55 protein-coding genes and 1 pseudogene (1 of these 56 running past the window's edge) are annotated in these 57671 nt (G+C 40.7%); 26 read left to right on the top strand and 30 right to left on the bottom strand.

Annotated features, from left to right (window positions below; genetic code table 11):
- Positions 1–405 carry the end of an aspartate-semialdehyde dehydrogenase gene (locus B9Y69_RS16085; protein WP_085474012.1) on the top strand. The gene continues 585 nt to the left of window position 1, outside the view, so only the last 405 of its 990 coding nucleotides appear in the window; its start codon lies off the left edge, out of view; the stop codon is at positions 403–405.
- A gap of 44 nt (positions 406–449) precedes the next feature.
- Here B9Y69_RS16085 and pncA read toward each other — a convergent pair whose 3' ends face one another.
- From pncA to B9Y69_RS16070, 3 genes are read right to left on the bottom strand one after another with little or no spacing between them, the layout of a single operon-like run.
- Positions 450–1058, bottom strand: a complete 609-nt coding sequence (pncA, locus tag B9Y69_RS16080) for a bifunctional nicotinamidase/pyrazinamidase (RefSeq protein WP_085474011.1) — start codon at positions 1056–1058, stop codon at positions 450–452.
- Positions 1059–1087: 29 nt separating this feature from the next.
- Positions 1088–1762 carry a response regulator transcription factor gene (locus tag B9Y69_RS16075; protein ID WP_085474010.1) on the bottom strand — a complete coding sequence of 225 codons (675 nt, stop codon included), beginning with the start codon at positions 1760–1762 and terminating at the stop codon, positions 1088–1090.
- Positions 1755–3209 (bottom strand): sensor histidine kinase, encoded by a 1455-nt coding sequence (locus B9Y69_RS16070; RefSeq protein WP_085474009.1) that lies wholly within the window; start codon positions 3207–3209, stop codon positions 1755–1757. Before B9Y69_RS16070 ends, B9Y69_RS16075 begins: the two co-directional genes overlap by 8 nt.
- 117 nt (positions 3210–3326) lie before the next feature.
- Here B9Y69_RS16070 and B9Y69_RS16065 point away from each other — a divergent pair, with 117 nt between their 5' ends.
- The 3 genes from B9Y69_RS16065 (at position 3327) to trhO (ending at position 6884) form a co-directional block, all read left to right on the top strand.
- The gene (locus B9Y69_RS16065) at positions 3327–4700 is read left to right on the top strand and encodes a DUF4270 family protein (protein WP_085474008.1); all 1374 of its coding nucleotides are present in this window, start codon (positions 3327–3329) and stop codon (positions 4698–4700) included.
- Between the two features lie 3 nt (positions 4701–4703).
- Positions 4704–5702 carry a Kelch repeat-containing protein gene (locus B9Y69_RS16060; protein ID WP_085474007.1) on the top strand — a complete coding sequence of 333 codons (999 nt, stop codon included), beginning with the start codon at positions 4704–4706 and terminating at the stop codon, positions 5700–5702.
- Positions 5703–5897: 195 nt separating this feature from the next.
- A complete protein-coding gene (gene trhO / locus B9Y69_RS16050) occupies positions 5898–6884 on the top strand; it encodes an oxygen-dependent tRNA uridine(34) hydroxylase TrhO (protein WP_134429990.1) in 987 nt (328 codons plus the stop codon).
- 41 nt (positions 6885–6925) lie between these two features.
- Here trhO and fabD read toward each other — a convergent pair whose 3' ends face one another.
- The 4 genes from fabD to B9Y69_RS16030 form a co-directional block, all read right to left on the bottom strand.
- Complete coding sequence (gene fabD, locus B9Y69_RS16045; RefSeq protein ID WP_085474004.1) at positions 6926–7816, bottom strand: ACP S-malonyltransferase; 891 nt, start codon at positions 7814–7816, stop codon at positions 6926–6928.
- A 77-nt stretch (positions 7817–7893) separates the two neighbouring features.
- Positions 7894–9120, bottom strand: a complete 1227-nt coding sequence (locus B9Y69_RS16040) for a M16 family metallopeptidase (RefSeq protein WP_085474003.1) — start codon at positions 9118–9120, stop codon at positions 7894–7896.
- Between the two features lie 165 nt (positions 9121–9285).
- Entirely contained in the window at positions 9286–12123 is a 2838-nt protein-coding gene (locus tag B9Y69_RS16035) for an outer membrane beta-barrel protein (protein ID WP_144036606.1), read from the bottom strand.
- A 5-nt stretch (positions 12124–12128) separates the two neighbouring features.
- A complete protein-coding gene (locus B9Y69_RS16030; protein WP_144036605.1) occupies positions 12129–12857 on the bottom strand; it encodes a hypothetical protein in 729 nt (242 codons plus the stop codon).
- Between the two features lie 147 nt (positions 12858–13004).
- Here B9Y69_RS16030 and B9Y69_RS16025 point away from each other — a divergent pair, with 147 nt between their 5' ends.
- The gene (locus tag B9Y69_RS16025; RefSeq protein WP_085474000.1) at positions 13005–13601 is read left to right on the top strand and encodes a ribonuclease HII; all 597 of its coding nucleotides are present in this window, start codon (positions 13005–13007) and stop codon (positions 13599–13601) included.
- A 57-nt stretch (positions 13602–13658) separates the two neighbouring features.
- Here the strand turns inward: B9Y69_RS16025 and B9Y69_RS16020 are convergent, their stop codons facing one another.
- The 12 genes and pseudogenes from B9Y69_RS16020 to rsgA form a co-directional block, all read right to left on the bottom strand.
- Positions 13659–16130: a YfhO family protein gene (locus tag B9Y69_RS16020; RefSeq protein ID WP_085473999.1), complete on the bottom strand. Its 2472-nt coding sequence runs from the start codon at positions 16128–16130 to the stop codon at positions 13659–13661.
- 166 nt (positions 16131–16296) lie between these two features.
- Positions 16297–16455: a hypothetical protein gene (locus B9Y69_RS19235; RefSeq protein WP_159451873.1), complete on the bottom strand. Its 159-nt coding sequence runs from the start codon at positions 16453–16455 to the stop codon at positions 16297–16299.
- Between the two features lie 60 nt (positions 16456–16515).
- Positions 16516–17103 (bottom strand): hypothetical protein, encoded by a 588-nt coding sequence (locus B9Y69_RS16015; RefSeq protein WP_085473998.1) that lies wholly within the window; start codon positions 17101–17103, stop codon positions 16516–16518.
- Between the two features lie 73 nt (positions 17104–17176).
- Positions 17177–17314: pseudogene (locus tag B9Y69_RS19440) on the bottom strand (hypothetical protein); the annotation flags it as partial.
- A 199-nt stretch (positions 17315–17513) separates the two neighbouring features.
- Positions 17514–17663 carry a hypothetical protein gene (locus tag B9Y69_RS19230; protein WP_159451872.1) on the bottom strand — a complete coding sequence of 50 codons (150 nt, stop codon included), beginning with the start codon at positions 17661–17663 and terminating at the stop codon, positions 17514–17516.
- Positions 17664–17814: 151 nt separating this feature from the next.
- Positions 17815–19980, bottom strand: a complete 2166-nt coding sequence (locus tag B9Y69_RS16005) for a peptidase domain-containing ABC transporter (protein ID WP_085473996.1) — start codon at positions 19978–19980, stop codon at positions 17815–17817.
- Positions 19981–20151: 171 nt separating this feature from the next.
- A complete protein-coding gene (locus B9Y69_RS16000) occupies positions 20152–20478 on the bottom strand; it encodes a hypothetical protein (protein ID WP_085473995.1) in 327 nt (108 codons plus the stop codon).
- A gap of 4 nt (positions 20479–20482) precedes the next feature.
- Positions 20483–21583, bottom strand: a complete 1101-nt coding sequence (locus B9Y69_RS15995; protein ID WP_085473994.1) for an HlyD family secretion protein — start codon at positions 21581–21583, stop codon at positions 20483–20485.
- Between the two features lie 275 nt (positions 21584–21858).
- Positions 21859–22545, bottom strand: a complete 687-nt coding sequence (locus B9Y69_RS15990; protein ID WP_085473993.1) for a potassium channel family protein — start codon at positions 22543–22545, stop codon at positions 21859–21861.
- A gap of 3 nt (positions 22546–22548) precedes the next feature.
- Complete coding sequence (locus B9Y69_RS15985) at positions 22549–24327, bottom strand: TrkH family potassium uptake protein (protein ID WP_085473992.1); 1779 nt, start codon at positions 24325–24327, stop codon at positions 22549–22551.
- Positions 24328–24373: 46 nt separating this feature from the next.
- A complete protein-coding gene (locus tag B9Y69_RS15980) occupies positions 24374–26221 on the bottom strand; it encodes an AsmA family protein (RefSeq protein WP_085473991.1) in 1848 nt (615 codons plus the stop codon).
- 98 nt (positions 26222–26319) lie between these two features.
- Entirely contained in the window at positions 26320–27240 is a 921-nt protein-coding gene (gene rsgA, locus B9Y69_RS15975; RefSeq protein ID WP_085473990.1) for a ribosome small subunit-dependent GTPase A, read from the bottom strand.
- Positions 27241–27411: 171 nt separating this feature from the next.
- On the opposite strand from rsgA, the gene B9Y69_RS15970 reads away from it, so the two are divergent.
- Both B9Y69_RS15970 and B9Y69_RS15965 read left to right on the top strand, forming a co-directional pair.
- Positions 27412–27960 (top strand): RNA polymerase sigma factor, encoded by a 549-nt coding sequence (locus B9Y69_RS15970; protein WP_085473989.1) that lies wholly within the window; start codon positions 27412–27414, stop codon positions 27958–27960.
- Positions 27950–28591 carry a hypothetical protein gene (locus tag B9Y69_RS15965; RefSeq protein ID WP_085473988.1) on the top strand — a complete coding sequence of 214 codons (642 nt, stop codon included), beginning with the start codon at positions 27950–27952 and terminating at the stop codon, positions 28589–28591. The genes B9Y69_RS15970 and B9Y69_RS15965 overlap by 11 nt, the downstream gene beginning before the upstream one ends.
- Positions 28592–28632: 41 nt before the next feature.
- On the opposite strand, the gene B9Y69_RS15960 is transcribed toward B9Y69_RS15965, so the two are convergent.
- The 7 genes from B9Y69_RS15960 to B9Y69_RS15930 all read right to left on the bottom strand — a co-directional run bounded on the left by B9Y69_RS15960 (position 28633) and on the right by B9Y69_RS15930 (position 34495).
- Positions 28633–29196 carry a nitroreductase family protein gene (locus B9Y69_RS15960; RefSeq protein WP_085473987.1) on the bottom strand — a complete coding sequence of 188 codons (564 nt, stop codon included), beginning with the start codon at positions 29194–29196 and terminating at the stop codon, positions 28633–28635.
- An 8-nt stretch (positions 29197–29204) separates the two neighbouring features.
- Positions 29205–29528 carry a carboxypeptidase-like regulatory domain-containing protein gene (locus tag B9Y69_RS15955; RefSeq protein WP_085473986.1) on the bottom strand — a complete coding sequence of 108 codons (324 nt, stop codon included), beginning with the start codon at positions 29526–29528 and terminating at the stop codon, positions 29205–29207.
- Between the two features lie 82 nt (positions 29529–29610).
- The gene (gene pepT / locus B9Y69_RS15950) at positions 29611–30867 is read right to left on the bottom strand and encodes a peptidase T (RefSeq protein ID WP_085473985.1); all 1257 of its coding nucleotides are present in this window, start codon (positions 30865–30867) and stop codon (positions 29611–29613) included.
- Positions 30868–31015: 148 nt separating this feature from the next.
- On the bottom strand, positions 31016–31852 hold the full coding sequence (locus B9Y69_RS15945; protein ID WP_085473984.1) for an endonuclease/exonuclease/phosphatase family protein: 837 nt from the start codon (positions 31850–31852) through the stop codon (positions 31016–31018).
- 4 nt (positions 31853–31856) lie between these two features.
- The gene (locus tag B9Y69_RS15940; protein WP_085473983.1) at positions 31857–32618 is read right to left on the bottom strand and encodes a glycerophosphodiester phosphodiesterase family protein; all 762 of its coding nucleotides are present in this window, start codon (positions 32616–32618) and stop codon (positions 31857–31859) included.
- Positions 32619–32679: 61 nt separating this feature from the next.
- Positions 32680–33333 carry an HD domain-containing protein gene (locus tag B9Y69_RS15935; RefSeq protein WP_085473982.1) on the bottom strand — a complete coding sequence of 218 codons (654 nt, stop codon included), beginning with the start codon at positions 33331–33333 and terminating at the stop codon, positions 32680–32682.
- Position 33334: 1 nt separating this feature from the next.
- Positions 33335–34495 carry a THUMP domain-containing class I SAM-dependent RNA methyltransferase gene (locus B9Y69_RS15930; protein ID WP_085474198.1) on the bottom strand — a complete coding sequence of 387 codons (1161 nt, stop codon included), beginning with the start codon at positions 34493–34495 and terminating at the stop codon, positions 33335–33337.
- Between the two features lie 69 nt (positions 34496–34564).
- On the opposite strand from B9Y69_RS15930, the gene B9Y69_RS15925 reads away from it, so the two are divergent.
- From B9Y69_RS15925 to B9Y69_RS15915, 3 genes are all read left to right on the top strand, one after another.
- On the top strand, positions 34565–34939 hold the full coding sequence (locus B9Y69_RS15925; RefSeq protein ID WP_085473981.1) for a DUF3127 domain-containing protein: 375 nt from the start codon (positions 34565–34567) through the stop codon (positions 34937–34939).
- Positions 34940–35111: 172 nt separating this feature from the next.
- Positions 35112–35573, top strand: coding sequence for a copper resistance protein NlpE (locus B9Y69_RS15920; RefSeq protein WP_085473980.1), 462 nt, complete (start codon positions 35112–35114; stop codon positions 35571–35573).
- A gap of 88 nt (positions 35574–35661) precedes the next feature.
- Positions 35662–36861: an MFS transporter gene (locus tag B9Y69_RS15915; RefSeq protein ID WP_085473979.1), complete on the top strand. Its 1200-nt coding sequence runs from the start codon at positions 35662–35664 to the stop codon at positions 36859–36861.
- On the opposite strand, the gene B9Y69_RS15910 is transcribed toward B9Y69_RS15915, so the two are convergent.
- Complete coding sequence (locus B9Y69_RS15910; protein WP_085473978.1) at positions 36851–37858, bottom strand: acyltransferase; 1008 nt, start codon at positions 37856–37858, stop codon at positions 36851–36853. The two genes, B9Y69_RS15915 and B9Y69_RS15910, sit on opposite strands and share 11 nt — an antisense overlap.
- A 120-nt stretch (positions 37859–37978) precedes the next feature.
- Here B9Y69_RS15910 and polA point away from each other — a divergent pair, with 120 nt between their 5' ends.
- The 12 genes from polA (at position 37979) to B9Y69_RS15850 (ending at position 52044) form a co-directional block, all read left to right on the top strand.
- Complete coding sequence (polA, locus tag B9Y69_RS15905) at positions 37979–40774, top strand: DNA polymerase I (protein ID WP_085474197.1); 2796 nt, start codon at positions 37979–37981, stop codon at positions 40772–40774.
- 7 nt (positions 40775–40781) lie between these two features.
- Positions 40782–41900, top strand: coding sequence for a toxin-antitoxin system YwqK family antitoxin (locus B9Y69_RS15900; protein ID WP_085473977.1), 1119 nt, complete (start codon positions 40782–40784; stop codon positions 41898–41900).
- Between the two features lie 81 nt (positions 41901–41981).
- Positions 41982–42635 (top strand): phosphatidylserine decarboxylase family protein, encoded by a 654-nt coding sequence (locus B9Y69_RS15895; protein WP_085473976.1) that lies wholly within the window; start codon positions 41982–41984, stop codon positions 42633–42635.
- 79 nt (positions 42636–42714) lie between these two features.
- Positions 42715–43749, top strand: coding sequence for a sensor histidine kinase (locus tag B9Y69_RS15890; protein WP_085473975.1), 1035 nt, complete (start codon positions 42715–42717; stop codon positions 43747–43749).
- Between the two features lie 82 nt (positions 43750–43831).
- On the top strand, positions 43832–44479 hold the full coding sequence (locus tag B9Y69_RS15885) for a DUF47 domain-containing protein (protein ID WP_085473974.1): 648 nt from the start codon (positions 43832–43834) through the stop codon (positions 44477–44479).
- A gap of 28 nt (positions 44480–44507) precedes the next feature.
- A complete protein-coding gene (locus B9Y69_RS15880) occupies positions 44508–45521 on the top strand; it encodes an inorganic phosphate transporter (RefSeq protein WP_085473973.1) in 1014 nt (337 codons plus the stop codon).
- A gap of 249 nt (positions 45522–45770) precedes the next feature.
- Positions 45771–47159, top strand: coding sequence for an OmpA family protein (locus B9Y69_RS15875; protein WP_085474196.1), 1389 nt, complete (start codon positions 45771–45773; stop codon positions 47157–47159).
- A 211-nt stretch (positions 47160–47370) separates the two neighbouring features.
- Entirely contained in the window at positions 47371–48780 is a 1410-nt protein-coding gene (locus B9Y69_RS15870; protein ID WP_085473972.1) for a tetratricopeptide repeat protein, read from the top strand.
- On the top strand, positions 48781–49530 hold the full coding sequence (locus tag B9Y69_RS15865) for a shikimate dehydrogenase family protein (RefSeq protein ID WP_085473971.1): 750 nt from the start codon (positions 48781–48783) through the stop codon (positions 49528–49530).
- The gene (gene gldD, locus B9Y69_RS15860) at positions 49526–50107 is read left to right on the top strand and encodes a gliding motility lipoprotein GldD (protein ID WP_449448550.1); all 582 of its coding nucleotides are present in this window, start codon (positions 49526–49528) and stop codon (positions 50105–50107) included. The genes B9Y69_RS15865 and gldD overlap by 5 nt, the downstream gene beginning before the upstream one ends.
- Before the next feature lie 53 nt (positions 50108–50160).
- The gene (locus B9Y69_RS15855) at positions 50161–50802 is read left to right on the top strand and encodes an MBL fold metallo-hydrolase (RefSeq protein ID WP_085473969.1); all 642 of its coding nucleotides are present in this window, start codon (positions 50161–50163) and stop codon (positions 50800–50802) included.
- Positions 50803–50811: 9 nt separating this feature from the next.
- A complete protein-coding gene (locus B9Y69_RS15850) occupies positions 50812–52044 on the top strand; it encodes an FtsX-like permease family protein (RefSeq protein ID WP_085473968.1) in 1233 nt (410 codons plus the stop codon).
- Positions 52045–52070: 26 nt separating this feature from the next.
- Here the strand turns inward: B9Y69_RS15850 and B9Y69_RS15845 are convergent, their stop codons facing one another.
- Together B9Y69_RS15845 and B9Y69_RS15840 are read right to left on the bottom strand one after the other, a co-directional pair.
- Positions 52071–52718, bottom strand: a complete 648-nt coding sequence (locus B9Y69_RS15845; RefSeq protein ID WP_085473967.1) for a peptidase associated/transthyretin-like domain-containing protein — start codon at positions 52716–52718, stop codon at positions 52071–52073.
- Between the two features lie 55 nt (positions 52719–52773).
- Positions 52774–53049, bottom strand: coding sequence for a NifU family protein (locus B9Y69_RS15840; RefSeq protein ID WP_085473966.1), 276 nt, complete (start codon positions 53047–53049; stop codon positions 52774–52776).
- 227 nt (positions 53050–53276) lie between these two features.
- Between B9Y69_RS15840 and B9Y69_RS15835 the strand changes: the two genes are divergently transcribed.
- The 3 genes from B9Y69_RS15835 to coaBC are packed head-to-tail and all read left to right on the top strand — an operon-like array spanning position 53277 to position 55777.
- Positions 53277–54200 carry an outer membrane protein assembly factor BamD gene (locus B9Y69_RS15835; RefSeq protein WP_085473965.1) on the top strand — a complete coding sequence of 308 codons (924 nt, stop codon included), beginning with the start codon at positions 53277–53279 and terminating at the stop codon, positions 54198–54200.
- A gap of 26 nt (positions 54201–54226) precedes the next feature.
- Positions 54227–54556, top strand: a complete 330-nt coding sequence (locus B9Y69_RS15830; protein WP_085473964.1) for a DNA-directed RNA polymerase subunit omega — start codon at positions 54227–54229, stop codon at positions 54554–54556.
- Positions 54557–54565: 9 nt separating this feature from the next.
- Positions 54566–55777 (top strand): bifunctional phosphopantothenoylcysteine decarboxylase/phosphopantothenate--cysteine ligase CoaBC, encoded by a 1212-nt coding sequence (gene coaBC / locus B9Y69_RS15825; RefSeq protein WP_085473963.1) that lies wholly within the window; start codon positions 54566–54568, stop codon positions 55775–55777.
- Here the strand turns inward: coaBC and B9Y69_RS15820 are convergent.
- A complete protein-coding gene (locus B9Y69_RS15820) occupies positions 55764–57134 on the bottom strand; it encodes a methyltransferase RsmF C-terminal domain-like protein (protein WP_085473962.1) in 1371 nt (456 codons plus the stop codon). The two genes, coaBC and B9Y69_RS15820, sit on opposite strands and share 14 nt — an antisense overlap.
- A gap of 57 nt (positions 57135–57191) precedes the next feature.
- Here B9Y69_RS15820 and B9Y69_RS15815 point away from each other — a divergent pair, with 57 nt between their 5' ends.
- On the top strand, positions 57192–57575 hold the full coding sequence (locus tag B9Y69_RS15815; protein WP_085473961.1) for an SRPBCC domain-containing protein: 384 nt from the start codon (positions 57192–57194) through the stop codon (positions 57573–57575).
- Positions 57576–57671: the final 96 nt, after the last annotated feature.

Genomic DNA, 57671 nt, shown 5'->3' with positions numbered 1-57671 from the left:
GACAATGGATACACGAAGGAAGAGATGAAAATGATCAAAGAAACCAATAAAATTATGGGTGATGATTCCATCCGTGTTACCGCCACAACAGTCCGTATCCCTGTCATGGGAGGCCACTCTGAGTCGGTTAACATAGAGTTTGAGAACGACTTTGATTTGAATGAAGTTCGTCAACTTTTAGCCGCGGAAGAAGGTGTTATCGTGGTGGATGATCCCGCAAATTTAAAATATCCGATGCCGAAGGATGCCCATGGTAAAGATGAGGTTTTAGTCGGACGTATCCGTCGTGATGAATCTCAGGACAAAACCTTAAATTTATGGGTTGTTGCAGACAACTTACGCAAGGGCGCGGCGACAAATGCTGTACAAATTGCAGAATTGTTAAGTCAAAAAGGACTTATATAACCGTAGAATCCATTTTACAATCAAATACCTACAAGCCTCTTTATTTACTTAAAGGGGCTTGTTTTTTGAACCTCTCCCCCCAACCGGGTGAATATCTCCTTCTTGATTTCAAAGCCGGCAGCATCAATTGCTCGCGTTGCATCTTCTAAGATCACCGTATTAAATCCTTCGGATAGGCTATCAAGAGCCGTAAAGTACACACAATAGTCCGCCGCCAATCCACACACATGAACTTCATCGATATTCAGGTTTTTTAAATAACCAGAAAGGCCTGTACTTTTCTCTTGTCCATTATCAAAAAAACCTGAATAGCTATCGATCTTTGGGTCCATTCCTTTTCTAAAAACAGCAGCAATCGGCTGGTTATCGAGCGCCTCCGAAAGTGCAGCTCCACGGGTCCCTTGTACGCAATGGTCTGGCCATAGCGCTTGTTCTTTTCCATCTTTTTCTATAACATCCCCGACCTTCTTCCCTGGGTGCTGTGACGCAAAGCTGATATGATGGAGCGGATGCCAATCCTGCGTAGCAACAACAACATCATATTGCTGCTGAATGCTATTTATGACCGGAATTATTTGATCCCCCTCCGCCACGGCAAGGTTGCCGCCAGGCAAAAAATCATACTGCATATCGACAATGATTAACGCTTTCATAGTTATCCTTTTTAGTGAACAAACCCAAGTTAATCAATGGTTAGCATATAACCAACCCCTCTGATATTGGTTATCTTGATTCGCTCATCAGCAGCCAGGTATTTTCGGATCCGACTAATAAAGACATCTAAACTTCTTCCGGTGAAATAGGTGTCATCGTTCCAATAGGCTTTAATAATTTCTTCACGTGGAACAACTCGATCCTTATGTTCAAACAGGCGTCTTAATAATTCGGCTTCACGAAACGACAACTTTTCTTGTTTCTCGCCGTGAGATAGCGTAGACTTCTGTGTATCTAAAATATACGCCCCGATATAGCAAAATTTTGCGACCGCCAATTGTGCCGTTCGTCGCGTTAGCGCTTCAATGCGCACGACCAACTCTTCAATCTTAAATGGCTTTCGCACATAATCGTTTGCCCCCAAATGAAAGCCTTTCACAACATCCTCTGTTTGCGTCAACGCTGTCAAGAATAAAATAGGCACCGTTGTATCAACTCTTCTAATTTCCTCTGCTACCGTGAATCCATCCATAAGCGGCATCATCACGTCAAGCACAACAATATCAGGTTTTTTATGTTGGAAGGCGGCCAACGCATCACGCCCATTCTCTTTATGCCTCACCAAGAAGCCATGGGACTCTAAACTATCCGAGACAATCATCCCTAAACTGGCCTCGTCCTCTACATATAAAATATCAACCATGGTTTTCTTTCTTTAATAGGACTTCCTTCATCGGCAAAGAAACAGTAAATGTACTTCCTTCTCCCAACGCACTACGAACGATGATTTCCCCACCGTGACGGCTTACGACCTGTTTGACATATGCCAGACCTAATCCAAAACCTTTTACGGCATGTAAATTTCCTTCTGGAACCCGGTAAAACATATCGAATATTTGTTTTTGATGAACCGGATCTATCCCCTTCCCTTTGTCTGAAATCGAGAGTTGCACGCGTTCTGGATCTTCCTTCAGGCGTATATGGAGCAAGACTGGTTCTTCTGAATATTTTACAGCATTATCCAACAAGTTTGCAACCACATTACGCAAATGAGACTCGTCGCCTACGATAAAAAGCGGTTCGTCGGGAAGATCCCTTGAAATATGAACTTCTTTCTTCGAAGACACCTGCAATGCTTGCAATGCCCCCTCTACAACACGCCGTATATCAAACCGGCTCAAGGAAAGCACTACGCCATTTGTTTCATCCACATTCAGCTCCAATACCCGTTCAATCATTTCATGTAAATGTTCTAATTCATGCTTGGAGATTTCCAGGTATTTTTCCATTTTGACCTTATCATCTTTTGCTCCGAAATGTTGAATAGCCTCAATTGCTGCCATAACGGTTGCAACGGGCGTTTTCAGTTCATGCGTCATATTGTTGATAAATGATCGCCGCAAAAGCGCTAACTCGTTTTGCTTTTTTATCGTTTTCAATAAATATATAAAGGTCCCCAGCAATGCAATCAATAAAAGAATAGAAAACAAAACCTGCACCCACATTTTGGAAATATAATACCCCCAAGGAGCTTGAAACTTAGCGACCAGAAATTGATCCTCCGCCGGATTAACCAAAATTGGTCGGGTCATAAGTTTGTCCTTCCGCGCTTTTCGTCCATAGTACTGATCAAATTCATCTTGTTTGATTTCCTCCAAGCGAAGAACAAATTTTGCCTCGATCTTATTCCGTGCGAATGCTTTCACCAACCGTGTTTCTAATGTATCCAGAAGTTGGTCATTGAAGTTCATCTTTTCCAACAAGTATAGAGGCAACAACTGATCAGGCGCATCCTTCCCTCGTCCGACCTGCTTGACTCGCCGCATATGCATGCGCCGGAGCTCCGAAGTGTCCAGTGCTGAGCGGAATTTTGTCAAGTCGATATCGGGGTATACCGACTTCAATAGTCCCATCAAAGCGTCATAGCGTTTGTTCTTTTCAAGCGGCTCCATTTGCTCCTTTTTCCAGGCAGCAGAGACTTCGTTTTGGTAGTAGTTTTGCAATACATTAAACAAGGATCTCTCGGCTGTTCCCAAGAATAGCTCCTGCCTATTTTTATAACTTCCGTACAGCCAGATGCCAAGCACCAACACGATCCCACTTGCCGTTAGGGCGATGATTAACAGCAGTATTTTAAACTTTTTTAACATTATTAATACAAATTTAAATTAGTAGATTTGCAACGCATAAAGAATTAGGCACTTTTAACAAAATATAACACTGATTAACAGTTCTATTTAATTATTTTTGCCAGTCAAACAAGATATATGAATCAATTTTTAAAGAGAACGCTAAACAAATTTGCCCTGCCCATATTTACGCTGATCGTAGCAAGTGCATGTGATAAGGATATGAGTGTTATGTTGGACAACTCGGCAACGAGCAATGTTGGTGTATCTGCAGTTGATTCTTTTACGGTACATACCTCGACCGTTCAGCTTGATAATATGCCTTCGTCGGCAACAGGTGCGATTTTAGTCGGGAAAGCGGTTATACCAAATCTTGGTTCGGTGCAATCCACCTCTTACTTCCGCTTAGGCTTTACCAGCTTCACCAATGACATTCCGACGACTGCAGTATTCGATTCATTAAACCTCGTTCTTAAGCCAAGCACATCGCGTTATTATTATGGTGATACGACGAAAGTTCAGAAATTCTCTGTACACAAAATTTCGGAGCCTCTAGAAACAACGACCTTAACAGGAGGTATTCAGAATACAGCGATTCCCATTTATGTAACGGGGCCATCTATTTTTTCAAAGCGCAAGTTTACATATGAAACAAGCGAACTAGGAGCATTATCTTTTACCCCTCATATTCGGGCAATAGATTCCTTAGACATCAAGTTGAACAGCGGTATCGGAAAAGAAATTTTTGATATGATCCAAGCGAACGATATCAAAGTTGCTTCGAATGAAAACTTCCAAGAGTATTTCAATGGATTAGCGCTTGTTCCAGATAAAAACAACAGTGCTGTAATCGCACTAAGCGACACGCTACAGTTTAAAATTAATTACAGCTATACCGGCACCGATGGTTTTAAAAAGACGGGCGCCAAAGTATTAGTTATTACACAACGCGATTTTCAATACAACAATATCTCTTATGACAGGACAGGGACAGCCTTTGAATCTCTTTCTTTAACAAATAAAGAGGTGAAGACATCGGCCACAGGAGGTGTTACGTTTGTACAATCAGGGGCAGGTGTTGTCGCGAAATTGTCATTCCCTTCGTTAAAGGATTTTATTCTAGATGAGACTGTTTCGGTCAACAAGGCCGAATTGGTTATTGAGACATCAACTCCGAGCATGAACACCATGTATCCAATTCCTGGAAGCTTAATGCTTTTCGTTGCGGATCATGACGGGATTCCGGTGAGTTACATCACCGCCGCATACGGCTCAGGAATCCAACAAGCTGGATTTAAGGCCGGCAATCAAACAGGAAGAAACGGAACATACACGTTCAATTTGATCTCCTATTTAAAAACCTTGAAATCGACGAGTACATACGATGACAAGACTTTGTATCTTAGCACAGTAACACCAGGTTTGTTCAGCACGTTTAATACTGCAGTAATTGCGACAGAACAGGCCAAACCAAAAATTAAATTGAATATATTGTACACTAAATTTAAATAATTTATGAATAAGAAAAATTGGCTATCGTTGATTTTAGTATGCGCTATTGCCCTTACCTCATTCAACTCTTGTAGCAAAAGCGATGACGATGAAACAACTGACGACGGTCCAACGGAGTGGGTGAGATCAACAGTGTTCAAGAATGACCCTAGAAATGGAGCAGCATCTTTCACGATTAATAATGTTGCCTATGTTGTTGGGGGATATGTAAGAAATGAAGGTGTTGTCAATGATGGTTCATCTTTCAATGGCACCACATGGAGTGATATCGCTGACTTTACAGGTACAGCACGTCAAATGGCCGTTGGTTTTTCGATTGATGGCATTGGTTATGTAGGTACAGGATCAACTGGAACAGATGATTTAAATGATTTCTACAAATTCGACCCTAAAACAGATAAATGGACTAAGATCGCAGATTTTCCAGGCAAAGCACGCTATGGAGCCGTAGCTTTTACCTTAGGTAAATTTGCTTACGTTGGTTTAGGTTCTACTAAAACAGACAATAAATTTAGTGATTTTTACAAGTACGATCCAGCAACAGACGTATGGACAGAAATCCCTTCACCATTTAAATACAAGAAAGCATTCGCATTTACTTTTGTAATCGGCGACAAAGCTTATGTAGGTGGTGGTTATGCGAACAGCGCAAACTTGCCAGAAGATTTCTATTCTTTTGATGGAACAAACTGGAAGCCTTTAGCTGATCTTAACAGAAGTGACGCGAGCTACACGTATGATGTAAGAAAATACAATGCTGGTGCTTTCGTAATTGGCAACAACGGTTATGTAGTAAGCGGAAGAAGTGGATCAAGTATCACGAATACAGTATGGAAATATGATCCGGCTTCAGATTCATGGACAGATAAACACCAGAATCTTCCTGCTGACGCACGTGAAAAAGCAGTATCTTTCACCCTTAATGGAAAAGGATATATCAGCACAGGTGTAAATGGTTCATTTATCTTCGATAACACTTGGGAATTTACTCAAGTACGTTAATCAGAACCGACTAAAAATATTTAAACGGACATGCTTTTGTATGTCCGTTTTTTGTTTCAAATGATCGCTCCAATTCTTCAGAAGATCTTGAAAAAGTGACCTTGGTCAATCTTGGGTTGATTTTTTTCCTTAACTTTGCCCCGTAATTTATATTTAACAACACATTAAACGCCGTTTGCAGCGGTATCAATGCATATGAGTCAATATCAAACATTACTGTACTATTGCTACAGTCCTATCGAAAATGCGGAGCAATTTGCCGCAGAACACTTAGAATTATGTCAATCGCTTAATCTTGTCGGCCGTATTATTGTGGCGGACGAAGGGCTTAACGGCACAATCTCGGGCACTCCAGAAGCGTGTAAAGCCTATATGGATGCTGTCTATGCAGATGGACGCTTTAACAAGACGGAGTTTAAGATCGACGATGTAGAAGAGCTTTCTTTTATTAAGATGCACTGCCGCTATAAGCCGGAAATTGTACACTCTGGTCTTCGTGATCCAAAGGAGATCGACCCGAATAAGCAGACCGGTATACACTTAGAGCCTAAGGATTTCTTGGCGATGAAGGATCAAGAGGATGTGGTTATTCTGGATGTACGTTCGAACTACGAGCACAATGTTGGTCGTTTTAAGAATGCGATTACATTGGATATCGAAAACTTCCGTGAATTTCCAGAGAAAATAAAAGAGCTGGAGCAATATAAGGACAAGAAAATCTTGACCTACTGTACAGGTGGGATCAAATGTGAAAAGGCATCTGCTCTCTTGTTAAAAGAAGGTTTTGAAGATGTATACCAGTTGCACGGTGGAATTATTAAGTACGGCAAAGAAGCTGGCGGAGAAGATTTTGAAGGACAGTGTTATGTATTCGACAACCGCGTTACGGTAGATGTGAATGCGGTAAATCCTTCTATCGTTTCCACGTGTAAGAACTGTGGCGTTACGACATCAAAGATGATCAACTGTGCGAATGCCTTGTGTAATGAGCATTTCACGCAATGTGATGCCTGTGGATGGGAAATGAAAGGCTGTTGTTCGACCGATTGTATGGAGCAACCAAACAACCGCGAGTACGATGGTACGGGCTATTATGTGAAAGTACCACAACCTGTCAACCAGGATAAAATCAGTAAAAGAAAACACAAGAACTTTCCACCAAAAACGGAAGTTGAAGCATAAAAAAAGAGGCCTGGGCCTCTTTTTTTATGCTTGTATAGCTATTATGCTTCTACTGTCGCTGCCGAGGTCTGTACCGTACGGTCAACTTTCTTGACTAGTCCTTGTAATACATTTCCTGGACCAACCTCAACGAATGCCTCTGCTCCGTCAGCTAATATATTTTGAACAGTCTGTGTCCAACGCACCGCACCAGTTAATTGCGCAATTAAGTTTTCTTTAATCTGTGCCGGATCAGTATATGGCTTTGCATCCACATTCTGATAAATCGGACAAACAGGCGTTTTGATTTCTGTCGCCTCAATTGCGGCTTGCAGCTCTACTTTTGCTGGCTCCATTAAAGGAGAGTGAAATGCACCACCAACGTTTAGCTTAAGAGCACGCTTAGCGCCTGCCTCTGTCAATAAAACACAAGCTTTGTCTACGCCTTCGATCGATCCTGAGATAACCAACTGACCCGGGCAATTGTAGTTTGCTGGTACAACAACTTCTTCAACTTCCGCACAGATGCGTTCTACCGTTTCATCATCCAATCCTAAGATAGCAGCCATTGTCGAGGGTTGCGCTTCACAGGCTTTCTGCATCGCATTTGCGCGTTGTGCCACCAAACGTAGTCCATCCTCAAAAGACAGTGCTCCTGCTGCTACAAGGGCTGAAAACTCGCCTAATGAGTGTCCCGCAACCATAGAAGGTTGAAAGCTTGCTCCCAGAGCTTTAGCTAGAATTACGGAATGCAAAAAAATGGCCGGTTGCGTAACATTGGTTTGTTTCAACTCTTCATCCGTTCCCGAAAACATAATATCCGTAATACGGAAACCCAAAATATCATTTGCCTTTTCGAATAAGGCTTTGGTTTCTTCGTTCAAATTGTAAAGGTCTTGGCCCATTCCTACGAATTGCGCCCCTTGACCTGGAAAAACATAAGCTGTTTTCATTGATAATGTCATAGTTAAAACACAAACATAGATAAAGTTGATTTTCTATGCAAGTATTGTCGGGAATAAGCGGTCGGTTATTCGGGAACAAAAGCCAGAGAAGAGAGCTTTGCCTCATCAAAGATATCGATGGCGATATCGTGAAACTCACGTGCCGAAACCGCATCAATTTTAGCAAATACTTCGTCCAGTGAAATAATACGATCGTAGTCCATAATATTTTTGGCCACCGCAATAATCATGCTCATTCGATTTTCTTCTGCTAGCGCAATCTGTCCTTTAAATTTATTTTTTGCTTTCTTGAGCTGAATCTCCGTTAGCCCTTTATCCTTCAGCTTGTCCAACTCTTTAAAAACAAGTCGCTTTGCACGCTTTACTTTTTCCACATCTGTTCCCAGATAAATGGTAAACAACCCTGTATCAGAAAACATGGTGTAGTTAGACTCAATGGTATAGGCTATTCCATATTTCTCCCGAATTGATAGGTTAAGGATCGAGCTCATCCCCATACCACCCAATAAATTATTAAGCAGTAACAAACCTGTTTTTCGATCATCCCGAATGCTATATGCCTGCGCTCCTAGCATATAATGTACTTGGTTGATCGGTTTTTCGATCTCGATGTGCTGGGCAATTGTACGACCAACCTGCGCTCGTAGTTTCGGACTGTTATTTTCGGGTACTGGTTCAAAATAACGACGCACCATTCGCTCGACGGTCTTCAAATCATAGTCTCCTGTGATTCCGACTACGATTTCGTGTGTATTATAGTTTTCTTGTAAAAACTTTTGCACGTCAGGACGATCAAAAGCAAGTAGGTCTTCCTCCAATCCAAGGATATTGTGCCCTAATCCAGAGTTTTTGAATACAAGATCTTCATAATCGTCTATGATGGATTCTTCGGGACTATCGAGGTACGAAGCCATCTCGTCTACAATAACGCCTTTTTCTTTTTCCATTTCTTCCTCTGGGAAAGTGGAATGAAAGATAATATCTTCGAATAGATCGAGTGCTTTATGGAGATGTGGGTTTAAAAGAGAAGCATGTATACAGGTATATTCCTTGGTGGTGTAGGCATTGAGGTCACCACCAACCGCTTCAATATAGTTTAAGATCTGCTGTGTTGATCTTCTTTCTGTTTGCTTAAAGAGCAGGTGTTCAATAAAGTGTGCCATGCCATATTTACCGGCCTGTTCATCCCTGGCTCCTGCATTGACAACCAAACAGGTGTGGGTGATAGGTGACGCCTGTCGGTGTAGCACCACACGAATACCATTATCCAAACGGATAACTTCATATTCCATATCGATGTGATTTGATTTTTTCAACTTGCAAAGTTACACAATTATTCACGAATCCTTAGAGCGATATATCTGTTAATCGTCAGGAATAGAATTCTCCGTCATAAAAAAACAGCCGTAACTATCAATTTGTTACGGCTGTTTTAATTATACTATCTCTTTTTGCTATTACATTCTTGGTCTACGCATACCGCCGTGTCCAGACTCTTCCTGGAATGGATTCACGCCAGAGAACTTTTGTAGTTTAAACGTGAAAATCAACATAAAATAACGTCCTAAACGGTTCGTTTGGCTATCTGTGATAAAGTTATCAGATATCGTTCTAGAAATATTTGTTTGCTCATTAAGCAAGTCAAAACCTTGTAAACGAACCGTTGCTCGCTGTCCAGCAAGGAATCGCTGCTCGATATAGGTATTGATTACAAATGGATTTGCATTTACACCGTACCCTTGATTAAATGTTTTTGACAAATCAGCTCCAAAAATCGTAGTCGGTGTTATGTTCACCGATCCAATCAAATTAGGTGTCCACGAAGAGACACTTCTGTTACTGTTGCTTGAAAAGGTATTTTTTGTATAGTTATACGAATAACGAACACCTGGATTGATCTCCAAGTTTTCTGACGGATTATATCGAAACATAACGCCCTGCATAAAGACCCAATTGTTCGCAATGTTTTTATCACCAGAAAGTGCTTCTCGTTCATTAGAGATAAAGGAAACATTCTTATTATAATTAACAGACCCCATCAACATCAGGTTGTATGTTTTCTCTTTTAATGACTTTCCATAATGGTAAAATGAATTTATACCGTATACATTCTCACCGGCATTTAGATAACGGATTTCCTGCAACACACCTAATTTAGCAGCAGATTCATCGCGGTACGATTTACGAAAGTTCACAATTTTATCTGTCGTAAGATTTGCATTTAACATGGCGAAAAATGTATTCCCTTTCTGGAAATCACCGCTACGATAACGAACCTGCATTTGATGTCTAAATTCAGGATCTAAGTCCGGATTACCAATTGTTGTATTGGTACGATTCGTACTAACTTCGAAGGGAAGAATCTGGCTTACACCGGGTTCTGTTGCTTGCCCTGAATAGTTTACAGATATATTTTTCTGTCTAGAGAATTTATATTCGAACCGCGCAATTGGGACAATATTAAAGTTCTTACGATCGATAACCGCAGACTCTGATAGACTATAGGCCATACCATTTAAGACAGAAGGTTGCACCGAGGCTCCTAAAGAGTAAGTTAATTTATCATCACTATGAATATAACTTGCTCCGACGCGATGCGTGGTAAAAGAATAATCATAATCGTAGCTATAGTTGAGCAAAGGATTATCTATAATATTCCCTAGTCGGTCATATCCTTTTTGGGTATTCGAATTGTCGTATTTATTCTTATTCAAATCATAGGTAATTTCCATCCGCCCGTTTTTACTCAACGGTTCGGTGTAGGATAACGTCCCTCCTGCGTTCCAGCTCTTATTCATCATTGCCTGTATCGTCTGTTCATAGATTGAATCCATTGACGCATTAGGATTACTTTCGCTTGCAACTAGATTTTCCAAAATACGATTGTAGTCACTCTCCGTTGCAGCATTATCATAGTTAAAGTTCAAGAAAAAGTTTCTTCCTTTATCGTTTAGCTTACGGTTATATAAACCACTCACGTTATATCGCGGAGTAGATGTTTTAGACGATGTATTTAGATTTTGAATGTTGTTTAACACATCTCCAAAATAGATGCTGGTATTATCATAGATCCGGCCATCGTTGTTATCAAAACCAATTTGTGGAGATATCTTTAAGTAATCCTTATCTGTAATATTCCACTCGATATTACTCTCAAAGCGATGGCTTGCCTTGATCGCATTATTATCAGAACTAGAGCTGTTGATCTGGTTTAAACCAAGATTCTCTTGTCTCGAACTCGTTAGTGTTGTATTATCATCGCGGCCATAGGAATAACTCCCGTATACTTTAAGCTTCTCCGAGAAATCATGGCGTACATTCAGTCCAATAGATCCCGTATTGGTCAAACCGGAAGTTGCTCCAAACATACCTCCGCCGCGTCCACCGCCACCGCCTTGGCGTCGACGGGCACCACCGCCCATGCTGTTAAAGTCAAAAAGCTGGGCATTCATATTGTTCAAGTTACCCAAAACAGAAACTTGCGTATTATTATTCAACCCCATCCACATTCCCGTTGTTTGATAACGGTCTTCGGTTCCGTATCCAGCGCGCAGCGTCGTCATATAACCTTTATTATATTGTGGATCTATTTGGATATTCAAGACCTTCTCCGAGCTTCCACTTTTGTTCCCAGTAAGGTTAGCCATATCCCCATAATCATCGACGATTTGTAACTTCTGAATAATATTTGCAGGTAGGTTTTGTGTTGCCGTTTTTACATCTCCACCAAAGAAATCCTTTCCGTTGATCCGAACACGCGTTACTGACTCTCCTTGAGCGGTTACATTACCATCTTTATCGACCTCCACACCTTGCAGTTTTTTTAGCGCATCCTCCGCAACAGCACCTTCTCGCAGCTTTAAGTCTTTGGTACCGTACTCAATTGTATCTCCTTTGACCTGCACACTGATAACTCCTCCAACGACAATCTCTTCCAACATGTTTGGAATTCCGGTTAATTCGAAAGAAGGAATAATCATTTTCTCCTGTCCTTTCGGAAAGGTAAATTCTTTTTCAAACGGTTCAAAACCAAGGCTACTTACTTTGATTTTAAATGCTTCAGCGCGCACATTATTGAACGTATATATCCCTGCTCCGGACGAGCTTGTTCCCATTGTGTCTTTACCAGCAATAAGCTGTACCGATGCTCCGGCGACTGTTCTCGATTCCGTATCGCGCAACATACCTTGCACGACTTTTCCCGTTTGGGCAAACAAGGCTCCACTCATCAAGAGTAAACAAGCTACTGTTACTCCTATAGCCCTAAACACATGTATCATATTATCTCTTCTCATTATATTTATTCTACCAACGTTCCTTGCAGCACGACTTCCATCGTGATCTTCGTTTTTGACTTCCCTGTCATGCGCGAAGAGTTCACTCTATGTAGCGAGCTGCTACCGGATCGGTTATTATTATTCGCTGTTGTCGGAAAAGCAGTTCTTTCATCATTAATAGATATTTTCAGCACCATTTTATGATCGACAATGGTTACCAAGCTCTTGGGAATAATTGCTTCATAACACAAAACACTATCCTGTATCCGCGCTTCTGCCTTCAGCCCATAATTATTTTGTAACGACAATAAGCCGTCAATAATCGTAGGAAAGCCCGACACATAGTATCCACGAGTCCGGCTAATCAAGTCGCTCTTATAATCCTTTGCTGGATCAAAATCTACCTGTAACATGGCTCGCTTAACCTCTCTATCTGGAAAAGGATATACAAAAATACGGTCCTTTTTTTTCTTGTGATCAGCCATAAAATTGAGGATAACACCATTTCTAGCAACCAGATTTTGTAGTGTTGGGTCTTTTACACGGACAGCGACAAATATGTTTTGTGCATCGTGTGCAATTTGATAGAACCATTTTCCTTGGTTGCCCACATCAGCCCAGGTAGCCCATTCCGACAAGTCTCCATCAACGATAATGCTTTTATTCACATGAAAATCTACTGCCTCTTTCTTTTGTGCAAACCCACATAAACCTAAAAACAATAGTACAATACCTAAAATATTTCTTTTCATCGCAAACATATCAACAGAAAAACCCTCGTGTAGCGAGATTGTTTTTTGTTATTCAATACAAAGAAAGAAATTACTAATGTAAATTAGTGTAAATCAATTGCCATCACAGAGTTGTTACATGGAAAGACGAATGACTATCTTTGCTTCATGTTATTATCTACTTTCCAAAAAGAGCTTATTGAAGCGGGCTGTGACGAGGCGGGTCGCGGTTGCCTCGCCGGGCCGGTCTATGCGGCGGCTGTTATATTTCCATCAGATTATTCCAATCCATTACTGAATGATTCGAAACAGCTTTCCGAGAAAAAGCGCATGGCGCTACGCCCGATTATTGAACAAGAAGCCTTAGCTTTTGCTGTAGCGAGCGTATCCGCCGCAGAAATCGACCAGATTAACATTCTTAATGCATCCTACCTGGCCATGCACCGTGCTTTGGATCAACTGTCAACGAAGGCAGATTTTATCATTGTAGACGGAAATCGCTTTAAAACCTACCAGCAAGTGCCACACACCTGTATCGTAAAAGGGGATGGTAAATATCTTTCCATCGCCGCAGCCTCGATACTTGCTAAGACATACCGCGATGAGTACATGGACGGTATAGCGCAGGATTTCCCGCAATATGATTGGTTGTCCAATAAAGGATACCCTACAATAAAACATCGCAATGCGGTGTTGGCGTATGGTTCGTGTATACATCATAGAAAAACCTTTAAAATAACAGAGCCGCAGCTTAAGTTATTTTAAAGGTTTTCGACTGGCACGAGCTTATACCTCGTGCCATCATAGGCTATCTTAAGCCGTTTATTTCTTGGCTGGTGCCTTATTTTTCCGAGAGGAGAAATACACGGTTCCAGCGAGCCCTAACACCAATACAATCGACGCAATAAGCGATATCATACTACTGATGCGCATAGACGCTGGTGCGAATATAAACTCGATCTTATGGTTTCCTCCTGGAATTTGTAATGCACGCAGAATATAATCGGCGCGAATAATCGGCACTTCTTTCCCATCAATATATGCTTTCCATCCTTTATCATAATATACTTCGGAGAACACAGCAAAAGCATCGTTCGGAGAAGTAGATTCATATTTCAATGTATCTGGATGGTAGGAAACAAGCTTAATTTCTGCATTTGCCGGCTGTCCTAAACGGGAAGCATTAAGCTTATCCTTGAATTCTTCGTGCACAAAAGCTTCCTTCGTTGGATCAAAGCTGCTAATCGCTTGCATCTCCTGTGCATTATCTTTTACAAATGTTACCTTATTGACAAACCAGGCGTTTCCTGCTGCTGTGCTACGACGTTGAATTTGCTCTGCCCCATTTTGTTGATTTTGCGTAATCAAATAACGTACGTTGAACATATCCAAAACGTCTTCGTTGATGGCACCATTAAACTGGTGTTCTAAGATTTCTTGAAAGCGCATCAGCTTTGCCGCATGGTACCCCCCAAGACTCTTATGGAAATAAGAAGCACGTGCGTCAGAGAACGGATTCGTTGTTAGATCAAGTACTCTATAGCTAGGATCTTTATCCAAACGAATAAGTTGGTCGACCTCACGTTCAACCACATGCGATTTCGCTGCGCGGTCATCCACAAACGAATCATTGTTTAGGTAGCGTTTATCAACGGACCATAAGTCCGCCAAAATCACCACACCAAGGATAGCAATAAAAGCCGTTACATTAAGTTTCTTCTTGATATAGAACCAAACTAGACCAAATGTTAGTGCTACAATAAATAAAGAGCGGTAAGCATCTTTTGTAGCCAACGATGTCCGGTCTTTCACTAAGGCATTCGCCAATTCATTGGCGGCACCTTGATCACCTAATTGCTGGGCTAAATGGGCAACAAAATCTCTATGTGTCGACGTTTTAAAGTCTAAGAATAAACTAGGCATCAAAGCCACCACTAAACATAAACCACCAACACCAATAAAAGTGTACAGAACCTTCTTATCAAGTTTTTCGATCTGATCCCCTTTTGTCAGCAATTCGTTGACGGCCAGCATCGCTAACACCGGAATTAAAATGGCTGCAATAACAAGCGTTGATTCGACTGCCCGGAACTTATTATACATCGGGAAATAATCGAAGAATATATCCGATATAAGTGGGAAATGACGTCCGAATGCCAAGAAAATAATAAGCACCGTTGCGGCCAAGATCCACCACTTAATGCGGTCTTTCACAATGATCAGTCCCAATACAAACAAGAAGATCACCGCGGCACCGAAATACCATGGGCCTGAGGTCATTCTCTTTTCACCCCAATAGGTTGGTAGGCTTTGGGCAATCTGAAGCGCCTGTCCTTCTGGAAAACCTTTGCTGGTAAAGAACTTTACTACGTCAGACTTTTCATCCAACACTCCGCCAGTCATACCACCATAGGCGTTCGGAATCAAAAATGTAATATTTTCTCCTACTCCCTGGCTCCAGTCGTACGCATATTCCTTATCCAATCCACCGCTTTTTCCTCCGTCTTCCACCTTTACAATATTCGCCTTACCGCGTGTCGTAAGTTTACTGTACTCATATGTTGGAAACAGAACAGAAGCATTTACTAGGACCGCTAATAGAACGGCTCCAATCTGGATGGCTGAGGCCTGCGCAAACTGCTTTAGTTTCTTATCGCGAATAGCATGATATAGTTCAAACAGTACAAACACCAATAATGCGATGAATAGATAGTAGGTCATCTGGATGTGGTTTGTCCGTATCTCCAACGCCATGAATAACGCTAAGAGTGTAGCTCCCCACAGTCGATTTCCTCTATAACAAAGTAAAACCGCACCAATAATTGGTGGCAGGTATGCAATGGCATATGCTTTGTTCAAATGGCCCGCTTCGATATAAATGAAGTTGTACGATGTAAATGCCAATGCTATCGCACCGACCGCAGCAAGCCATGGCTTTAAGCGCAATACCGAAAACAAGAAGTATCCGCCCAGAAGATAAAGGAGCACAATATCAGTGGGCACCGGAAATACCGTTTTTAGTGCTTTACCAATATAGGTCGTGACATTGGTCGCATGCGCATACCAAATCTGGTAGGTCGGCATACCGCCAAACATGGAATTAGTCCATAGCGGGGCATGTCCATCAAGCGCTTTATAGTCGAAGAGTTCTTTCTGACTCCCTTCGGCCTGCATCACGTCATGCTGCATTAATGTTTTCCCACCAAAAATTGGCGAGAAGTAGAAGAACACCAACACAATAAAGATCGCGATGATGATAAAATGTGTCGAGTTTTCCTTAAACCACTTTTTCATGAAATACTATAAAAGGATTATTAAGTTAAGCACCAAAAATATACAAATGATTTGAATTTATCAGCATAAAATCGGTGGGTTTAAGGAAATGGCCGGTGTGCCTTTCTCTTGAAAGAAAAGCACGACTATTTGGAAAGAAAGGAATTGGCCGGGGCTTGGGATTTTTCTATTTCGCGGCTCCCGATGCTTGGCCGGCTTTAACGCCTTCAATAAACGCTTCTTTAAGCTTTCCTACGTCTTGGGACAATAACACCCCTATGAAAATGCCCATAGCAATTAATTTCGTGGTTCTTTTTCGTTCTTTATTTTTTGTTAAGTCTTTCATTTTTGTTCGTTTTGAGTAATTTACGAAGTTTAATTATCTCATTTTTTTTCTTACGGTTATCTATTTTTTTGTAGAGGATTTTCCCGTTGAAGAGGAACCGTTCCATCTCGCCTTAATAATTAAGGCAGATGCCAATGCCAAACTAGCAAACAGGACGAACACATAGAATAGATATAATCGACTACCAAGATAAAGGAACTCTACATAAGAAGTAGAAGCTCTTTCTAAAACACCCTTTTTACCGTGATGGTTGTTGTATATGTATACCATCACATTATTAAATGCGGCCGCGAGGTGCGTCATACTAAAAACACCTATAACAAAAGGAGCAACTTTTTTCAATGCTATTTTAATATTCGCAATTGCGTACATCTTAGTCCCAGACCTGTGCGAGAGGACTCTGTAGGTTTTTTCCTCCAAGACAGGTCCATTGGGCATCTTCTGGCTATACCAATAGAACATCGACAGCAACACAAACTCAACCAGTAACAGCCATACAAGTGAGCCAAAGCTCCCGTTAAAGACCTGCGCAATATAATGCAGCTCATTCCCAGCATGAATATTACCTCCAGTCACCAAATAGGTACTCCACCCATCAAAAAAGACACTCAAAAACAGTAACAAGATCCAGAAATAAGTTTTTTTCATTTTGCCCTCTGTTTGTTCTTTTAGTCCAAAAAGAACAAGCTTTAGTTTTTAAAAACTAAAGCTTGTCAATTATTTACCTTGCTGACATTTCTGCGGCCCTAATCGATCCATAAGCCGCAATTGCTCCTCCTATTACCGCTCCTTGAAATGCCCAAATCCCAACAACGGCTACTATAGGCAAAAATCCTCCTTCGATTTCAATCATCTCTTTATCCGAAAGAGATTGAGTATTATTTTTTTAAGCATTCATATCTTTTTAACTTTTATTATACTATAACAAGCACTAGATCGTTTTCCTTTTCTTACATCTCTTTTTTACCATTAAAATAAATTGAATAAGATTTATAAAAACGATTATGCTATATAGAATATGTAGCGTTTTCATTGCTTTATCTCTTCTTAATACACACTTATGCCCAATGCTCTGAAACGAGAAAGGCAGGCTTCATGAAAACTCTAAACCCAAAGCCAAAAGGACCAAAGCCTCCGCCATTGACATCACTCATTTCTCTAACGTCCAACCCTTTAAGGTCAATATTCGAAACATTAATTTTTTTCATAACTACTATTTTTTAAATTCAACTCCTACTCTATTCCGGTTTTTCGGATTCCACCTTCACTTCTGTTGATCAACTATTGCTAAACTACTATCGTTCAGCACACAAAAAAAGCAGTAAACTGTTTTTATATGCTTATTTTCATTTTCACATATTAATCCTCGAGCTGGCGAGCTTGCCTCTTCCACATCTCCTGATATTCGGAGCTATCTCTCTTTAACAATTCGTTGTGCGTGCCTTCCTCTATCATCTGCCCATTCTTAAGTACAATAATTCTGTCCGCATTTGCGACGGTACTTAATCGGTGTGCAATTACAATTAATGTTTTACCCTTTTGCCTAAGTTCCGAAAGCGCTTTTTGAATTACCAATTCTGATTCGGTATCCAATGCAGACGTTGCCTCATCAAGAATTAAGATTTCAGGCAATCTATATAACGCTCGTGCAATCGCTATCCGCTGTTTTTGCCCGCCCGATAAAAGAGCTCCGTTTTCACCAAGATAGGTTTGAAAGCCATTGGGGAGCTTCTCAACAAAAGGCAGAATTCCGAGCGCTCGGGTAAGATCCACGATACGTTGTATATCAGGAAAGTCCTCTCCTAGAGCGATGTTATCAATTACATTTTCCGAAAAGAGATCAATACTTTGCGGAACAACAGAAATCAGGCAACGCAATGATTGATTTGAAATATACTCTATGTCATAGTCGCCAATCAACACTTGACCTTCCTTTAGGGGATATAGATTTTGGATCAAAGCCGCAATTGTACTTTTTCCAGATCCACTTTCGCCAACAATGGCCGTTGTTTTTCCTTTTTCAAAGTGGCAATTTAAACCGACAAACACATCTGCGCGAGAGCCGTAACTAAAGGAGACATCAGTAAATACGATATCTCCCACCTGTTCTCTCCCTAAATCCAGTTTATCTGTCGTTTCCTCCCGATCGAGATCCATAATCTCGAAAAGACGGTCGGCAGCAATAAGGGCATTTTGAACTGTCTTATTCATTCCGATAAGCTGCGATACCGGCGCTGTAAAATATCCGATAAGCGCATAGAACGACAGTAATTCTCCCGGGGTTATAATACGTTCAATAACATATCTGGATCCCGCCCAAATCAGTACAATGGTAAATATCCGCGACAGGAATTCGGATGAAGTTCCAGAAAATAACGCGTTAAGAACAGAAGTATAAATAGATTTTAACACCGTCGTAAATCTATTGTCAGTCTTATTATTCGCATAAGGTTCGATACCAAACTGTTTGATTGTTCGCACCGCATTCAGCGATTCCACCAAATGAGACTCTAGCTCTGCACTTTCTTCCATCAACCGTCTTTCCACTTTTTTGTTTAAGCGATTGCTCAACCAATAAACACCCATATAAAAAGGTATTACTAGGGCAACCACAAGCGCTAACTTCCAGTAATAAGTAAACATTAAAGCAAAAGAGAAAATCACAATAAAAACATTCACTACGATCTGTATTGCAGCATCATTAATAAATGTTCGAATCTTAACCGCATCATTAACTCGCGATAAGATCTCTCCAACACGCATAGTATCAAAAAACTGCTGAGGTAGTGTTAACAAGTGTTTGTAATAACCAAAAATAAGATGCTTATCGATACGCTGCCCCGTTTGCAGAACAAGTACACTTTTTACCGTCCCGATAAACAATTGAAATAGCAAAATCACAATCATTCCAATAGACAATAGGTTGAGCAACCTTAAATTACCATCGATCAAGACGTAGTCGGTCACCTTTTGCATATAAATCGAGGTGGAAAGTCCCAAAACAGTATATACAATTGCTCCAACGAGCGCTTGAAGCGCAACAGACCGATGAGGTTTAATCAATTGCCAAAACCGTGCATAAGGACTAGTGACTTCATTCCCCTTTTCGAAATACTCGTTTGGTTCCAATAAGACGAGTACTCCACTCCATATCTTCTGAAAAACATCAAAAGCATACTTTTCCATCTTGCCTGTTCCAGGATCCATAACCGTTAGCGCATCCTTATGCACCTTATAAATCACGACATAATGATGTAAAACTTCTTTGATAATAACATGAGCTATCGCTGGCAAAGGTATCTGGGGAATAGCGTCTAAACCACCTTTTACGCCTTTTGCATTAAAACCTATTGCCTCCAGCCCCTTTACCAAACCTAATACATTTGTACCTCTAGTATCCGTATGACAATATTGTCGAATTTTGGCAATTGGAATATCTAGGCCATAATGAGAAGCAACGGAAGCGAGACACGCTGCTCCGCAGTCACGGATGTCATGTTGCTTAATCCGGATCTGTTTTTTCATTTCATCTTTTCATTAACCACAAGCCTCTAGGTCGTTTTCCTTCTCTTACATCTCTTTTTTACTACTAAAGCAAATTGAATAAGATTTATAAAAACAATTATGCTGTATAGAATATGTAACGTTTTCATTGTTTTATCCCTCCTTCACTTCTGTTGATGTGGTATTGCTAAACTACTTTCGTTCAGCACACAAAAAAAGCAGTGAACGTCCTTTACTCAAAAAACAACTCCCTCCTAAAATTTTCTCGGATTCTGCATCATTCAGTTCTTGCACTTCAATCTTGATTTGGATCGAATACAACGATGTATAGTAGTACGTCCTCAGTTTTCTGTCATACGCAATTGGCGCTCCCATTCCTTTCATATAGTCTATTATCCGATACAACCGCGAGCATGAAATGCCAAACCTACGGGCCAACTCTTTGGGCGTGCCCGTTCGCCGCTGTTGTATCAGCTCGTCTAGCCAATTTATACGTTCGATATAGATAAAAACTTTCATTCCTTTATTCTCCTTTTTCCTGTAATGCAGGATTAAACCAATCGTCCAACCGGTCGAACAAAAGCTGCCACAGTGTACGATCCAATAAATAAAAACGAGCCGTATAGGTACTTCCCTTTCCGATCGTTGCTTGATAGCCATTTTTCAAGCTCAAAGTATTATCATCCAATACGCACCGAACCCTAAAAAACACCTCTCCCGTCTGTTGGTTAAGAACTACATTATTGTCAATATCCACTACCAAACCACTTGCCAGTCCCCACTGATTGTAATTATATGCATCGACCTGAAGTTTAACCAACTGGCCGACTTTTATAAATCCAATTGCGGAAGGAGGCACCATACATTCTGCGATTAACGATTCTTCCGGGGAGATATCCCCAAGGTGCTGTCCTTGCACCACATAGTTTCCTGGATAAATACCCTTCATGTTTGTAACCCGACCTGCCGAAGGAGCCTTGACAACAAGATTTTCCTTTTCAAGTACACCGGCCTGCAAATCAGACAGCAAGGCTATCTTCTTTTGCTCAAGTTCCTGCTTTTTCACTTGCCACATTGCGAATTGTTGTGTACGCAAGCTATTGATTTGGTCTTTTAGTTCCGCAAACCGAAATACGGTTTTCTCATGCTCTGCAACCGAGATAACCGCCCTTTCCTGCAAAATCGTATTTCTATCTAGCTCCCGCTGAGCCAAATCTACTTTTGTCTTTAGCTCTGCGACTTTCTGTTGTAGCGCAGCCCACTCTTCTTGATAAATCCCTGTTTTCAGTTTTGGGGTAGTAACCGTTACAAGCTGACGAAGGTCATGCAGTTGATCGTCATAATCGTTTCTTAATCGACTCTGATGGGTTATTCTATTTTCTAACCCCTCTGCTGTTAAAACCAACAAAGTATCCCCTTCCTTCACAAGTTGATTCGTGGTCTGCAATCCCGATTGCACAACACGGCCTCCAACTAGCGAAACTAAAGGAACATCCTCCTGACTTGCCCGAATTGTTCCACGAGCAGAAACAGATATAGGAACCTCTACTAATGGAAGAGACGCTAATAATATTGCAATAGCAAGAATAATGGCATTATAGATAACGGTGGTTTTTCTCCTCATATTTTCGTATTTGTATATGGTATTACAAACCGAAAAACATGATGCTGAATAGACTGCGATACAGAAGTCTTTCGGTTCGACGTATGGAGAGCGCCTTGGTTTTCCGAAAGATTTACTAATAAATAATGCTACGTAATTTAAGCCAACACCGCACCTCCCGTCCAAGAGCAAATGCTCCAATAGACACAATAATACAGATAATCAACTGATTTTCACCAACAAATTCGTCAAGCAAGCATTAAACCTCGACGAAACAGTTAATTCTCTCGATAAACCTATTCCACCTTCTGGATCAACTTCTTGATATCGGCGAGCTCGCCAAAAAGCACCAAAAGGTCACCTTCCTCAAGCACCGTCTCTGACCCCGCAATTCCCGACGCTTCCTTCCGCTGAATCAGCTTGCCTTTTACCTGCTGTTCAAAGGACTTCACCGTGGTGAGTACAATAATTTTATATCGATTTGTCAAATCCGCTTCGCGAAGTGTCATCCCAATATACTTACTGGGCACCCGCGTTTCAATGATCGAATAACGATCAGATACCTTAAAAGAATCCACAATATCCACATTGTCCAGTCGCATCGCTAATCGTTCAGCAGCCTCCTCTTCTGGCATCACATGCTCCTCAATCTGCATCGCTTGAAGCACCGTTTTTTGTAAATCAGACACTACTCGTCCAATTATACGTTTCACGTTCAGCTGCTTTAGTAACGCGGTCGTCAGTAAGGATGCCCCTTCATCTTCGCCAATAGCGACAATTGCCGCATCGCAGTCACTCAAAGGCAAGGATGTTACCGCTTCGCGATCCGTGGTATCCATACACACCGTATAGGTAATCTTATCTTTTAGTTGCTCGACGATAGTCAAATTCTTATCTACGGCAATAACTTCATGGCCCAGCTCTGTCAGATGTACCGCAAGTGATTTCCCAAAATGGCCCAGCCCTAATATGATATACTTCATACGCTAAAATAATATTTTCTCTGTTGGATAAATATAACTCTTGTTCCGTGTATTCTTAATAAAAGCCACCAGCAGGGTTAACATTCCCACGCGACCCACAAACATCGTCGAAATAACAATAACCTTACCTAAAGGTGATAAAGAGGGCGTAACGCCTAGACTTAAACCGCACGTTGTATAGGCGGAAACCACTTCAAACAATAGACTTTTCATAGGCTTTTCATCATCCGTAAAATTCAGCAAAATAAAACTTACTCCGATAGCCAGAACCGAAAGTAAAATAATGGCAAAAGCCTTATTTACAGACTCTGCTGCGATGCGTCGTTTATGAATTTCAATAGATTCTTTGCCTCGCGCTAAGGAGAAGATGTTCAGCAAGGCAACAGCAACAGTGGTTACCTTTACCCCGCCTCCTGTCGAACCTGGGGAAGAACCGATCCACATGAGCAAAACAATCATAATAAGCGTCGGTGCGGTTACGAAATTAACATCCACACTATTGAAGCCCGCTGATCGCGAAGAATTTGCCATAAAAAAGGATGTCACCCACTCTCCAGCTATCGTACTATCATCGCCCAATGTGCTCCCGCGTTCCAATAGAAAATAAGCTATAGTCGCCACAGCCACCACAATAGCATTGCATAGCAATACAAATCGAGAATTGAATGTAAAAACCTGTGGCTTATGTGCATGCGGTTTCCGTAAAATGAGGCGCCTGACAAGCCCCTTTATTTTGTGTCGGGCAAACGTATAAAAATTATATACTGTTCCAAAACCTAACCCACCCAAAATAAAAAGACTAGACAAACAAAGCTGAAAGGCATAATTAAAGCGATAGCCTATATTGTTTATTCCATCAGGAAGAATCGAAAAGCCGGCATTACAGAACGCAGATATGGCATGAAAAGCCGAGAAGAAGATCCGATCCCCCAAGGAATCAAACTGCTCTGTATCCAAGGAAGAAAAAATCATGACGCCACCGATAAACTCGAAAAGAAGTGTTATAAAGATAATAGTCAGTAAGGTAGAGATTACATCATTGAGTTTATTCTCGCCAAGAATTTCACCAAACATAAGTTGGTTTTTGTACGAAAATCCGCCCGAGAAAAAGTAGCCAAAAAAACCGGTAAATGTCATAATCCCCAATCCACCGACCTGTATAAGAATCATAACCACAGCTTGCCCGAAAGTGGAGAAATTCGTTGAGATATCCGTGACCGACAACCCCGTAATACACACCGCGCTGGTTGCCATAAACAAGGCGTCAATAAAATTTAAGGGCGTTACAATCGTTGTTCTCGGTAACATAAGCAGTACCGTTCCAAGCAAAATCAATGCAATGAAACTGATAACAAACAAGATCGTAGGGTTGAAGTAGAAATTATCAAAGAAAAGACTATTTCGAGATAATTCAGACAGAAATAAGATCGCAATTCCAAGATACACCCATTCCTGCTTCGCAAAATAAGCCTCTGGGCGAAGTCTAGCAACAGCAATCAACATAAAATAAGCAATTAGTATCAACCCTGATATTTGAGAAATACTAAGCTTCCGCTCCACAAAAAAGGTCGCCAAGGTACGTAATGAGGTTAAGGCAAACAGACTGTAGAACATCACTAAGATCGTTCGTTCCGTTACCGCAGCGACTTCAGCATCTGTTGTATATCCAATATGTATAATAACAACGCAGATACAAAACAGGCTAAGATAGAACATCATCTGATCTATGCGGTTGTTTTTATACTTTACTAAATACCGTAATAATTCAATAAAACGTTCCATTAGCTACAAACTTAAAATAATCGGACGACATACACCATGCCCACGGTTATTCCTCCTCTGCTTCTTTAGGTTTCTTCTTGAACAACCCTTTGAAAAATGTTCCTGTCTTCTGCCCCACCTTCTTTGTCTCTCCCAATACTTTTTTCGTTCCTTCCATAATTTTTTTAGTCTCAGCAACCGCTTTTACCGTTGATTCTGCTTGCCCTAAAAGCTTATCTTCTCGTTCTTTGCTAATTCCCGCTGTTTGCTTTATACCCTCAAGCAGACTCTTCCAGATATTTTTAAAGAACGTATGGTCTGCGACACGAACATAATCAACTTTACCGACGTGATAGACCTCATTGGCATCCGGATTACTATCGTTGATCAGCAGCTGATTCACAACCCAAGAAACAATCTTTCCCGATGTCTTCTTCCCGTTTTTCCGCGGGATATCAGGTAATCGAACCTTCATCTGGTCGTAGTCAAAATAAAAGGTACCCGTTGTTTTGCGATCGGTTCCTTGCATATTAAAGCTAATTCGTTTAATATTTCCAGTCGCAATATCAAAGTTGAGCAAAGGGTGAAGAATTCGATTAAAAGGTGGCGCCTGCATGCGACCAACCTCTCCTTTATAGCTGTAAGCTCCAGCTCGGCTCAACATATCAAAACTAAATATCACATGCAGAGCTCCACTATTCATAACCTTAGTTTTCAGATCGGCTCGCATATAGGGATGCTTCTGTAGCGTTAATGTATCATTTGTAACATTAGTCAAGTGACCACTTGAACTAATAAAATCGATTGTTCCCTCTCGCTGATAGCGATCTCCCATCTCGGTATATACCACATCCATATGCTGCACGACGACCGTATCCAAGATAAGCTTCACCGGTAATCTCATAATTTTTTGATGCGGAGCCTGACCGATCTGATTTTCTGGTTTTTTGGGAAAGCGTTTATCTCCATAGAATTTAGCATACCCCTTCCGTAGCAACACCTTCTTAGATACCAATGCGCGTTCGTCTAAAAGACGATGAAAATCAAAATCATCCAACCTTAAACTATCTACGCGCAAATACGTTAATGCTTTATTCTCCCCTTTCATACGATAATAAGCCGCAGGTGTCACTGTCGGTTCATAGCGTCCCTTAGTCAGCACAACTGATTTTTCCTCCGTATTTAGGACTAGTTTTTCGAAGCTACCTTTATACGGATTGTTAGAAAAACGGTGGCTAAATGCGGGGATAGCCACAACTATTTTACGCGTATAGAAGAGCCTTGTCGTATCTAGAGCCGATACGCTATCAAGTAAAAAATCGCCCACTTGAATCGCGATATCATGATGTTTAATCTCGCTTATTTTTTTTCCTTGCTCTGAAAGTGTTGTATATCGAACAGAAATTTTATCCACGGCCATCCGATTGACCGAAACTTGCGACAGCACTTTTTTAAGACTCTCTCCGAAGTCCTTTTTTGCCGTATTTGGGATGGTATCGTTGTATTGGTGATACTTATTCGTGAGATGAAGCACCACATCTTCCAATTCAATGGAGCTAATGGAAAGTTTCCTGTTTCGGATCAGGTCCCACAGTGAAAAGCGTTTAATATATAACGATTTCATCTCGATATCGAACATATTATTACTCGCTTTTTGCTGCCCTTCCAGCAATCGATAGACTGCAGTATCAGCTTTGAGCTTTAGGTTTTTGAAAGAGATATTACCTATAGTCGGATTAATATCAAGCGCATCATACCGCACGGTATAAAGTCCTTTACTTGCTTCCTTTACAAACGCAGCTAACTTCTCTTCTGCTAGCGGTTTCCAATTTCGGGATAGATACCAGCCGCCACAAAGAACCCCTATAAAAAGTAGTACAATAACGCCAAGAATCCACTTCCAAATATTCTTCATAAGCCGCTTGTTTTTTATCCTTTTACAATAAACAAGTATCCTTCCCTTATGTTTGCAAAACCTCTTCTTTTAGGCACCTACACTTTTTAGTGTGTGTGTTACCCTCTACTATCTTGTTTATTATAAATACTTAAATAACTATCGTATCGAGATGGCTCTATTTCGCCCAACTCCACCGCCTCTAAAACCATACATCCGGGTTCACTTATATGCTGGCAGTTGTTAAACCGGCATGTGTTTAAACGCGCACGCATTTCTGGAAAAAAATGAGATAGCTCTTCCTTTTCGATGTCTACGACGCCAAGCTCTCTAATTCCTGGTGTGTCGATCAGTTTTCCTCCAAAAGAAAGGTCAATCATTTCGGCGAATGTTGTTGTATGTTTCCCTTTATCTGACCAATCTGATATTTCACCTGTTTTCAGTTGGACCGAAGGCTCAATAGCATTGATTAGTGTTGATTTCCCCACCCCAGAATGGCCTGATACCAGTGTAATTTTATCTTTCAAAATTGCCCGAAGAACCTCCATATTTGTCCCTTCCTGTGCGGAAACTTCATAACATGCGTAACCGATATTTTCATATATAGCTTTATATTCTTGTAGAATTTCTAATCCCTCCTCAGAAAAGAGATCTAATTTATTGAAAACCAAAATCGCAGGGATACTATAAGCTTCTGCCGTTACAAGGAACCGATCGATAAAACCGAGAGACGTCGACGGGGAGGCCAAAGTTACAACCAATATTGCTTGATCTAGATTCGCTCCAATAATCTGCGTCTGCTTAGAAAGATTGACCGATTTCCGTATAATATAATTTTTTCGAGGCTCCAAATGCGTGATGACCCCCGTCTCCTGTCCGGGCTCCATCTCAAACACCACCCAGTCCCCCACAGCAATTGGATTCGTTGTCTTTATTCCCTTTGTTCTGAATTTTCCTTTAATACGACACTCTACCCGTTCTCCTTCATCGGCCAATACCTGATACCAACTACCAGTTGACTTAGTAACCAACCCCCGCATATCTATAGAATTTGTGCTTGATATATATCCATCGTACTACAAAAATCGGAAAAAAAAGTTAAAGCCTCGATTCTAAGGAAAGATAATAAAAAAGGGGGCATACTACATAATTTTAACAATCCTTTATGGAATTTTGTATCTTCAAGCATCACAATACAAAGTAGACCGCTGATGAACGAAAAGGAGTTGCTTTTACACTATAAACAAACGGGGGATCTCGCCGTCTTGGGAAAGCTGTATACGCCTTATATGTCGTTACTCTACGGGGTCTGTTTCAAGTATTTGCAAGACAAGGAAAAATCACAAGACGCTGTTATGCAAATATTTGAAGAGCTCATTCAAAAATTGCGTCAACACGAGGTAGACAATTTTAAAAGTTGGCTATACGTGTATGCGAAAAACTACTGCCTGATGCAGTTGCGCAAAGGAAAGGGTACAAGCTTTGTCGATATTGAAGAACATTTGTTTGAGAGTGAGCAAAAGCTCCGTGATGACGGGGATCACAAGTGGGTAGAAGCCGATTTTGACGCGATGAGCATCTGTCTGCAACAACTACAGCCCGGTCAAGAAACCTGTTTACGGTTATTTTATCTGGAACAAAAGTGCTATAAAGAGATCATGGAGACGACGGGCTTTGACTATAATCAAGTAAAGAGCTATATCCAGAATGGTAAGCGAAATTTAAAAATTTGCATGGAGCAGAAGAAAAATGGAAAATAATTATCAACTATCTCGAATACACAATTATGTGAATGGCTTGATGAGCGGAGATGACATGCACGCCCTCGAACAGGAAGCGTTGCAAGATCCTTTTCTTCAGGACGCTATTGATGGTTACCGACTGCAAAAAGGCGTGGATGCTCGTTCTCTAAGTCTCCTACAGCAACGCTTGGAAAAGCGTGTTGCTGCACATGCCTTTTTGAAGGATCGACATTACTTTAACTGGCAGCGATTAGCAATCGGTTTGGTCGCTGCTGTTCTGTTTATAGCTGTTTCCACACTTCTTCTGATACGTTATTTTCCCAATAGAGATCAGTCCAACATCACAGAAGTGGAACTGATGGATAGCGCGTTACAAAAAGTGGTAAGTAAACCTGTTGTTGGTTTTAATGCACAGCCAATTGATGGATGGGAGTCTTTTGACAACTACTTATCAACGAACTACTCTGGTAACAATCCTACAAAAGAGTTAATTGTTTCCTTTAAAGTTAACTCTTCAGGAACGGCATACGATATACAGACGGATGTTGATAACGATCATCCGATTTCGAAAGAAGTTAAAGAGCTGTTTGCCAAAGGTCCTAAGTGGACCGGCAGTGCGGGTCGTATAAAAATTATATTTCCAGAATAAAAAAAGCGCATGTTAAATTTTAACATGCGCTTTTTTTATTCTTATAGCTCCCAGCGAATTTTATCTGCGATAGGAGAGCGAGCCGGCTCGCGTGGTTCACTCTCGTGGTGTCCAAGGTAAAAAAGCCCAATACATTTTTGATTTTCTTCTAAATTCAAGAAACCTCCTAAATGATTGATTAGTCCCGGTGTCGCCCAGTAGCCCCCCAAACCAATAGAATGTGCTGCCAACCACAAGTTTTGTACGGCACACGCTGTTGCTGCAAGTTCCTCCCACTCGGGAAGCTCGCCCGTGTAGTTAACCACGATTGCAATAGCCACATTAGATTGTGTCGCTTTCTTTCCCATGTTTTGTTCGGTAGCCTCGGTGTACTTCTCTGCAGGAGTCACTGCTTTATAGATGCGACTCAATTCTGCTCCAAGTCTGACTAAACCTTCTTTTTGGAACACAACAAAGCGCCACGGCTGCGTACGTTTGTGGGTTGGCGCGGCATTGGCCGCTTCCAAAATTGTAAGGATATCTTCTTTTGTTATCTCTTTATCGGTAAAACTGTTCTGGTTTACCGTTCTTCTGTACTGAATTGCTTTTAATACTTCGTTTGACATATATTGTGTTATCGGCGTGATGTTTTCGAGTTGTGAATTTTCTCTAAAGCGACATCCAACTCGGTATTTGAAACAACTTGTGCGAGCACCGTTTTTGTTCCGTAAGAAAGTCTTGTAAATTTGAACACATACTTTCCTTCTGGAAGCGATACGGTATATTCTCCCTGGTCATTTGTCTTTACCGTTTGTGTTGTGTTTTTTACCACAACTTCTACATTGGCAATCGCTTTACCGTTTTCGTCTGTTACTTTACCTTTTACATCCACATTTCCTTGTGCAAAAAGGAGTACACTGCAAAAACAAAACGCAATTAAACTAACTAACTTTTTCATATCTATTGATTAATAATTTCTTACAAACAAAACTAATCATTTTGAGGGAACAAAATGTAGTTCTTTGTTTACAAACATTATACTAACCCCGTTCTTCCCAAACATTCACAATGTGTAGAATTGTGAGGACCGCTTTTTCCATATCTTGACGACTTACCCACTCCATCTTCCCATGAAAAGCATGGCCGCCCGCAAAAACATTCGGACAAGGTAGCCCCATAAATGAAAGACGCGAACCGTCGGTACCACCACGAATACTTCTTCGCTCCGGTGTTAAGCCTACTCTTTTTATCGCTTCTAGTCCCACATCCATAATTTCAGGGTGCTGATCTAAAACTTCCTTCATATTGCGATACTGCTCTTGCACAGTAAACGTATAGGTTACGCCAGGGAACTGTTTAACAACCTCATCTACAATCGTACGTAATTCTAGCTCATGCGCTTCAAGATTCGATGTATTGTGGTCACGAACGATAAAATCTAGTTCCGCCATATCCACACCTCCGCTGATACCATTCGGGTGCACAAAACCCTCCTTTTTAGCTGTCGTCTCTGGTGATAGCCTATCCTTTGGTAAGCTAGACACAATTTGGGCCGCAACTTTTAATGCACTCTGCATCTTTCCTTTAGCAAAACCTGGATGCACAGAAATCCCTTGGATCTTAATTCGTACAGCATCTGCCGAGAAGGTCTCGTCCTCAATTGTCCCTGCCTTCTCTCCATCCATTGTGTAACCAAAATCAGCACCCAGTTTTTTCAGATCGACGTGATTTACGCCCTGACCAATTTCTTCGTCTGGTGTAAATAGAATCTTAATCTCACCGTGCTTAATTTCTGGGTTGCTCATTAAGAGGCGTGCGGCATCCATAATCTCTGCTACGCCCGCTTTATCATCAGCCCCTAGCAGGGTGGTACCACTTGCCGTGATAACATCATGACCAATTTGATTTTTTAAATCGGGATGTTCTGCAAAACGAATAACAACAGAATTATCGTCCGGGAGTATGATGTCCTGTCCTTGATAATTCGCATGCACCAGTGGTTTAACCCCATTTCCCGAACAATCAGGAGAGGTATCTACATGTGAACAGAAACAAATAACAGGAACGTCCTTTTCAGTATTACTTGGTATTGTGGCATAGACATAGCCGTGCTCATCTAGGTGCGCATCACTAACGCCCATATCCAACAATTCTTGAACTAAAAGCCGACTTAGGTCTTTTTGTTTTTCCGTCGACGGAAAACTTGTTGATGATGGGTCAGATTCGGTATCTACCTGCACGTAACGCATAAAGCGTTCCGCCACAGTAAAGTCTTTGATCGAATTTATTAAACTCATTGGGTATTATTTTAGTATGTCGATATGTTCTAAAAAAACAGGGCATCTAAAGGATATTCAGACGCCCTGTTTTCCCTTTATTATCGAACAACAAAGGTAATAGATAAAATCGAAAAGGGTGCTTTTCGACGCTAGAATTAACCAACAGTTACCATCTTAGCGTTACCGCCACAGGAAAATGATCCGATGGGAACTTACTCATGTAGGTATCTGTAAGAATTCCGTATTTCAATACTTTGAATGGTTTTGTTATAAAAATATGATCAATCCGCTCTGCTTTTTTCAGGCTTTTTCCCCATCCATTAAAAGAAGAATTGGGTGCATAAACAAGCGGAGACAAGGTATAAACGTCTTGCACAAAGCCCGAATTTGCCAGTGTGAAATATGCTTCATCATTTTCATTTACATTAAAATCGCCCGTTAAGATCAAGGGAAGACCTTTGGCCAGCTCTTTTGCTTTCATCATAATTAACTTAGCACTTTCTCTTCTCGCCTCTTTTCCGATATGATCAAAGTGGGTGTTCATAAAAATAAACTGTTTGCCGCTTTTCTTGTCCTTAAAAACACCCCAGGTACAAACCCGAGGTAAAGCAGCATCCCAGCCTTTATTTGGTTTTTCTGTATCCGTTGCAGACAACCAGAACGTACCACTTTTGATAACAGTAAATCGCTTTTTATTGTAAAAAACAGCTGAATGTTCTCCCTTTTGTGCGCCATCATCGCGCCCGACTCCCACATAGCCGAAATTCGGCAACCGCACCTCCATATCTTGAAGCTGTTCTATGAAAGCCTCTTGTACACCAAAAATTTCAAATTCATGATATTTTATCAGGTCAGTTAACGCATCCTTACGGTCGTCCCACAGGTTACCGACATCAGCGGTTGTCTTTAATCTAATATTATAGGAAGCAACATTCATCTCCTGTCCCAGCGCCGTTCCCATACAGAAGAACAATAATACGCCCCACAAAGCAATCTTTTTCATTCTATTATTTTTTCAAAATCTTATTTAGCAACTCTGGCTCATCGGTGGTAATATAATCAACCTTTTCGTTGATGAAATAATTCATATCAGCTTCCGTATTGACGGTCCAAACATTAGTTTTGAGCTTTAGACTTTTTGCTTCTTGAATCCAATTTGGATTTTTCTTATAAACCGCAAAATGATAATCTAAACCATCTAGACCAACCTCCTTTAACTGTTGAGGCGACTTATCTCCTGTTAAATAATGAACTTTTGCCTTCTTATTTTTCTCTTTTATTTTTAAACACGCATCATAACTAAATGCGATATATTCCACTTGCTTTTCGGCTTTTAGTTTATGAACCAATGCAACCGAGAGTTCGGCCGCTTTCAGTGTCCGCTCTTTACCTAATTTATTTGTTTTCAACTCATAAATCAATTTGGTTCCCTTTTGCTTAAGCCCTTCTTTTAGATAAGCCTCCGCTGTGGGGATCGACTCTCCATTTGGATGTTTCTTCGCCAAAAGTTCGTCGTATGTAGCTGTCGCAATATCAATTCCGTAATAATCGTTGTCGTGGTTGACAACAAGTACATCATCCTTGGTCAGGTGCACATCAAATTCAGATCCCCAAGCGTTCTGTTTTACGGCATCGTTTAACGCCTGTAAAGAGTTTTGTGGCGCATGTGTGTTCTTCCACGCTCCACGGTGGGCAATCATATTGGTTTGCGCAAAAGCGGTGATGCTCATGGCAGAAAGCACTGTTAATAACAGGGTTGTTTTTTTCATCGGTATATTTCTTAGATTTAGTAAGACGAATATAGCGATTTCAAATTAAGGCAGTATTAAGTTAGCACTCTCCGTTCCATTCCCCATAAAATTGTTGCAAAAAGGCCTCCATATATTGGTGCCTTCCTGCCGCAATCTTTTTCCCGGTATCCGTATTCATTTTATCCTTAAGCAGAAGCAGCTTTTCATAAAAATGATTGATTGTCGGAGCGGTGGTATTTTTATATTCTTCTTTACTTTGGTTCTCCTGAAATGGAATATTGGGGTTATAAATTTCTCTGTTCTTGAATCCGCCATATGTAAACGCACGTGCGATACCTATGGCACCAATCGCGTCCAATCGATCTGCATCTTGAACTATTTCAAGTTCCTTGGAATGGAATAATACCGTTCCAAGGGATGCCTTGTAAGACATATTAAGAATAATATCTTGAACATGTTGAATCCTGGCTTCCTCCATAGGCAAAGTCCGCAGAAAGTCGCCTGCAATACGTGGACCTATGGTTTCATCGCCTCCATGAAATTTACTATCTGCAATATCATGCAGCAAAGCTGTCAGCTCGCACACCAAAATGTCGGCAGTTTCTGATTCCAAAATCAGCTTCGTATTCTTCCACACCCGTTGGATATGCCACCAATCATGGCCCGACTCTGCACCTTTTAATTGGTCTTGAACAAAGAGCGCCGTTTTTTCGATAATCTCTGACTCCGACATGTTATTTTTCTTTAGAACCGTCGTATAGTTCGTATTGCAATAAACGACAATCTAATTTTCCGTTAAAAAATTCAAATCTACGTGATGCACGCAAGCCTATTTTCTTCGCCAGATCCGGATTTCCCGTAAATACATATCCGCGGTATCCTTTACACTCTTGCTTCAAGAAATCTCCCACTCGCTTGTAGGTTTCCTCGAGCTTGCTATGTACCCCCAGACGTTCGCCATACTCTGGATTGAACATAATTACCCCGGCACCTTCTGGTACTGTTGTCTTCGCAAAATCGCACACCTCAAATTCAATAACATGCTCTACCCCTGCGGTTCTAGCATTCATCTTTGCGATTTCTATCGCTTCCTCCGAAATATCGGAAGCAATAATTTTGGGTAGATTATTTTTATCGGTTACATCTTTTAGTTTTCTCCGTTCCTCAAAAAACACCTCTTCATCATAACCTATAAAGTGCATAAAAGAATAGTTCATCCGCTGAAGTCCTGGCATACGCTTCTGTGCAATCAAAGCTGCTTCAATCGCTAAGGTTCCAGAACCACACATCGGATTCACGAAAGGGCTTTTTCCATCCCACTGGGTTGCCATAATGGTTGATGTCGCTAAAGCCTCTAGCATAGGAGCCTTTCCTGGGTGTTTACGATACCCGTGTTTAGCCAAGGTTTCACCTGATGTATCCAAAAAGATCTCGGCCCGATCCTCCATCCAGTGTAGATGTATCACACACCGGTGAAAATCTGGCCCTGAGTTCGGACGCATTCCCTTTTTATCTTTTATACGATCCACCACCGCATCTTTCACTTTAACATTCGCGAACAACGGTGTGGTGATCGTTTCGTTGTGTACGGTTGATGTGACCGAAAAATAACTATCGAACGGGATCAATTCTTCCCAAGGAATCTCCACCAAATTACGATATAGTTCCTCTGGATTACTTGCGCGAAAAGACTTGATCTCGTACAAAACCTGACTTGCGACACGCAGGTGCAAATTCAATCGAACGCATTCATTTACAGATGCTTTCAGTTCCAATCCGGTATTGAATACACGAACGGGGGTAAAGCCTAAATCTCTAACTTCCTGCTCAAGATAAGGAGACAAGCGCCTATTGCAGGTTACAATAACTTTATTCGGGGTGTTGAAAACTTCCATCATATTTTTGCAAAGTTACTTATTCTGCTTAGCAAAAAATGCTTAATTTTACAGTTTAATAGTATTGATATGGAAATTAGAGGAAAAGTACACGAAATCGGTGCAACACAACAGGTTACTGAATCTTTCAAAAAAAGAGATTTAATCGTTGCATTTGCCGAAAACCCGCAATTCGTAGAGTATATTCGTTTTGAAGCAACGCAAGATCGCGTAAATATATTTGACAACCTTTCTGTCGGTGAAGACATTGAGGTTTCTTTCAACTTACGTGGAAGACCTTGGACAAACAAAGATGGTATAACCACTTACTTTAACTCTTTGGTTGCATGGCGCGTTACCAAGCTTGCTGGTACTGCAGCTGCAGCGCCTGCTCCTGGATATGCTGATATGCCTCCTGTTGATATTTCTGCTTCAGGTGCTGACGACGACGATTTACCATTCTAGGTCATATATAAAGGGAGATGTGAAAGCATCTCCCTTTTTTATTTAACTACCGGCCAACATAAAGTAAAAATTTCGCCCATTCATTTCTGCGAAATCACATCATCTCCATCATATTTATTTCTTCCACCTGAGTTTGGTCTATTAATTGCTGGGAATCCTTAAACTTTGGACCATGAAAAAACTTATTTATTTTGCTTTGACCGCAGTGGCCTTCTCGGCCTGTAACAACCCTTCGCAACAAAAGGTAGAAACAACGGAAAGTATATCTTCAGTAGATACAACGACTTCATCGACAACCGCGGTGGATACGGTACACACGTCTCAAAATTCATTAGACTGGGCCGGAACCTATGAGGCGACGATCCCTTGCGCTGACTGTCCGGGTATTAAAACCTCTTTACAACTGAATAATGACGGTACATTTGTACTCCAAAGCGAGTACCTTGAACGGAAGAATAAATTCGAAGAAAAAGGGAACTTTGCGTGGATTAATCACGGATCCACCATTCAACTGCAAGGAAAAGAGAACAAAACACAGTACAAAGTTGGAGAGAACAAACTGATCCAGCTTGATATGGAAGGAAAAGAAATTACAGGTGAACATGCAGACCTATATACGCTACATAAGAAATAATAATAGTGGCTATACGCTATAAAGAGGAAAGACTTGCTTTAATTGCGAGTCTTTTTCTTTATCACTACTTTCGTACAAATTTCAAATCATGCAGATTGAGACAAGCCACCCCACAATCACCCGTCCTTTGTTGCTTCTTATGCCCGTCCTTTCGGGACTCGTGGTTGCCAACAATTATTATAACCAGCCTTTACTGGCATTAATTGCGGAAGATTTCAACGTCCAGGAAGCCGCTGTAAGTAAGGTTTCTGTATTAACACAGTTGGGTTATGCTTGTGGTCTATTATTCATTATCCCACTCGGAGACAAGGTCTTGCGCAAAAGACTTATCTTGATTGACCTGATTTTTGTTGTGCTAGCCTTAATTATGATGGCTTTTGCTACACAAATCTGGATGCTTTTTATTGCCAGTTTTTTTATTGGTGTTACTTCGGTTATACCGCAACTTTTTGTGCCTATTGCTGCCGAGTTGTCTACCCCCGAAAAAAAAGCTGCTAATATTGGTATTGTCATGTCTGGTTTGTTACTTGGCATCCTTCTCTCTCGCTTTGTCGGTGGTATTATAGGTGAATACTTTGGTTGGCGTGCCATGTTTGAAATTGCCGCCATCGCAATGATCGTTACCTGGTTCATTGTTTATCGCTTCTTACCGAACTTACAACCAAATTTTATTGGTTCTTATGGCTCGCTAATGAAATCTGTTTGGCAGCTTGCAAAAACAGAACCCAGGTTACAGTTAGCATCCTTTCGAGGCGCAATGGGCTTCGGCGCCATGTCTGCACTTTTCACAACACTCGTTTTTCATTTGGAAGGTCCGCCATTTTTTGCTGGCGCTTCCGTCGTGGGCAGCTTTGGTCTCTTTGGTGCTGTTGGCGCTCTATCTGCGGCTTTTGTCGGACGGTTTCAAAAACGATTTTCTATCAACCAACTGATACAAGCAGCTTTGGTTATTCTTCTCGTTAGTTGGCTCTTCACCTACTTTGGCCGGTATACATACATCGGACTTATCATGGGTGTCATCTTGATTGATCTTGGTCTACAAAGTTCCCATATTATGAACCAGGCAGATTACTTCTCTATACCTACGAATGCTACAAGTCGACTAAATACGGTGTATATGGTCAGTTACTTTATTGGTGGTTCTCTGGGAACATACTTCGCCGCACTCGCCTGGGAGGCCGCTGGATGGGAAGGAGTGTGTTTTGTCGGCTTTTCTTTTGGTGTATTGGCGCTAATGGCCCATCTCCTTTTTGCGAAGCGGGTCGTACATAAACAGATTATCCGCTAACATACTTCCCAAAAGGAATCTTCCGAATCAGATACGTCAACAATAGACTTAACAAGAGCGTCACGAATGTAACTAAAGGAACCTTCCAAAGGGTTGGCAGGTCAATTTTGGGATGCACATAATTAAGAATAATTATATGACTTAAATACACGCCAAAACTATACTTATCGATTACCTTGACCCAACCAGGCACTGTGCTGTTGCTTAGTCCTTCTTTAAAAATTAAAAAAGCACAGACCGCCATGAGTGCATTATTCGGAAAAAGATAGCCGTAAAGCAAGGTGTCATACCGCCCTGCTTTTTGGCTCAACAAAAATGTTCCCCATGTGGTGATCCCTGCTAACGCCACAAAGACAAGTGCCCATAACCACAGCCCTCTATTTCGAGAGATCCGCGACAACCAATAGCCTAAAATAAGGTAGCCGACATAACCCGAAAAAAAAGTCAAATCAAAATCGGGTGTATACGTCACCAGCCGCTTATTCAAAAAAATAAGCGATAAAAACCAAATCCCCAAGAAAACAAGCATCTCTTTATCGCCAAGGGCACGAACGAGGTGCTGCAAGAACGGAATAGTGAGATAAAGTCCAATAATCATATACAGGTACCACAGATGTGCACTAGAACCATGCAGGAGTTTGTCTAACGACACTTCAAGCACACGAGAAAAAGGAAGCACTTCAAAATTTGTGTACCGATAAAAATAATAAACAAGGTAAACAACCAACCAGAACAAGAAGGGCCAGAGAACCCGCGTGACGCGCTTTTGATAAAAAGAGGAAAGAGCCTCCTGTTTCGGCAGAAGAAGCGCTCCTGAGATCATGACAAACAAAGGCACACTGAACCGCGTAAAGCTATGAAGAAGGTTCGCGTAGTTCCAATCAAAACCTTTCGGATCGAAAACATTCAAATAACCCGTGGAAGCATGAATAATAAGCACACAACAGGTTGCTAAAACCCGTAAATAGCTAATATACCCTAATCTGTTCTCTTGCATAAAATGATGAATAGTGAAATGCCTCAACAAAGAAAACAATTTTTAAGCCGATTATGGGTTAATGGTACTTGGGTTTACCGATTTTATTAACTTTGTGATGGACGATAAAAAAACATGTCAGTGAAAAAACTATTTCTCCTTGATGGAATGGCGCTCATCTATAGAGCCTATTTCGCTTTAAGTAAAGTTCCTCGTTTAACCTCCTACGGTTTAAACACTGGGGCGATCATGGGTTTTACCAATACGTTGCTGGAGCTATTAAACAAACAAAAGCCCACACATATCGCTGTCGTTTTTGATACGTCCGCACCAACGAATCGTCACCTAGAATTCCCGGAATATAAAGCGCATCGCGAAAAAATGCCAGAAGACCTATCGGCTTCTATCCCTTATATCTTTAGACTAATTGAAGGATTTAATATTCCTATCATAACGATGGACGGGTATGAGGCCGATGACATTATCGGAACCCTTGCGAAAAAAGCGGAAAAGGAAGGGTTTGATGTGTATTGTATGACCCCTGACAAGGATTTTGGTCAATTGGTGTCTGATCATATTTTTATTTACAAACCGGCGCGTATGGGTAACGGCGCCGAAACGCTTGGTGTTCCAGAGATCTTAGAAAAATGGGAGATCACCGAGGTTTCGCAAGTAATTGATATTTTAGGCCTTTGGGGTGACGCTGTTGACAATATCCCTGGTATTCCTGGAATCGGTGAGAAAACGGCAAAAAAACTAATCCAAGAATATCATTCCGTTGAAGGTATAATCGAAAATTCACACCAGCTTAAAGGCAAGCTCAAAGAAAATGTTGAGAACTACGCCGAGCAAGGTCGTATCTCTAAAAAACTAGCAACGATCCAGTTGGACGTTCCCATTGAATTGGACGAAAAAGCTCTTGAGTTGGAGAAACCAGACCGAGAACGCTTGGAGCCGCTCTTTGCGGACCTGGAATTTCGAACACTGGGCAAACGTGTCTTTGGGGATGACTTTAACATTGTGGAAAGTGCAAGCGCACCTACCTCGGGCCAGATGGATCTTTTTGCGAGCGCAGCCTCGTCAACCGACAGTTCCCCGGATCCCGTCGTTCCAGTTGTTCCAAGCTTAAACATAAACAATACCCCGCACAACTATATATTGGTAAACACGGCCGAAGATCAACAAAAGCTGGCCGAGAAGTTGGCTACCCTTCAAAGCTTTTGTTTCGATACCGAATCGACATCTGTAGAGGCACTAGAAGCGGAGATTGTCGGTTTATCTTTTTCATGGGAAAAGGGCAAAGCATATTATGTACCAACACCGAGTGACCGTGAAGAAGCTGAAAACATTGTGTCTCTCTTTAAGCCTGTGCTTGAAAATGCTACGATAGAGAAAATCGGCCAGAATATTAAATATGATATTCTATTGCTATCGCGCTATGGTGTGCGTGTTCAAGGACCTTTGTTCGACACCATGATCGCGCATTACCTCATTGATCCTGACACAAGACACGGGATGGATGTCCTGGCAGAAATCTACTTAGGATATACCCCCGTCTCCATCACAGAATTGATTGGACCACGCGGTAAAAATCAGCTGACCATGCGTGATGTTGAAATTACCAAAGTAACGGAGTATGCGGCAGAAGATGCCGATATCACGTGGCAGCTCCACGAAATATTTAAGCCTTTACTGATTGAAACGCAAACACTGGAACTCGCGGAAAAGGTCGAATTTCCACTCGTGTATGTATTGGCTGATATAGAGAGAAATGGTGTGAAGATCGATGTCGACACCCTAAAAGTCTTCTCCAAAAGCTTAGAAGAGGACGTCAAACGATTGGAACAAACCATCTATGAGAAAACGGGTGTTACATTCAATATTGCTTCACCGAAACAACTGGGGGAAGTTCTTTTCGACAAATTACAGTTAGACCCGAAAGCAAAGAAAACAAAAACGGGCCAATATAAAACCGGAGAGGATGTGCTTTTGGCCTTAGCCAATAAATCTGACATTGTACAAGATATCCTTGATTTCCGTCAGTTACAAAAGTTAAAGTCGACCTATGTTGACGCACTCCCAGGTTTAATAAACAAAGAAACTGGACTGATTCATACATCCTATAACCAAGCGGTCGCAGCCACAGGAAGGTTGAGTTCCACAAATCCGAACTTACAGAACATTCCCATTCGAACGGAAAAAGGACGCGAAGTGCGAAAAGCGTTTATTCCTCGGTCTACCGGAAATGTTCTATTATCTGCCGACTACTCGCAGATCGAGCTGCGTTTAATTGCAGAGCTTAGTCAGGATAAAAATATGCTGGAAGCCTTTGCTGCAGGACACGATATTCACCGTGCCACAGCCGCACGTGTTTATGGTGTTCCGCTAGAGGAAGTAACATCTGACCAACGTCGAAATGCGAAAGCCGTGAATTTTGGAATTATCTACGGTCAATCAGCTTTCGGTCTTTCACAGAACCTAGGAATCTCCAGAAAAGACGCATCCGATATTATCGACCAATATTTTAGTCAATATACCGGCATCCGTCAGTATATGACAAGTACAATAGAATCGGCTAAGGAGAAGGGTTACGTTGAAACAATTTTAAAGCGTCGCCGTTATTTAAGAGACATTAATTCGGCAAATATGACGGTACGTGGCTTTGCGGAACGAAATGCGATCAATGCGCCCATTCAAGGCTCTGCAGCAGATTTAATAAAAATTGCGATGATCGATATCCAAGACGATATTATCAATAGCTCCCTAAAAGGGAAAATGATCATGCAGGTTCATGATGAACTTGTTTTTGATGTTCCACAAGAGGAAGCGGACCGTTTTAAGACGATCATCATTGATCGCATGAAGAATGCGATCAAGCTACAAGTACCCATCGAAGTTGAAGTAGGACTAGGTAGTAATTGGTTAGAAGCTCATTAAATACAACATGAAGTCATACATTTTTTATATTTTTCTTTTTTTTGCGCTTTCAGCTACTGCGCAGCAGGAAGCTAAAAAAGAGGTGTTTTTTGAAAATGCATCTAATGGACTCGTTCGTTTTCATTTTGATAAGCATTATTATTTAGTCGATAAAAACTGTCCTTTCAAGTCTATTGAGCGTTTATCACAATTTATCGTTTCAAAAAATGTTTTTCATGGAGAATTCAAGGATTTTGATCCAAATGGTCGATTAGTATTAACCGGAACTTATATCGAGGGAATAAAAGAAGGGAATTTTAAAGCGTACCATCCGAATGGACAATTGAAATGGGAAATGACCTTCAAGGATAATTTTCCAATAGGTGATGCCAACTATTACTACCCCGACGGTAAGCCTATGTTAACGTTAAACTATAGTAACGGAAAATATCGTATCGTTTCTTTTTGGGATTCATTAGGACGCCAACGTGTAGAGCAAGGTAATGGCAATTATGAATTTAAGATGCCCTTCGACTTTTACAATGAATACGGTTATCCTTTCTATGAACGACGCGGAAAGCTCAAAAATGGTCTTCCCACAGGATATTGGATAACCAATGTGATGGATGAAAAAAACCGTAGAACGCTCTTTACCGAAGAGACATACGATAGTAACGGACGCCTGACTTCCGCTTATAATCTATTTCTTGATGATGACTATACCTCACCGATTACATGGGTACCTACAGAGTATTTCCCTATAGCTGAATCCCTTACATATAAGCAGTGTAATTTTGATGACTTCAGTGGTTTTAATGCCTATCTATCGGCGAAGCTCGAAGAAGCTTTCAATTCGATCCCAACTCCACAAGCAGAGTCCGACGATTTTACGTATACAATACGTTTGGATAAAGAAGGAATTCCTCAGATGTTAAAAGTGGAAAAAGAATTAAAGGACAGTAAATTGAATCAGTATTTAGAACAGGTATTGAAGAGAATCCCTTTCTATTTTCCGTCATTAGATGCAAATGGAGCTCCAATCGAAGATAAATTGACCATATCGGGTAAAATGATGTTAACGACCTCTGGCAAATTAAATTTTCACAGCATATCCATCAAGAGAGAAAAACAAGCTTCTGCAGAATAGATAAAAACCCAATACAGCGTAAATCGAACGCTAATAGATGAATTTTATCTAAAATTATATAAGTTTGCAAAAATATTAATCATGAAATTTCACAAAGAAGGGTATACCAGTCTCGCTTTAGTTATTTTATTTATCTTCGTAATAAACGCAGTAGCAAACTATTACGATGCTCCAACGTATCTAAAGTGGTTTTTATATGCTATTTCGGCATTTCTATTTATCGTAATCGTTCAGTTCTTTCGCAGCCCGATTAAACACATTATTCCAAATGAAGGCGTTGTTCTATGCCCTGCGGATGGAAAAGTTGTGGTTATTGAGGAAACCCAAGAGACGGAGTATTTCAAAGATAAACGTCTACAGGTTTCGATTTTCATGTCGCCTACCAATGTCCATGTAAATCGTAATCCAATTAGCGGAGTCGTAAACTATTTCAAATATCACCCTGGAAAATTTTTGGTTGCCTGGCACCCAAAATCATCTACGGATAACGAACGAACGACAGTCGTTGTACAAAATCAAGCTGGGGTGGAAGTTCTATTCCGTCAGATTGCAGGCGCTTTAGCTCGCCGTATTGTATGGTACGTAAAAGAAAATGATCAAGTAAAGCAAGGGGATGAGTTTGGTTTTATAAAATTTGGTTCCCGTGTTGACTTGTTTTTACCTATCGGCACCCAAGTAGACGTAAATATTGATGATAAAGTGGTGGGCGGAAAAACCATTATCGCAAGAATTTAATAAAAAATTAACATAACTATGTGTAAATTAGGCTTCGATATCGAAGCCTTTTTTAATGAGGTATTCGTTCGAATAAAACATGAATTTTAGAACCATTACTTTCCTGATTTCAGCTACGGTAGGTATTGCCTTGGCTCTTACCGATTTTTTGCATCGCCAAACCCTGATGATTCCGCTGTTGTTGTTTGCTCTTTCCACGACGATTTGCTTCATTGTATTACAAAATCTATTTGAGCGTTATGTAAATAATCGTATCAAGAACGTGTACAAGCTTATTCACAACCTGAAACTGGGAAAAGACTTAAAAGACGCCCTTGGCGATCACATCTCTGATGATCCGATCGCGGACGCTGAGCGCGAAGTTCGTGACTGGGCGAAGCAAAAAGCATCCGAAATCCACACCCTTCAAGAGCAAGCACAATTTCGGAAAGAATTTTTATCTAACATTTCTCACGAGTTTAAAACGCCACTTTTTGCAACGCAGGGCTATATAGAGACCCTCCAGGATGGTTTAATAGATGAAGACCCTGATTTAGCAAAGAATTTTTTAGATAAGGCCTCTCGAAATATTGACCGATTAGGCTACCTCATCCATGACTTGGATGAGATTTCGAAACTAGAGACTGGCACGGTGAGTCTTATTATCGAACGCTTCGACATCCACGCCTTGATTAAAGAGTGTATTGAGGATCTAGAAAGTAAGGCCGAAAAAAGCAATATAAAGCTCGTATTCAAAGGAAAAAGTACTCAACCTCTTTTTGTAAAAGCAGACCGAAAACGAATACAACAGGTTCTGGTCAACCTAATTGACAACTCTATAAAATATGGAAAACAGTCTGGGAAGACAACAATTTCAACCTTTTCGTTGTTTGATCAGATACTGGTAGAGGTAACGGATGATGGTTACGGCATTGAAGAAAAAAATCTTCCACGTGTTTTCGAGCGCTTTTTCCGTACCGACAAGAGTCGATCCCGAGATATTGGTGGGTCAGGACTGGGTTTATCTATAGTAAAACACATTGTGGAAGCACATCAACAAAATGTGAACGTACGCAGCACAGAAGGCATTGGAACCACGTTTGGGTTCACATTGGCACGTGCCTCAGCGCATTAAATTATTTTGTTCTGACATAATAGATTGTAAACTTAACATTAACTTAACATTCCATTTATAATTTTGCACAAAATTCATAATTATGGCTTTAAATAGTATTTTTCAGTATTTCGTTCCAAAGGACAAGAAATTTTTCCCTTTGTTTGAACAAGCAGGTGCCAACCTTATTGAAATGGCCAAACTGCTACAAGAAACAGTTTACTCCACTGATTTAGCAAAACGCGCCGAAATAAATAAAAAGCTAGAAGACCTTGAACACAAGGGCGACAACATTACACATCAGATTCACCTAGAGCTGGGTAAGAACTTTATTACACCATTCGACAGAGAGGATATTCACGCGTTAGCAAGCTCTCTAGATGATGTAGCAGACTTTATTCAAGGTGCTTCAAACCGTATCGAGCTATACAAAGTAATTACGATTACACAGCCAATGAAAGAGATCACTGATCTAATCGTTGAGGCGACTGAGCATGTTGCAACGGCCATTAATGAGTTAAAAGATCTGAAAAACATCCGTAACATCACGGACTCTTGTGTGCGCATTAATAGTGTTGAAAACAAAGCCGATTACATCTTTGACAAAGCTGTTGGTGAACTATTCGAATACGAGAAAGACGCAATTACACTTATCAAAAACAAAGAAGTACTTTCAGCGATGGAAGATGCGACAGATAAATGTGAAGACGTGGCGAACGTATTAGAAAGTATTTTAATTAAGAATGCATAATCTAAGCATTCAGAAAGCATAAAAAATCATGGTAATTTCAACATTATTAATTGTTGTTGTAATACTTGCAATTGCTTTTGACTACATCAATGGTTTCCACGATGCAGCCAACTCTATTGCAACCATTGTCTCAACAAAAGTACTTACCCCATTTATGGCTGTCCTATGGGCTGCAATATTCAACTTTGCAGCTTATTTTTACTTTACAGACCATAAAGTGGCCAATACCATTGCCAAAACCGTTATCGACGAATATATTACACTGGAAGTAATCTTTGCTGGTTTAGTTGCCGCAATTTCCTGGAATTTATTTACATGGTACTACGGTATCCCGTCCAGCTCTTCTCATACCTTAATTGGTGGTTTTGCGGGTTCAGGAATGGCCTACGCATGGATCATGGGCGCTAACCCTATTACTGCTGTAAACCAAAGCGCCATTTTAAAAACAGTATCCTTTATTGTTCTTGCACCAATCCTAGGTATGCTTATGGCGATCATCATTACGTTGATCATTATGAACATCGCCAAGAAATCGCGCCCTGCCGTTGCCGAGAAATGGTTCAAAATCTGTCAGCTCATTTCATCTGCAGCATTAAGTTTTGCGCATGGTGGTAACGACGCCCAAAAAGTAATGGGTATTATTGCGACTGCTTTGATTGCAGAACAAATAATTCCTAATTTCGAGGCGATGCCTGCATGGGTTCCATTATCCTGTTACGCTGCTATTGCTGCGGGAACAATGAGTGGTGGATGGAAAATTGTAAAAACAATGGGTACGAAGATCACCAAAGTAACGCCTTTAGAAGGTGTCGCAGCTGAAGCGGCGGGTGCTGTAACATTAGGTATCACGGAACACTTCGGAATTCCAGCATCCACCACACACACTATCACAGGTTCGATTATTGGAGTCGGCGTCGTTAAGCGCGTGTCTGCCGTACGTTGGGGCGTAACCATAAGTTTATTATGGGCGTGGATCCTGACCATTCCTGTTAGTGCGGTCTTAGGCGGCTTAACTCTAGCAATAATCCACTACATTCTTTAAGCGTGGTGTTTTAACTACAATAACAAAGGTTTACCACGATAAACGTTAAATTATTGACCAAAAATTTGGTCATCTTAAAGAATATATATACTTTTACGCATCCAAATTTGTTGGCAATCAACAAATTTGGATGTTTATATAAACTTACTGGCCAAAATTACTTTTTGGCATCGTTATTGTTAAGTTTTGTTAAATACATTGTAAAACGTGAAAACAATTAAAAATTTTAATAACCTTAAAAACAAGAGTATGAACTATTCTACAATTAAAAAAACAGCTGTTGCAGCTTCTTTAGTGGCCGCTTTAGGTTTCGCTGAGACTGCTCAAGCTCAAACTCCAACTGTATTTGGTGGTAGATCACAATACAGAACTTGGTCTATCGGTGTTCAAGGTGGTATTACTACGCCTAACGCACTTGTTGGTGGATCAAATGCATTTGGTCAAAAGGTTGGTTACTTCCAAAACAAAGTTGGTGAGTACTATGGTTTGACTATCCGCAAACAATTCTCTCACCTATTCGGTTTAGAATTAGAAGGTAACCGTGGTCGTATCAAATCTTACAACCACAATACTTCTGGTCCTGTTGCTGAAAATGGATTAGGCGCAAAATCTGTTGAAACTTCTGTTAACTGGGCAGGTAGCTTAAACGGAGTTTTCCAATTAGGTACTGTTGACTTCTTAAGAAGAGAAAACGCTGTTAACTTCTACGCTAAAGTAGGTTTGGGTGTTATGGCTCACAACCCTGTACAATTCTTAAACAATGATTTCACAGGTACTGAAGTTTACAACAACAAAGGTAAATGGGGTGAAGAAATCTTCGGTGACCGTGAGTCAGTTGGAGATAGAGACAACCGTTTAACAGCTTTCATCCCTGTAGGTGTTGGTGTTAAATTCAAATTATCTGAAGTTGTTGCCTTGAACTTAGGTTACACGATGAACTTCACTGATGATAACTTATTGTACGGTCCAGCTAGAGCAGACTACAAAGGTAAATTCTCTAATGTATACGGTGGTTTAGAATTCACTTTAGGTTCACGCGACAAAGCGAACTTAACTTTTGCTAACCCAGTTGCTACATTGTACGATGAATTGAGAGATCCATCTTTGAAAAACGAAGTTGAAGCTTTAAAACAACGTGTATCTTCTTTAGAAGGAACTGTTGATGCATTAAGCAAAGACTCTGATGGTGACGGTGTTTCTGATAAATTTGACAAATGTCCAGGTACACCTGCAGGTACTGCAGTAGATGGTGCTGGTTGTCCAATCAAATTCCCTGAGCAACAAGTTCAACAAGGAAATAACGCTACTACTGGTGCGTACTATTCTCCTATCCAATTCGAATTCGATAGTTCAGTATTGAAAACTTCTTCATACTCAACTTTAGATAAATTAGCGAAAGAATTGCGTGACAACAAATCATCTGTTAAATTAGATGGTTACGCTTCTTCAGAAGGTTCTGAAGCTTATAACTTGAACCTTTCTAAAGACCGCGCTAATGCAGTAAAACAATACTTAGTTAACGCTGGAGTAACTGCATCAAGCGTATCAGCTAATGGTTACGGTGAGGCTAACCCAGTTGCTTCTAACGCTACTGAGGAAGGACGTATCCAAAACCGTCGTGTTGAAATCAAAAAATAATTATACGTAAGTATACATTATAAAGATTTGAAAGGCCTGTTTGCTCTGCAAACAGGCCTTTCTGCTTATAATCAATATTTTAACGTATCTTTGTGCTGTCGTATGTTAACATGTGGAAAAGAATTGTGACTAAGTATCACATTTTCTTTTTAATTTTCTTCTAGAGTAGACTTATCATGGTTGCTCTAAAATAATATAACAAGGAGGGGTAATGGAAGAAGAATTCGAATATGGTTCGCCAGAAGAACAAAAACTATCGGTAGATCGTTACGAAGAAATGATCCGCAATCAGGATCAGTATTTTTTTGACGCCAAAGCTTTCGAAGGGATTATCGAATATTACATCGATAAAAACGACCCCGTCAAGGCACTCCAAGTCGCCGATTATGCGACTAGTCAGCATCCTTATGAAGCCGTTTTCTTGCTAAAAAAAGCACATCTTTTCGCCCGAATACAACAATATGACCGGGCCTTAGAAGAATTGTCCAAAGCAGAAATACTCGAACCTAATAGCGTTGACATTCTACTCCTAAAAGGAACAGTATACCTAGCAACGGGTGACCTCGATGCTTCTGAATCGCTCTTTCTTCAAGCCATAGCACTCGAAGATGATGCTCCCGAAGCTTATTACCAACTCAGTGAGTTGTATCAGCTTAAAGGAGATTATGAGACCGCAATTATCTACTTAAAAAAATCTCTGGAACAGAATATGGAAAACGATGATGCCCTTAACGCACTATCGTTTTGCTATGAAGTTTTAGATCGTACCGAAGAATCTATTGCGTTCTATAAAAACTATATCGATAATGAACCTTACTCGTATGCAGCTTGGTTTAACCTGGGTATTGTATACGACAAGCTCGAGCAATTCGAAGAAGCTATAGACGCATATGATTATGCAATTCTAATCAACGAGTCTTTTGTTCCCGCTTACTTTAATAAGGGCAATGCCCTAGTAAGCTTGCAAAAATACAAAGAAGCAATAGACGTTTATAAAGAGAGTTTTGAGTATGAAACTCCCTCGGCCGATGTTTACTGTGCAATTGGCGAGTGTTTTGAAAAGCTGGAACAGATGGACGATGCTCGCGCACATTACAGAAAGGCCGTAAAATTAGATCCAAATTTAGCAGACGGCTGGTTTGGGATTGGGGTTACACTGGACTTCGAGGATCGTTTTTTCGAGTCTTTACACTTCTATAAAAAAGCGCTGGATTTAGATGATACAAACCCCGACTATTGGTTTGCTATTGCTGATGCGCGCTATAAACTAAATCAGTTTGAAGAGTCTGAAAAAGCATATCAAAAAGTCGTAGAATTAAATCCTACTGATATTGAAGCTTGGTTGGATTATTCATCCATATATTTTGAGCAAAAAAAGTATACAGAGGCGATTGATGTTATGGCAGACGCTATCCGAACCAATCCGGAGGCTTCGGAACTCTATTACAGAATTGTCGCTTATCTGTTTGCGAATGGACAATATAACGACGCGCTCAACTTTCTAGAACTTGGATTGGCAACAAACCCCGAAAAATTCTATATCTTGTTTGACTATTTACCACAATTACAAGGAAACCAGGTGATCGTGGATATTATCAAAAAATATACAGAAGAAAAATAAATGAAAAAATTAGGTTTGATAGGATATCCTTTAGGGCATTCCTTCTCTAAAAAATATTATACCGAAAAGTTTGCGAAAGAACATATCAAAGACATAGATTACGATTTATACCCTATCGTTGATATTGGTAACTTCCCTGATCTTTTCGCAAACGACAGCTCCTTTTATGGTTTTAATGTTACCATTCCATATAAGCAGTCCGTTGTTTCATTTCTAAATGAGCTCTCTGAAGAGGCGCAAGAAATGGATGCAGTAAACTGCATTACAATAAAGTATAATGATGGGACCGTTCACCTAAAAGGATATAACACCGATGCATACGGCTTTGAAAATTCAATTCGCCCCCTATTGGCCCTGCACCACACACGAGCACTCGTGCTTGGAAACGGTGGTGCGGCAAAAGCTGTCTTTTACAGCTTGAAAAAGCTTGGAATATCTTATAAAATAGTAAGTAGATCCCATACAAATGGAGATATTACCTATTCTGAACTTAATAAGGAGATTATGGATTCTCATCCAATAATTATAAACTGTTCGCCTTTAGGCACGTTTCCGAATATAGATGAAGCGCCTGATATTCCCTATGAGTTTATTGGTAAACAACATCTATTGTATGATTTAATCTACAATCCTGAAGAAACATTATTCTTACGTCGTGGCAAAGAAAATGGAGCGATGATAAAAAATGGATACGAAATGTTACTACTACAGGCGGAGCGTAATTGGGAGATCTGGAATGCAAAAGATTAAAACCTCTATTATTTTCTTCGTCATAATTTTGGGAACGATTATAAGCTGCACCAATACATCAGACTATAGTCCGAAACCTAGAGGCTTCTTTCGAATCAGCTTTCCCGAGAAAACCTATCAAGAGGCTAAAACAGGCTGTCCTTTTACTATGGACATTCCGTCCTACAGTGTCCTGCGTGATGACCGTTCTGCTGGCGCACAACCGTGCTGGAAAAACCTCGACTTCCCCGCTTATAATGCGCGTTTACACATCAGCTACTTTAAGATCTCACCACAGGCACCATTTAGTGCCTTAACAGAAGATGCACGCACCTTTGCTTTTAAACATACCGCCAAAGCATCCGCTATTGACCAACGTAGGATCAATCGGCCTGAAGATGCAGTATATGGCTTAACGTACTACATTAAAGGTAATACGGCTTCAAACTTACAGTTTTTTGTATCTGATAGCACAACGCATTATCTCCGCGCGGCTCTTTACTTCAATGAGAAACCTAATATGGACTCCATTGCTCCCGTGCTCGAATTTATACAAGCGGATATAGAGCGCATGGTAAATACCATTACATGGAAGTAAGCGTCGAGGTACGTGAATCCTTAAGTTTAAATTTATCTCAGTATCTTTGATATATGTTAAAAATACAAACATTTACGTTTAATCCGTTTCAAGAAAACACGTATATCGTGTATGACGAAATCGGCAACTGCGCTATATTTGATCCGGGGACATCTTCTACGCAGGAAGAACAAGAGCTTACTCAGTTTATCACCGATCAAAAGTTAACACCTGTTGCGCTCGTAAATACCCATTGTCATGTAGACCATGTTCTAGGAAATCGTTTTATTTTTGAACAATATGGACTAATGCCACAACTCCATGAGGGCGAGGTGCCCACTTTAGTTGCCGTACAAAACTATGCGCCGATGTATGGTATCCGTTATGAAGTTTCTCCCATTCCAGAAGCATTTCTGCAAGAAGGATCTGAAATTACCATCGGTAGCCATATTTTAAAAACATTATTTGTTCCGGGGCACTCCCCCGCTCACTTATGTTTCTATTCTGCGGATTATGGTTTTTTAATTGGTGGCGACGTATTGTTCAGAAACAGTATTGGAAGGACTGATTTACCAGGAGGAAACCATCAACTACTTCTGGATAGTATAAAAAAAGAAGTTTATACACTTCCTGACAACACGGTCGTGTACCCTGGTCATGGCCCAACAACAACAGTAGGATACGAAAAAGAAACAAACCCTTTTGTTAGAGGTTAAACAAACGATATGAAGCTTCCTTTTTTCTTTGCCATACGCTACCTGTTTTCTAAAAAATCAGTCAATGCTATTAATATCATTTCCTCCATCAGTGTTATTGGAGTACTTGTTAGTAGCGCAGCCTTGGTTATCGTACTCTCCTTTTACAATGGGATGGAGAAGCTCATCTTATCGCTCTACAGTACTTTTGCGCCAGAGTTACGTATTGAGCCTGCGGAAGGGAAAGTTTTTTCGACCAAACAGCCTTTTTTCGACGATCTGCGCAAAAATAATAAGATTCAAAGTTATACGGAGGTCCTTGAAGACAAAATACTGATCCAGTATGATAACCATCAATTCATAGCACAGGTAAAGGGGGTCGAACCGGCAAGCTTATTGGCTGTTGACCATGAAAACATGCTCTATGCCGGCGACTTTGATATTTATCCGGATAGCATTCCGTATGCCATAATAGGTGCTCAGATTCAATCCAACCTTCGTGTCCCGATAGAAGGGATTGACAATACCATACAGCTTTTCTCTCCGCGCAAAGGTGTCCAGGCGGGCAGTAGTGTTAACCCTATGGATGAGATCAATATCAGAAGCATTTCGCCTCGTGGCGTACTACAATATCAACAAGGGTACGATAATCTTATTATCACACCGCTTCCCTTTGCCCGAGACCTACTCAATGAGCACAAAAATGTGTCGGCTATAGAGATCTACACAAAAGACTCCTCTACGGTACAAGGCTTAAAGAAAGAGATACAGACGGCACTTGGCGACACATTTAAGGTGAAGGATCGAGAGCAACAAAACCCGTTATTATACAAAACTGTCCGTTCCGAGAAATGGATCGTTTTCTTTATCCTTACCATTATTTGCATTATTGCCATCTTCAATATTATTGGTTCTCTTACCATGCTCGTTATCGACAAAAAAGAAGATATGCTGGTTTTACAAAGCCTCGGCGCAAACAAAAGCCTCATACAGCGGATCTTCTTTTACGAAGGCGTCATGATCGCATTTCTTGGGGGAGTAATAGGTATTGCCTTGGGTTTACTCTTTTGCTTGTTTCAAGAAAAATATGGTTTTATTACGACTGGAGAAGGCGCGAATGCGATTATGGATGTCTACCCCGTGGACATTCGAACTATGGACTTTGTCATTGTATTTATTACCGTTATGGTGGTCGCAACATTTGTCTCTTATCTCGCGGCTCATTTGAGCGTGCGCGAAATCAAAAACGACACGAAAATATAGGGTATAGGAAAACGAGGCTATCAGGACTAATACTGCAAGCGCTTTCTACTGTAGTCTCCTTTAACGATAGAGTTGATGAACGATCCCCATGCAAAAGGACTCAATAACGGGTTTGCATAGCGTTGATTGATGTTTTTATTCGTCATATTAATATGACGCTGCATGGAGTTAAATGTTTGAATTTCTTCTGCGCTACGCGGAACTGTAGCGGCAAGAGCGGCAAGCGCTTCTGGAGAAAGGTTTCTTTTTATACGAGAAGCATCGTCGTCATTTACATTCAACGCTAAGAAAGCAATATTAAACTCTTCGATACTTGCCCAGGGGTAAGGCATGACAGCAGGAAGTTCAATAACGAGACTTTTCATACTAATTCTTGCTGTATATTTATCTGAGTTTGTAAACGGAATTACATATTCTAATGGATCAAAACCAACAGATGTAAAACGAATCGTATCACCAGCATGAGCAACAAAAGAAAAGAAACCTTCATTGTTCGCAGCATGCGCCTGGTTATTGTAGCTGACGTTAGTAACCGTTACAAAAGGAACAGGGAGTTCTCCTCCAACTGAACTTATAAGTCCACTGAACTGCAAAATTTTCTTTTCTTGTCCTTGCGCATGAATAGCACTTAAAAAGAAAACCACCATGAAGAGAATAACTAATCGTCCTGTCATGCTCCAAAATTATACAATCTCCTATAAAGAAGGCTGTTAAATTGTGTTAACCTTACTAGATTTGCCCTGGTGTAATCGCGTTGGGATCGTTCATGTCTGTTAAGTTGATCGCTTCAACACCTGTAATCTCTGGCACTGCTTTCTTAATCGCTTGCTCTAATCCCGCCTTGAAAGTCATTATGCTCATCGAACAACTCGCACATGTTCCCAGCAATTTTAACCGAACTACATTATCTGGAGTAATTTCCTCAATACTTACGTTACCACCATCCGTCTCTAAATAGGGACGAATCGTATCCAATGCTTGTTCTACTCGCTCGTGTAATGTCATTTTTCTATATAAAATAAATTCTTTGTAAAGATAATCAATTTATTAAAAAAATGCGGTTTGACCTAAACAATAGGGCGCAATTTCAACATTCCATTGACACACCTCCCTTAAACAGGGTTAAAGAATGTTAAAGCACTCCAAACGAGTAGGTTTAGGTTTATAATACCTGTATCTTTCCCCTCTAAAAATTAATTGAATCTTATTTGAATTTCACGTATCTTTGTAAAATGTTTTTAAATAGACGTATAGTATCGTTATTGGCAGGCGTTGCCATTGTTGTTTCTGTTTCAAGCTGCAAGAGCAAGTTTGAGAAACTTCGTGCAAGCAATAATATTGCAATGAAGTATCAAGAAGCCGTCAAGTTGTACGAGAAGAAAAAATATACCAAAGCTTTGGTTCTTTTTGATGACCTTATGATAAAATATAGAGGGCAATCCGAAGCGGAAGATCTATATTATTATACGGCTTATACGAACTACCGTCTTCGAGATTATACTTCGGCACGTTTCTCCTTCAAGAACTTTGCGAGCACGTATCCAAATAGTCCCCGCGCAGAAGAATGTCGTTTCATGTCTGCTTACTGCTTTTACTTGGACTCTCCTCGCTCATCGTTAGACCAGGAGAACACGAGAAAAGCTATCGACGAATTGCAGTTGTTTATCAACTTATATCCGGACGGAGCAAAGGCAAAGGAAGCGGGAGATTTAATACAAGGGCTTCGCGACAAACTAGAGCAAAAGGCTTTTGCTAATGCGAAATTGTATTTCGATATGGGACAGCCGGATGATTACCGCGCCGCTGTTATCGCTTTTGAAAACATGCTTCGCGAATATCCGGACACGAAATATGCAGAGGAGATCGAATTTTTAATCGTTAAGGCTCAATATTTGTTTGCACAAAACAGTATGCCTTTCCGTCAAGAAGTGAGATATAATGAAGCGATTGACTATTACCAGTCTTTTGTAGAGCACTATCCGAATAGCAAATACAAAAAAGAAGCTGACGATCTTAGGTCGAGTGCAGAAAAACAAATCGCTTATGTCGTAAAACGCATGAACGAAATTAATAAGATACGCGAAGATCAGCAACGAGAATTGGGTATCACCAAAGAAGAGGCAGAAGCGAAAGAAAAAGCTTCAGCAAAAGAATAAATTAGAAATTCATAATACATTTTAAAATGAGTCAAAATAAAAACACTTCTGTTCCAAATTCAACAGTAACACGTGATTTAAGACAATTGGACAAAGGGACTGAGAATATTTACGAGTCTATTGTTGTGATTTCAAAGCGTGCAAATCAAATTGCTGTTGACATCAAAGAAGAACTAAATGGTAAGCTTGCTGAGTTTGCAAGTAACAATGACAATTTGGAAGAGGTATTTGAAAACCGTGAACAAATTGAAATTTCTAAACACTACGAGCGTATGCCTAAGTCATCGTTGATCGCTGTTGACGAGTTTCTTAATGACAAAATTTACTTTAGAAACCCATCTAAAGAGCAAGAATAAACGAGACAGATGTCTTTACAGGGCAAAAATATTGTAATTGGTGTATGCGGCAGTATTGCCGCATACAAAATTGCATCTCTGATTCGCCTATTGGTTAAAGAGAATGCCCAGGTGCAGGTAATAATGACCCCTGATGCACAGAACTTCATTACCCCGCTTACCCTAGCGACTTTATCAAAAAATCCGGTCCTTTCTGCTTATTTCGATTCACAATCGGGTCAATGGCACAATCATGTAGCGCTTGGCTTGCAAGCAGACCTGCTACTCGTTGCTCCTGCTTCGGCCAACACCTTAAGCAAAATGGCAAACGGTATTTGTGATAATCTTTTGCTCGCGACATACCTTTCTGCAAGGTGCCCAGTAATGTTTGCTCCTGCCATGGATTTAGATATGTGGAAGCACCCAGCGACACAGCGTAACATCGAGTTCCTACAGCGCGACGGAAACATCTTGATAGAACCGACCGATGGTGAGCTCGCCAGTGGCTTAATTGGTCAGGGGCGCCTGGCCGAGCCGGAAGAAATCGTAGAAAAAATTCAACAGCTTTTTAATGAAGTACTTCCTTTAAAGGGTAAAAAAGCCCTGGTGTCCGCAGGCCCAACCTATGAAGCGATCGACCCGGTTCGTTTTATCGGCAATCACTCGAGTGGGAAAATGGGCTATGCAATCGCCAATACGCTTTCTGCTCTAGGCGCTGATGTTGTTTTAGTAAGTGGCCCAACAGCTCTAGAGACTCCAAAAGGTGTTACTAGAGTAGATGTAACCTCTGCCAGCGATATGCTTAACGCTTGTAATGCGTATTTTGAGCTCGCCGACATTATCGTTATGAGCGCTGCTGTAGCTGACTATACACCTGTGGAAGTTGCAACGCAAAAGATCAAGAAAAAAGAAAACAGTTTTCAGATCGACTTAACGAAGACAACAGATATCCTGGCTACATTAGGACAAAAAAAGAGTGTTAAACAAACATTAGTGGGCTTTGCTTTGGAAACAAACAATGCCATAGAAAACGCAAAAAGCAAGCTTTCACGTAAAAACTTAGACTTTATTGTTCTCAATACAATGGAGGATGAGGGCGCTGGTTTCGCACACGATACAAATAAAGTAACGATAATTAGCAAATCGGGACATACTTCAACCTTTCCGCTAAAGGATAAGACAGAAGTAGCGAGTGACCTAGCCACTATTATTGTGGAGCACCAACAATCTATAAATTCATAATCCGAATTTCCTTCGGATAATAATTATTTATCCGATTTGAAAGCACTTTCACCCAGCCCAAGTTAATACCTCGATAGCGTACAAGACACCAACCGTTTTTAGTATTTGAAAACAAATCAATATCAATCGTTTCCTTCCGCAAAAAGTTTAATGCACTATCCAGGTCAACCTCTTGCGCTTCAATCCCCATATTAATATGGTTACTTAGCGCTAGATCATGTGCCGGAATCAATTCTCTGCCAGACCATTTCCCAACATTAGTTCCTGCATTTTTGAGATAAAGTACACTGCGTATAATAGCAAGGTCTTCCTCCATTTCCTTCGGAACGATATGAATATTATCGCCTTGCATAAATGTATAAAATAAAGAAGGATCCTTAACCCATTTATCAATAGATCCCTTTGGGACGTCACTTTTCTCCTTCTTTATCTTTCTCCGTGAAAAAGTTTCCTCAGAAGTCTTTTTCCGTAACACCGATAAAAAGAAACCTTCTCCTTTCACTTGGTGTGGATAAAAACGATATCCCTCGCCCTGTTTTCCTCGACTCCTGGTTTTAGTAATTCCCCAGGAATCTTCAATATCAACCGAGATAGATTCGAATCCGTGCGTAGTGATAAGCCAATCCACTATATCTTCATTCTCTTCTTCCGAATACGAACATGTGGAATAGATTAAATAGCCATCGGTCTTCAAACAGGCTTGTGCATCAGCTAAAATACGTCTCTGACGATCACTACAAAGTTTAACATTTGCTAAAGACCATTCATCAATCGCTCCCGGATCTTTCCGGAACATTCCAGAACCAGAACATGGAGCATCCACAACCATTACATCAAAGTAACCAGGTAAACGGCTAAAAGCAGATGGATCGTTATTTGTTACCACAACATTCGGGTTTCCCCAGCGAACCAGGTTGTCAACCAAAATCAGTGCTCTACTTTTTATAACTTCATTGGAGATCAATAATGAGGAGTTGTTCAAGACACTATTCAACAGGGTAGATTTACCTCCTGGCGCGGCACATAGATCTAATGCCCGGACATCTTCTTTGTGATCCAATCCAAGCGCTCGTATTATATATGAAACAAACATGGAAGAGGCCTCTTGCACATAGTACGTTCCTGCATGATACAAGGGATCCAAGGTAAAAACAGGCCTGTCCGTTAAATAATATCCTTCCTTACACCAAGGAATAGTTTCTGAGAGGGCTAAATCAAGCTTAGCCGGTTTTGCAGGATTTAAGCGCACAGAGGTCACTTTGTCTCCCCGTTCATGTATTTCAGCAAAAGCCTCACTATCGAAGTCTGTACGGCTCCTTAAACGCTCTATTAGTTCGTTTGGTAGAAAATTACCCATGCTATATCTATAATTCTCCGTAAATTTACCATAATCCAGAAATAGCAAAACAAAAAAATGAAAGATTTTAAAAAATATTGTATTATTCCTGCTCCACCGGAGGACATTTATAAAGCATTGACTACCGAAATAACAGCTCGTTTATGGACTGGTGATGTTGTATCGATAGACCCGCAAGAAGGGGGTGAATTCTCGTTATGGGACGGAGGAATAGAGGGACGCTTTATAACACTAGAACCATATAAAAAAATCGTACAACAATGGTATTTCGGCGATCAAGAGGAACTATCTATAGTTACATTGAAACTTCATGAGCATAAAAAAGGTACATCGTTCGAAATAAACCATACGAACATTCCAGATGAGGCCTTTGATGATATCACAGCCGGTTGGGAGGAAACTTACATCGCGAGTCTATTAGAGTTTTACGAAGAAGAGTAATTGACGTTGCTAATTGATCGTCTGTAGTTGGGGTAGTTCGTAGTTGATAGTTGTTGGATCATAGTCGGAGATAGTTGTTAGATCGTAGTTTATGGT

It is taken from the genome of Sphingobacterium psychroaquaticum, assembly GCF_900177625.1.
In the GTDB taxonomy this organism is placed as follows: Bacteria; Bacteroidota; Bacteroidia; order Sphingobacteriales; family Sphingobacteriaceae; genus Sphingobacterium; species Sphingobacterium psychroaquaticum.
Note: the sequence above shows the minus strand (reverse complement) of the source record. Positions and strands in the feature narration are given on the sequence as shown.

Bases quoted from the DNA above. Each gene is read 5' to 3' on its own strand.
- B9Y69_RS15925 (WP_085473981.1), top strand. From the start codon at position 34,565: ATGGAAATTAGAGGAAAAGTACACGAAATCGGTGCAACACAACAGGTT.
- B9Y69_RS15920 (WP_085473980.1), top strand. From the start codon at position 35,112: ATGAAAAAACTTATTTATTTTGCTTTGACCGCAGTGGCCTTCTCGGCC.
- B9Y69_RS15990 (WP_085473993.1), bottom strand. From the start codon at position 22,545: ATGAAGTATATCATATTAGGGCTGGGCCATTTTGGGAAATCACTTGCG.
- B9Y69_RS15875 (WP_085474196.1), top strand. From the start codon at position 45,771: ATGAACTATTCTACAATTAAAAAAACAGCTGTTGCAGCTTCTTTAGTG.
- rsgA (WP_085473990.1), bottom strand. From the start codon at position 27,240: ATGCGGGGGTTGGTTACTAAGTCAACTGGTAGTTGGTATCAGGTATTG.
- B9Y69_RS19235 (WP_159451873.1), bottom strand. From the start codon at position 16,455: ATGAAAGACTTAACAAAAAATAAAGAACGAAAAAGAACCACGAAATTA.
- B9Y69_RS15985 (WP_085473992.1), bottom strand. From the start codon at position 24,327: ATGGAACGTTTTATTGAATTATTACGGTATTTAGTAAAGTATAAAAAC.
- B9Y69_RS15850 (WP_085473968.1), top strand. From the start codon at position 50,812: ATGAAGCTTCCTTTTTTCTTTGCCATACGCTACCTGTTTTCTAAAAAA.
- B9Y69_RS16030 (WP_144036605.1), bottom strand. From the start codon at position 12,857: ATGAAAAGAAATATTTTAGGTATTGTACTATTGTTTTTAGGTTTATGT.
- B9Y69_RS16005 (WP_085473996.1), bottom strand. From the start codon at position 19,980: ATGAAAAAACAGATCCGGATTAAGCAACATGACATCCGTGACTGCGGA.
- B9Y69_RS15935 (WP_085473982.1), bottom strand. From the start codon at position 33,333: ATGTCGGAGTCAGAGATTATCGAAAAAACGGCGCTCTTTGTTCAAGAC.
- fabD (WP_085474004.1), bottom strand. From the start codon at position 7,816: ATGAAAACAGCTTATGTTTTTCCAGGTCAAGGGGCGCAATTCGTAGGA.
- B9Y69_RS16000 (WP_085473995.1), bottom strand. From the start codon at position 20,478: ATGAAAGTTTTTATCTATATCGAACGTATAAATTGGCTAGACGAGCTG.
- pncA (WP_085474011.1), bottom strand. From the start codon at position 1,058: ATGAAAGCGTTAATCATTGTCGATATGCAGTATGATTTTTTGCCTGGC.
- B9Y69_RS16020 (WP_085473999.1), bottom strand. From the start codon at position 16,130: ATGAAAAAGTGGTTTAAGGAAAACTCGACACATTTTATCATCATCGCG.
- B9Y69_RS15995 (WP_085473994.1), bottom strand. From the start codon at position 21,583: ATGAGGAGAAAAACCACCGTTATCTATAATGCCATTATTCTTGCTATT.
- B9Y69_RS16015 (WP_085473998.1), bottom strand. From the start codon at position 17,103: ATGAAAAAAACTTATTTCTGGATCTTGTTACTGTTTTTGAGTGTCTTT.
- B9Y69_RS15865 (WP_085473971.1), top strand. From the start codon at position 48,781: ATGAAAAAATTAGGTTTGATAGGATATCCTTTAGGGCATTCCTTCTCT.
- B9Y69_RS16035 (WP_144036606.1), bottom strand. From the start codon at position 12,123: ATGAGAAGAGATAATATGATACATGTGTTTAGGGCTATAGGAGTAACA.
- B9Y69_RS16070 (WP_085474009.1), bottom strand. From the start codon at position 3,209: ATGTTAAAAAAGTTTAAAATACTGCTGTTAATCATCGCCCTAACGGCA.
- B9Y69_RS15880 (WP_085473973.1), top strand. From the start codon at position 44,508: ATGGTAATTTCAACATTATTAATTGTTGTTGTAATACTTGCAATTGCT.
- B9Y69_RS15945 (WP_085473984.1), bottom strand. From the start codon at position 31,852: ATGAAAAAGATTGCTTTGTGGGGCGTATTATTGTTCTTCTGTATGGGA.
- B9Y69_RS15830 (WP_085473964.1), top strand. From the start codon at position 54,227: ATGAGTCAAAATAAAAACACTTCTGTTCCAAATTCAACAGTAACACGT.
- B9Y69_RS15890 (WP_085473975.1), top strand. From the start codon at position 42,715: ATGAATTTTAGAACCATTACTTTCCTGATTTCAGCTACGGTAGGTATT.
- B9Y69_RS19230 (WP_159451872.1), bottom strand. From the start codon at position 17,663: ATGAAAAAAATTAATGTTTCGAATATTGACCTTAAAGGGTTGGACGTT.
- trhO (WP_134429990.1), top strand. From the start codon at position 5,898: ATGAGTCAATATCAAACATTACTGTACTATTGCTACAGTCCTATCGAA.
- B9Y69_RS15960 (WP_085473987.1), bottom strand. From the start codon at position 29,196: ATGTCAAACGAAGTATTAAAAGCAATTCAGTACAGAAGAACGGTAAAC.
- B9Y69_RS15815 (WP_085473961.1), top strand. From the start codon at position 57,192: ATGAAAGATTTTAAAAAATATTGTATTATTCCTGCTCCACCGGAGGAC.
- B9Y69_RS15900 (WP_085473977.1), top strand. From the start codon at position 40,782: ATGAAGTCATACATTTTTTATATTTTTCTTTTTTTTGCGCTTTCAGCT.
- coaBC (WP_085473963.1), top strand. From the start codon at position 54,566: ATGTCTTTACAGGGCAAAAATATTGTAATTGGTGTATGCGGCAGTATT.
- B9Y69_RS16025 (WP_085474000.1), top strand. From the start codon at position 13,005: ATGTTATTATCTACTTTCCAAAAAGAGCTTATTGAAGCGGGCTGTGAC.
- B9Y69_RS15980 (WP_085473991.1), bottom strand. From the start codon at position 26,221: ATGAAGAATATTTGGAAGTGGATTCTTGGCGTTATTGTACTACTTTTT.
- B9Y69_RS15940 (WP_085473983.1), bottom strand. From the start codon at position 32,618: ATGAAAAAAACAACCCTGTTATTAACAGTGCTTTCTGCCATGAGCATC.
- B9Y69_RS16075 (WP_085474010.1), bottom strand. From the start codon at position 1,762: ATGGTTGATATTTTATATGTAGAGGACGAGGCCAGTTTAGGGATGATT.
- B9Y69_RS16060 (WP_085474007.1), top strand. From the start codon at position 4,704: ATGAATAAGAAAAATTGGCTATCGTTGATTTTAGTATGCGCTATTGCC.
- B9Y69_RS15845 (WP_085473967.1), bottom strand. From the start codon at position 52,718: ATGACAGGACGATTAGTTATTCTCTTCATGGTGGTTTTCTTTTTAAGT.
- B9Y69_RS15870 (WP_085473972.1), top strand. From the start codon at position 47,371: ATGGAAGAAGAATTCGAATATGGTTCGCCAGAAGAACAAAAACTATCG.
- B9Y69_RS15855 (WP_085473969.1), top strand. From the start codon at position 50,161: ATGTTAAAAATACAAACATTTACGTTTAATCCGTTTCAAGAAAACACG.
- B9Y69_RS15820 (WP_085473962.1), bottom strand. From the start codon at position 57,134: ATGGGTAATTTTCTACCAAACGAACTAATAGAGCGTTTAAGGAGCCGT.
- B9Y69_RS16065 (WP_085474008.1), top strand. From the start codon at position 3,327: ATGAATCAATTTTTAAAGAGAACGCTAAACAAATTTGCCCTGCCCATA.
- pepT (WP_085473985.1), bottom strand. From the start codon at position 30,867: ATGAGTTTAATAAATTCGATCAAAGACTTTACTGTGGCGGAACGCTTT.
- B9Y69_RS15930 (WP_085474198.1), bottom strand. From the start codon at position 34,495: ATGGAAGTTTTCAACACCCCGAATAAAGTTATTGTAACCTGCAATAGG.
- B9Y69_RS15955 (WP_085473986.1), bottom strand. From the start codon at position 29,528: ATGAAAAAGTTAGTTAGTTTAATTGCGTTTTGTTTTTGCAGTGTACTC.
- B9Y69_RS16040 (WP_085474003.1), bottom strand. From the start codon at position 9,120: ATGGAATATGAAGTTATCCGTTTGGATAATGGTATTCGTGTGGTGCTA.
- B9Y69_RS15895 (WP_085473976.1), top strand. From the start codon at position 41,982: ATGAAATTTCACAAAGAAGGGTATACCAGTCTCGCTTTAGTTATTTTA.
- B9Y69_RS15835 (WP_085473965.1), top strand. From the start codon at position 53,277: ATGTTTTTAAATAGACGTATAGTATCGTTATTGGCAGGCGTTGCCATT.
- B9Y69_RS15965 (WP_085473988.1), top strand. From the start codon at position 27,950: ATGGAAAATAATTATCAACTATCTCGAATACACAATTATGTGAATGGC.
- B9Y69_RS15970 (WP_085473989.1), top strand. From the start codon at position 27,412: ATGAACGAAAAGGAGTTGCTTTTACACTATAAACAAACGGGGGATCTC.
- B9Y69_RS15915 (WP_085473979.1), top strand. From the start codon at position 35,662: ATGCAGATTGAGACAAGCCACCCCACAATCACCCGTCCTTTGTTGCTT.
- B9Y69_RS15840 (WP_085473966.1), bottom strand. From the start codon at position 53,049: ATGACATTACACGAGCGAGTAGAACAAGCATTGGATACGATTCGTCCC.
- B9Y69_RS15885 (WP_085473974.1), top strand. From the start codon at position 43,832: ATGGCTTTAAATAGTATTTTTCAGTATTTCGTTCCAAAGGACAAGAAA.
- B9Y69_RS15910 (WP_085473978.1), bottom strand. From the start codon at position 37,858: ATGCAAGAGAACAGATTAGGGTATATTAGCTATTTACGGGTTTTAGCA.